The 57,671-nt window shown below is 51.2% G+C and carries 47 protein-coding genes, 1 tRNA gene and 3 pseudogenes (1 of these 51 cut by a window edge); 35 read left to right on the top strand and 16 right to left on the bottom strand.

Features of this window, described 5'->3' with window-relative positions; genetic code table 11:
- Positions 1-129 precede the first annotated feature (129 nt).
- Together H142_RS0110795 and H142_RS0110790 are read left to right on the top strand one after the other, a co-directional pair.
- The gene (locus H142_RS0110795; RefSeq protein ID WP_017932148.1) at positions 130-1,212 is read left to right on the top strand and encodes a MarR family winged helix-turn-helix transcriptional regulator; all 1,083 of its coding nucleotides are present in this window, start codon (positions 130-132) and stop codon (positions 1,210-1,212) included.
- Between the two features lie 522 nt (positions 1,213-1,734).
- The gene (locus H142_RS0110790) at positions 1,735-2,229 is read left to right on the top strand and encodes a hypothetical protein (RefSeq protein ID WP_017932147.1); all 495 of its coding nucleotides are present in this window, start codon (positions 1,735-1,737) and stop codon (positions 2,227-2,229) included.
- Positions 2,230-2,238: 9 nt separating this feature from the next.
- On the opposite strand, the gene H142_RS0110785 is transcribed toward H142_RS0110790, so the two are convergent.
- A complete protein-coding gene (locus H142_RS0110785; RefSeq protein ID WP_017932146.1) occupies positions 2,239-2,733 on the bottom strand; it encodes an Lrp/AsnC family transcriptional regulator in 495 nt (164 codons plus the stop codon).
- Positions 2,734-2,901: 168 nt separating this feature from the next.
- Here H142_RS0110785 and H142_RS0110780 point away from each other — a divergent pair, with 168 nt between their 5' ends.
- Genes H142_RS0110780 through H142_RS0110770 form a run of 3 tightly spaced genes read left to right on the top strand, consistent with a single transcriptional unit; the run spans position 2,902 to position 6,583 of the window.
- Complete coding sequence (locus H142_RS0110780) at positions 2,902-4,185, top strand: thiamine pyrophosphate-dependent enzyme (protein ID WP_017932145.1); 1,284 nt, start codon at positions 2,902-2,904, stop codon at positions 4,183-4,185.
- Positions 4,185-5,216 carry an alpha-ketoacid dehydrogenase subunit beta gene (locus H142_RS0110775; protein ID WP_017932144.1) on the top strand — a complete coding sequence of 344 codons (1,032 nt, stop codon included), beginning with the start codon at positions 4,185-4,187 and terminating at the stop codon, positions 5,214-5,216. The genes H142_RS0110780 and H142_RS0110775 overlap by 1 nt, the downstream gene beginning before the upstream one ends.
- Positions 5,216-6,583 carry a dihydrolipoamide acetyltransferase family protein gene (locus tag H142_RS0110770; RefSeq protein WP_017932143.1) on the top strand — a complete coding sequence of 456 codons (1,368 nt, stop codon included), beginning with the start codon at positions 5,216-5,218 and terminating at the stop codon, positions 6,581-6,583. The genes H142_RS0110775 and H142_RS0110770 overlap by 1 nt, the downstream gene beginning before the upstream one ends.
- Before the next feature lie 114 nt (positions 6,584-6,697).
- Here the strand turns inward: H142_RS0110770 and H142_RS0110765 are convergent, their stop codons facing one another.
- The gene (locus H142_RS0110765) at positions 6,698-7,495 is read right to left on the bottom strand and encodes a MipA/OmpV family protein (protein ID WP_017932142.1); all 798 of its coding nucleotides are present in this window, start codon (positions 7,493-7,495) and stop codon (positions 6,698-6,700) included.
- Positions 7,496-7,704: 209 nt separating this feature from the next.
- On the opposite strand from H142_RS0110765, the gene H142_RS0110760 reads away from it, so the two are divergent.
- Positions 7,705-8,181, top strand: coding sequence for a ferritin-like domain-containing protein (locus H142_RS0110760; protein WP_017932141.1), 477 nt, complete (start codon positions 7,705-7,707; stop codon positions 8,179-8,181).
- Between the two features lie 97 nt (positions 8,182-8,278).
- On the opposite strand, the gene fabB is transcribed toward H142_RS0110760, so the two are convergent.
- Positions 8,279-9,487: a beta-ketoacyl-ACP synthase I gene (gene fabB, locus H142_RS0110755; RefSeq protein ID WP_017932140.1), complete on the bottom strand. Its 1,209-nt coding sequence runs from the start codon at positions 9,485-9,487 to the stop codon at positions 8,279-8,281.
- A 20-nt stretch (positions 9,488-9,507) separates the two neighbouring features.
- A complete protein-coding gene (gene fabA, locus H142_RS0110750) occupies positions 9,508-10,020 on the bottom strand; it encodes a 3-hydroxyacyl-[acyl-carrier-protein] dehydratase FabA (RefSeq protein ID WP_017932139.1) in 513 nt (170 codons plus the stop codon).
- Positions 10,021-10,183: 163 nt separating this feature from the next.
- Here fabA and H142_RS0110745 point away from each other — a divergent pair, with 163 nt between their 5' ends.
- From H142_RS0110745 to rpsP, 3 genes are all read left to right on the top strand, one after another.
- On the top strand, positions 10,184-10,369 hold the full coding sequence (locus H142_RS0110745) for a hypothetical protein (protein ID WP_017932138.1): 186 nt from the start codon (positions 10,184-10,186) through the stop codon (positions 10,367-10,369).
- Between the two features lie 178 nt (positions 10,370-10,547).
- Entirely contained in the window at positions 10,548-12,161 is a 1,614-nt protein-coding gene (gene ffh, locus H142_RS0110740) for a signal recognition particle protein (RefSeq protein WP_017932137.1), read from the top strand.
- A gap of 49 nt (positions 12,162-12,210) precedes the next feature.
- The gene (rpsP, locus tag H142_RS17180; RefSeq protein ID WP_017932136.1) at positions 12,211-12,720 is read left to right on the top strand and encodes a 30S ribosomal protein S16; all 510 of its coding nucleotides are present in this window, start codon (positions 12,211-12,213) and stop codon (positions 12,718-12,720) included.
- A 77-nt stretch (positions 12,721-12,797) separates the two neighbouring features.
- Here the strand turns inward: rpsP and H142_RS15465 are convergent, their stop codons facing one another.
- Complete coding sequence (locus tag H142_RS15465; protein ID WP_017932135.1) at positions 12,798-13,601, bottom strand: nucleotidyltransferase domain-containing protein; 804 nt, start codon at positions 13,599-13,601, stop codon at positions 12,798-12,800.
- Positions 13,602-13,710: 109 nt separating this feature from the next.
- Here H142_RS15465 and H142_RS17090 point away from each other — a divergent pair, with 109 nt between their 5' ends.
- Positions 13,711-14,583: a DUF2853 family protein gene (locus H142_RS17090; protein WP_017932134.1), complete on the top strand. Its 873-nt coding sequence runs from the start codon at positions 13,711-13,713 to the stop codon at positions 14,581-14,583.
- 73 nt (positions 14,584-14,656) lie between these two features.
- Here the strand turns inward: H142_RS17090 and H142_RS15460 are convergent, their stop codons facing one another.
- Positions 14,657-16,822 carry a peptidase domain-containing ABC transporter gene (locus H142_RS15460; RefSeq protein ID WP_017932133.1) on the bottom strand — a complete coding sequence of 722 codons (2,166 nt, stop codon included), beginning with the start codon at positions 16,820-16,822 and terminating at the stop codon, positions 14,657-14,659.
- Positions 16,823-17,433: 611 nt separating this feature from the next.
- On the opposite strand from H142_RS15460, the gene H142_RS0110710 reads away from it, so the two are divergent.
- From H142_RS0110710 to truA, 5 genes are all read left to right on the top strand, one after another.
- Positions 17,434-18,669 carry an HlyD family secretion protein gene (locus tag H142_RS0110710; protein ID WP_026147980.1) on the top strand — a complete coding sequence of 412 codons (1,236 nt, stop codon included), beginning with the start codon at positions 17,434-17,436 and terminating at the stop codon, positions 18,667-18,669.
- A gap of 69 nt (positions 18,670-18,738) precedes the next feature.
- The gene (def, locus tag H142_RS0110705) at positions 18,739-19,257 is read left to right on the top strand and encodes a peptide deformylase (protein WP_026147979.1); all 519 of its coding nucleotides are present in this window, start codon (positions 18,739-18,741) and stop codon (positions 19,255-19,257) included.
- A 9-nt stretch (positions 19,258-19,266) separates the two neighbouring features.
- A complete protein-coding gene (gene fmt, locus H142_RS0110700; RefSeq protein ID WP_017932130.1) occupies positions 19,267-20,184 on the top strand; it encodes a methionyl-tRNA formyltransferase in 918 nt (305 codons plus the stop codon).
- Positions 20,185-20,192: 8 nt separating this feature from the next.
- Positions 20,193-20,708 (top strand): hypothetical protein, encoded by a 516-nt coding sequence (locus H142_RS15455; protein WP_017932129.1) that lies wholly within the window; start codon positions 20,193-20,195, stop codon positions 20,706-20,708.
- 8 nt (positions 20,709-20,716) lie between these two features.
- Complete coding sequence (truA, locus tag H142_RS0110685) at positions 20,717-21,460, top strand: tRNA pseudouridine(38-40) synthase TruA (protein WP_017932128.1); 744 nt, start codon at positions 20,717-20,719, stop codon at positions 21,458-21,460.
- Here truA and H142_RS0110680 read toward each other — a convergent pair.
- The 3 genes from H142_RS0110680 to H142_RS15450 are packed head-to-tail and all read right to left on the bottom strand — an operon-like array spanning position 21,457 to position 23,801.
- A complete protein-coding gene (locus H142_RS0110680) occupies positions 21,457-22,014 on the bottom strand; it encodes a hypothetical protein (protein ID WP_017932127.1) in 558 nt (185 codons plus the stop codon). The two genes, truA and H142_RS0110680, sit on opposite strands and share 4 nt — an antisense overlap.
- Before the next feature lie 9 nt (positions 22,015-22,023).
- Positions 22,024-23,178, bottom strand: a complete 1,155-nt coding sequence (dapE, locus tag H142_RS0110675; protein WP_017932126.1) for a succinyl-diaminopimelate desuccinylase — start codon at positions 23,176-23,178, stop codon at positions 22,024-22,026.
- Between the two features lie 38 nt (positions 23,179-23,216).
- A complete protein-coding gene (locus H142_RS15450; RefSeq protein ID WP_017932125.1) occupies positions 23,217-23,801 on the bottom strand; it encodes an SH3 domain-containing protein in 585 nt (194 codons plus the stop codon).
- 124 nt (positions 23,802-23,925) lie between these two features.
- Between H142_RS15450 and H142_RS0110665 the strand changes: the two genes are divergently transcribed.
- The 4 genes from H142_RS0110665 to H142_RS0110645 all read left to right on the top strand — a co-directional run bounded on the left by H142_RS0110665 (position 23,926) and on the right by H142_RS0110645 (position 27,675).
- On the top strand, positions 23,926-24,933 hold the full coding sequence (locus H142_RS0110665; RefSeq protein ID WP_051048614.1) for a 2-hydroxyacid dehydrogenase: 1,008 nt from the start codon (positions 23,926-23,928) through the stop codon (positions 24,931-24,933).
- 19 nt (positions 24,934-24,952) lie between these two features.
- Positions 24,953-25,873 carry an MBL fold metallo-hydrolase gene (locus H142_RS15445; protein WP_017932123.1) on the top strand — a complete coding sequence of 307 codons (921 nt, stop codon included), beginning with the start codon at positions 24,953-24,955 and terminating at the stop codon, positions 25,871-25,873.
- A 98-nt stretch (positions 25,874-25,971) separates the two neighbouring features.
- Positions 25,972-26,490, top strand: a complete 519-nt coding sequence (locus tag H142_RS0110655) for a hypothetical protein (protein WP_026147977.1) — start codon at positions 25,972-25,974, stop codon at positions 26,488-26,490.
- A gap of 213 nt (positions 26,491-26,703) precedes the next feature.
- Complete coding sequence (locus H142_RS0110645) at positions 26,704-27,675, top strand: P1 family peptidase (protein WP_233341670.1); 972 nt, start codon at positions 26,704-26,706, stop codon at positions 27,673-27,675.
- A gap of 6 nt (positions 27,676-27,681) precedes the next feature.
- Here the strand turns inward: H142_RS0110645 and H142_RS0110640 are convergent, their stop codons facing one another.
- Positions 27,682-29,511: an AbgT family transporter gene (locus H142_RS0110640; RefSeq protein WP_017932119.1), complete on the bottom strand. Its 1,830-nt coding sequence runs from the start codon at positions 29,509-29,511 to the stop codon at positions 27,682-27,684.
- 173 nt (positions 29,512-29,684) lie between these two features.
- On the opposite strand from H142_RS0110640, the gene H142_RS0110635 reads away from it, so the two are divergent.
- The 4 genes and pseudogenes from H142_RS0110635 to H142_RS16380 all read left to right on the top strand — a co-directional run bounded on the left by H142_RS0110635 (position 29,685) and on the right by H142_RS16380 (position 31,261).
- Positions 29,685-29,761, top strand: a tRNA-Arg gene (locus H142_RS0110635).
- Positions 29,762-29,888: 127 nt separating this feature from the next.
- A pseudogene (locus H142_RS17275) lies at positions 29,889-30,032 on the top strand (DUF6538 domain-containing protein); the annotation flags it as partial.
- An 18-nt stretch (positions 30,033-30,050) separates the two neighbouring features.
- Positions 30,051-30,572 (top strand): hypothetical protein, encoded by a 522-nt coding sequence (locus H142_RS16385; protein ID WP_156812000.1) that lies wholly within the window; start codon positions 30,051-30,053, stop codon positions 30,570-30,572.
- A gap of 128 nt (positions 30,573-30,700) precedes the next feature.
- The gene (locus H142_RS16380) at positions 30,701-31,261 is read left to right on the top strand and encodes a site-specific integrase (protein ID WP_051048606.1); all 561 of its coding nucleotides are present in this window, start codon (positions 30,701-30,703) and stop codon (positions 31,259-31,261) included.
- Here the strand turns inward: H142_RS16380 and H142_RS16870 are convergent.
- Positions 31,230-31,466, bottom strand: coding sequence for a hypothetical protein (locus H142_RS16870; protein ID WP_026147975.1), 237 nt, complete (start codon positions 31,464-31,466; stop codon positions 31,230-31,232). The two genes, H142_RS16380 and H142_RS16870, sit on opposite strands and share 32 nt — an antisense overlap.
- 460 nt (positions 31,467-31,926) lie before the next feature.
- On the opposite strand from H142_RS16870, the gene H142_RS0110620 reads away from it, so the two are divergent.
- The 6 genes and pseudogenes from H142_RS0110620 to H142_RS0110595 all read left to right on the top strand — a co-directional run bounded on the left by H142_RS0110620 (position 31,927) and on the right by H142_RS0110595 (position 40,263).
- Complete coding sequence (locus tag H142_RS0110620; RefSeq protein WP_233341669.1) at positions 31,927-32,958, top strand: Fic family protein; 1,032 nt, start codon at positions 31,927-31,929, stop codon at positions 32,956-32,958.
- Positions 32,959-35,490, top strand: coding sequence for a DEAD/DEAH box helicase family protein (locus tag H142_RS0110615; RefSeq protein ID WP_017932117.1), 2,532 nt, complete (start codon positions 32,959-32,961; stop codon positions 35,488-35,490).
- Between the two features lie 12 nt (positions 35,491-35,502).
- Positions 35,503-36,789: pseudogene (locus H142_RS15435) on the top strand (N-6 DNA methylase); the annotation flags it as partial.
- The gene (locus tag H142_RS15430; protein WP_017932115.1) at positions 36,789-37,631 is read left to right on the top strand and encodes a cytosine permease; all 843 of its coding nucleotides are present in this window, start codon (positions 36,789-36,791) and stop codon (positions 37,629-37,631) included. The pseudogene H142_RS15435 and the gene H142_RS15430, both read left to right, overlap by 1 nt.
- Positions 37,628-39,178 carry a hydantoinase/oxoprolinase family protein gene (locus tag H142_RS0110600; RefSeq protein WP_017932114.1) on the top strand — a complete coding sequence of 517 codons (1,551 nt, stop codon included), beginning with the start codon at positions 37,628-37,630 and terminating at the stop codon, positions 39,176-39,178. The genes H142_RS15430 and H142_RS0110600 overlap by 4 nt, the downstream gene beginning before the upstream one ends.
- Positions 39,175-40,263, top strand: a complete 1,089-nt coding sequence (locus H142_RS0110595; protein WP_017932113.1) for a DUF917 domain-containing protein — start codon at positions 39,175-39,177, stop codon at positions 40,261-40,263. The genes H142_RS0110600 and H142_RS0110595 overlap by 4 nt, the downstream gene beginning before the upstream one ends.
- Here the strand turns inward: H142_RS0110595 and H142_RS0110590 are convergent.
- Positions 40,260-41,822 carry a tetratricopeptide repeat-containing sulfotransferase family protein gene (locus H142_RS0110590; RefSeq protein ID WP_017932112.1) on the bottom strand — a complete coding sequence of 521 codons (1,563 nt, stop codon included), beginning with the start codon at positions 41,820-41,822 and terminating at the stop codon, positions 40,260-40,262. The two genes, H142_RS0110595 and H142_RS0110590, sit on opposite strands and share 4 nt — an antisense overlap.
- A gap of 203 nt (positions 41,823-42,025) precedes the next feature.
- Here H142_RS0110590 and H142_RS0110585 point away from each other — a divergent pair, with 203 nt between their 5' ends.
- Both H142_RS0110585 and H142_RS15960 read left to right on the top strand, forming a co-directional pair.
- A complete protein-coding gene (locus H142_RS0110585; RefSeq protein WP_017932111.1) occupies positions 42,026-44,551 on the top strand; it encodes a TonB-dependent receptor in 2,526 nt (841 codons plus the stop codon).
- A 148-nt stretch (positions 44,552-44,699) separates the two neighbouring features.
- Positions 44,700-46,100: pseudogene (locus H142_RS15960) on the top strand (IS1182 family transposase).
- A 231-nt stretch (positions 46,101-46,331) separates the two neighbouring features.
- Here H142_RS15960 and H142_RS0110560 read toward each other — a convergent pair.
- Positions 46,332-48,245 (bottom strand): M1 family metallopeptidase, encoded by a 1,914-nt coding sequence (locus H142_RS0110560; RefSeq protein ID WP_017932109.1) that lies wholly within the window; start codon positions 48,243-48,245, stop codon positions 46,332-46,334.
- A gap of 478 nt (positions 48,246-48,723) precedes the next feature.
- On the opposite strand from H142_RS0110560, the gene H142_RS16375 reads away from it, so the two are divergent.
- Both H142_RS16375 and H142_RS17175 read left to right on the top strand, forming a co-directional pair.
- Entirely contained in the window at positions 48,724-49,533 is an 810-nt protein-coding gene (locus H142_RS16375) for a serine hydrolase domain-containing protein (RefSeq protein ID WP_026147970.1), read from the top strand.
- Positions 49,509-49,862, top strand: a complete 354-nt coding sequence (locus H142_RS17175; RefSeq protein WP_017932108.1) for a hypothetical protein — start codon at positions 49,509-49,511, stop codon at positions 49,860-49,862. Before H142_RS16375 ends, H142_RS17175 begins: the two co-directional genes overlap by 25 nt.
- Here the strand turns inward: H142_RS17175 and H142_RS0110545 are convergent.
- Both H142_RS0110545 and H142_RS0110540 read right to left on the bottom strand, forming a co-directional pair.
- Positions 49,859-51,421 (bottom strand): tetratricopeptide repeat-containing sulfotransferase family protein, encoded by a 1,563-nt coding sequence (locus H142_RS0110545; RefSeq protein ID WP_017932107.1) that lies wholly within the window; start codon positions 51,419-51,421, stop codon positions 49,859-49,861. The two genes, H142_RS17175 and H142_RS0110545, sit on opposite strands and share 4 nt — an antisense overlap.
- A 51-nt stretch (positions 51,422-51,472) precedes the next feature.
- Positions 51,473-52,849 (bottom strand): Na+/H+ antiporter NhaC family protein, encoded by a 1,377-nt coding sequence (locus tag H142_RS0110540; RefSeq protein WP_017932106.1) that lies wholly within the window; start codon positions 52,847-52,849, stop codon positions 51,473-51,475.
- A gap of 142 nt (positions 52,850-52,991) precedes the next feature.
- On the opposite strand from H142_RS0110540, the gene H142_RS0110535 reads away from it, so the two are divergent.
- Entirely contained in the window at positions 52,992-54,557 is a 1,566-nt protein-coding gene (locus H142_RS0110535; protein ID WP_017932105.1) for a sodium:solute symporter, read from the top strand.
- The gene (locus tag H142_RS0110530) at positions 54,554-56,173 is read left to right on the top strand and encodes a serine hydrolase (protein ID WP_017932104.1); all 1,620 of its coding nucleotides are present in this window, start codon (positions 54,554-54,556) and stop codon (positions 56,171-56,173) included. Before H142_RS0110535 ends, H142_RS0110530 begins: the two co-directional genes overlap by 4 nt.
- Here the strand turns inward: H142_RS0110530 and H142_RS15415 are convergent.
- Positions 56,170-57,671 carry the 3' portion of an N-acyl-D-amino-acid deacylase family protein gene (locus H142_RS15415; protein ID WP_017932103.1) on the bottom strand. Its footprint extends 52 nt past the window's final position, so the window shows 1,502 of its 1,554 coding nt (coding positions 53-1,554); its start codon lies off the right edge, out of view; its stop codon occupies positions 56,170-56,172. The genes H142_RS0110530 and H142_RS15415 overlap by 4 nt on opposite strands.

Below are 57,671 nucleotides of genomic sequence, written 5' to 3'. Positions count from 1 at the left end.
AACCATGAGTAGTATATAGCTGTGCCCCCCTTAACGCTTAGGGTCTTGACCGTGAACTCTTGATGCACCTTAGACCCCGAACATAAAAAGCTCAGGCCTATGCGGGAATGGCCTGATGTAATCGAGTATATGTACACATTAGAAGATATTGATGTCCCTGATGAACTGATGGCGCGATCGGATATCGGCGCGCAAATCCTGTGTAGCCAAATCGATAGTGATCATCAGAATTTTATTCGTCGGAGCGTGATTTCACAACTGGATAAGCCCGGCAAATTGAACTGGCGTGATATTCGTGTCATGGGGCACATCAATTGGTTGAGCGATCCGGCAACGCCGGCGCGCCTCTCCGAGCTTACACGGTTTAATTCAGCGACCATTCTGCGCGTCAATCAGAAGCTTAAAGCCGCCGGAATGATACATCTTGAAGAGCACCAACACGATGCGCGCTCTAATGTGGTTGTGATTGAGCCTGCGGGCCGTAACTTTATGACGGCGTTCTTCACCGCCTATGAACGCGAAAGCCGTGAAATTATTCCTGCCCATATGCCGGAGCTTACAGAAGTTGACATCCAGACTTTGACTAAAGCCTTGTTAGTCCTGCACGAGCGGGCTGAACGGCTGGCAGGACTGAACCTGTCAGGACGGCATAAGGGATATAATACGACGCCCTTTGCGCAGGAAGCCGCGAAACTTAAATACGGAATGGAAACTTATTTACCGGGACTGGTCTTTCAATTGCTATGTCGCCGGATATCTCGGGATTATTTAGTTTTTTTTAAACGCCACGCCGTCAGCAAACTCACAGCTGACCCTAAAATTAAACTTCGTGAACTCAGGATCTTGATGTGCATTGAATATCTTAACAGGCCCTCAGCCCCCCACGAAATTGTATCGGTTATGCGTTATGATCCGGCTACGGTCACGCGCGCCATAACTATATTATGCCGCGACGGGTATACTGATCATGTGGTCAGTGATCGGGACGAGCGCGAAAAGCCTGTCTGGTTGACGGATAATGGCCGCCTCATTGCTGATGAATATAAGGCTGCGTCATCGGGCTCACTATGGGAGGCGGATATTATTACGGGACAGGCGCTGTCAAAAGAGCAAATGCGTAATTGTCTGGCCGCCCTCATGATTTTGCGTAAACGCTCGCGCGTATTTTCGACCTATCGCAAGGGCGTGCATCCCCGCTCGAAGCGGCTATAGACTTTTGGAAAAATATTTATTTGAAATTTAAATTAAAATCGGAATTTATTTATCTCTTATTAATTATAGTCTGGATTAAAGCACATTTTTCAGCATTAAATTTTGCCATGCTCAAGTTAAGTTATAGATGAAAAATCAATTAACTCCTTGAATGTGATATAAACATAATTGAACTTTCAATAAAACTCGTTTAATTTTCAATAATAGTGTTTGAATTTTCAACTATTTTATTGAAAACGCAATAAACACAGTAATTTAGCTGAAATTTCAACGTTAACCTCTCGGTATCATTTGCTGTTTTATCACAGATTTGCAGGCGAAACTCTTTCCCATTGTTCCGGCTGTGCAGACGTCGGCAAACTAAAAATTTGCCAAAATTATTAGAGACGCGCCCACTCCCAAACTATTGGCGCGTCTCATAATTCCCTTTTCGAGCCCAATATCAAAGGCTCATTAAATAGCTAATTTCAGCATGCGTACCCGCATGCCCAACATAAAACCAAGGACGAAACAATAACTCTCATGCCTAAAACCGCCGCCATATATGTTACAACAGCTTTACTGAGCATAGTTGGTATTTTGGCTGGCGCACCGGTTCATGCCGGGGTTATCGATACGGTTCGTTTAGAAATTCCCCAACGCGTAGTGGCCACGGAAGTCTCCGCTATTGCCGGTCAAACTGTTTTAGTACTGGCAACTAACACACCTTATGTCATCAAGACCGAAGGCGTTGTCGGCGAAATGAGTATCGATTTTAAGACATCGGGCGTTATTCAAGGTTATGAATTTGGCTCAAAATCACGCGCCCCGTCCGTATACAAAAAATGCGTATATTTAGATCATCCGGGCCAAACATCATTATTCATATCTGAAACCCGCACGGCGAACGCTCCGGGACGCCCGATTGATCAGGCCATTGTTATGACTGTAACGCATGACGCCATGGTCAAGCCTAAATTAAGCGTGCACGCCGCAGACGCCAATTCGGATCCGATAACGTCGTTGCCTTGCGCATAAGCGTTTGATTTAAATTCTGGGTACTGACGAGCTGATCAATCCGAGCGGTAGCGCATTTGTATCTTTGGCCTGCCGCAAGACGATCCGGGACTGCACGTCACTGACCAGTCCGGTCGACAATAAAACCTCACGCAAAAAATCATCAAAAGCATGCATATCGCGGGTCACGACCCGCAGCATGTAGTCAACAGCGCCGGTGACGATGGCGCATTGGACAACTTCCGGCATGCGCCCGACAGCGCGTTCGAACTTATCCATATTATCACGGTTAGGCATAGCAAGCTTAACCGCGACAAACACTTCAAAGTCCAAGCCCACGAGTTTGCGGTCTAGAAGTGTTACGCGGGATTTGATAATTCCGGATTCTTCCATACGTTTAATCCGCCGCCAGCAGGGCGAACTGGACAATCCAACTTTATCAGCGATATCGGCCACAGATAGGGCCGCATTGGCCTGTATCAGGTGGAGAATTTTTGCGTCTATGGCATCAAGGGGTTCAGCCATGTGCGGCCTCCGGCTATTTAAAAGCAATTTGTACCAGACAAGTAGCAATATTTGCAATAAATTGCTAGAATTATTCTGTATTGGGCGAGACTCCTATGGTCAGATTGGATAAATAAGATCAAAATAGATGCGAAGACACATTCCAAATAAGCCTGTCGGGGATAAATTATGGCAAAAGCGCCACATAGCACAGACACACCGAAGCGGGGACAGAGCGGCTCAAACCGTTCGCGTTTGCACGTGCCCGAACCGCCGTTTCGCCCCGGAGATACGCCGGATTACAGTCATGTCAGTGTTCCGGTCAAGCATACGCCTGTCCGTCCTGATCCTTTATGTGAACCGCATGAAACTGCTGATCATGCGCTTAAACTGATCCGGGTCCTGCGCTTTAACGGTGAGGCAGTCGGTGATTGGAATCCGAATCTTTCAAACGATATGTTGATGAAGGCTTTGACCGACATGATGATGACCCGCGCGATGGATGAGCGCATGTTCAACATGCAGCGCCAGGGTAAAATGAGCTTTTACATGAAAAGCACGGGCGAAGAGGCCGTTTCGGTCGGTCACGCTATGGCGCTTAAAAACACCGATATGACCTTTCCGACATATCGACAGCAGGGCATATTGATCAGCCGCGGCGCATCGATCAAAGAAATGATGTGCCAGTGTCTGTCCAATAGCGGTGACCCGCTGGACGGCAAATCCATTCCGGTGCTTTATTCTTTCAAAAAACACGGTTTTTTCTCGATATCCGGCAATCTGGGGACGCAGCTTATCCAAGGCGTCGGTTGGGCCATGGCCTGCGCTTATAAAAACGAAGACGGCATTGCTTCTGTCTTTACCGGCGAAGGTGCGACTGCTGAGGGCGATTTTCATTACGCGCTAAATTTTGCGTCCACTTACCGTGCGCCCTGCATTATTAATGTGGTCAATAACCAATGGGCGATTTCCAGCTATCAAGGCATAGCCATGGGCGAGGGCGAAAGCTTTGCCGCGCGCGGCACGGGATACGGGCTTGCCACATTGCGCGTTGACGGCAACGATATACTCGCCGTCTACGCGGCAACAAAATGGGCGGCTGAACGCGCCCGCAAAGGCGGCGGCGCCACTCTGATCGAGCATTTCACCTACCGTCAGGAAGGTCATTCCACATCAGATGACCCGTCTAAATACCGCCCCAAAGACGACTCAGAGGCTTGGCCGTTCGGAGATCCGATTGCGCGGCTTAAAAAACATCTCATCTCTTTAGGCGTGTGGGATGATGATAAGCATGACGCGCTGGCCAAGTCCTGCAAAGAAGAAATTCGCGATATTTATAAATCGGCCGAAGCCATGGGCAATCTGTCCGGGGCGACCCATGTCAATGACTACACCATGTTTGAACAGGTCTATGAGCATCCTCCGGAGCATTTAGAACGGCAGCGCCGCATGTTTAGCGAGGAGCTGGACTAATGGCTGAACCTGAAACAAAAAATATGACCATGATTGAAGCCATTCGCGACGCGATGGATGTAACCATGAGCCAAAACTCCGACGTGCTCGTTTTCGGCGAAGATGTCGGTTATTTCGGCGGTGTGTTTCGCTGCACGGCCGGGTTGCAGGAAAAGCACGGGCTTCACCGCTGCTTCGACACACCGATCTCAGAAGGCGGCATTGTCGGTATCGCCATTGGCATGGCGGCCAACGGCCTGCGTCCTGTCGCAGAAATCCAATTCGCCGATTATATTTACCCCGCTTATGACCAGATTGCGTCCGAGGCGGCGCGTCTGCGCTACCGCTCTAATGGCGACTTTACATGCCCGCTGACCATCCGGACGCCTGTCGGCGGCGGCATTTATGGCGGCACGACGCATAGTCAGAGCCCTGAAGCGCTATTCACACATATTGCCGGTCTGAAGACTGTCATTCCGTCTAATCCGTATGATGCTAAAGGCATGTTGATCGAAGCCATTGAGGATAATGATCCGGTTTTATTCTTAGAGCCAAAGCGGCTTTATAACGGCCCGTTTAACGGCGACCCCCATGCCCCGGCGAAATCCTGGAAAGGGCATCCGCTGGGCGAGGTGCCCACGGGGCATTACGGCATAGAGCTGGGCAAAGCGCGCAAAATCACCGAAGGCGACGACGTCACCATATTGACTTATGGCACGATGGTCTGGGTCGCTGAGGCGACGGCGGCTAAAGTGGGCATATCTGCTGATATTTTGGATCTGCGTTCCCTCCTGCCGCTTGATCTCGACGCTATTGTGGAAAGCGTTAAAAAGACGGGCCGCTGCTTGATTATGCACGAGGCCACACGCACCTCCGGATTTGGCGCAGAATTATCGGCGCTGGTGACCGAGCATTGCTTTTACCACCTCGAAGCGCCGATAGAGCGCGTGACGGGGTGGGATACGCCCTATCCCCACGCGCAGGAATGGGCTTATTTCCCCGGACAAAAACGGGTGGCCAACGCTCTTAAACGTATTATGAAAGACGTCTGATGGGACAATATCTCTATAAACTTCCCGATATTGGTGAGGGCGTCGTCGAAGCCGAGATCACGGCGTGGCACGTTGCTGTCGGCGACACAGTGGAAGAAGAGGCGCCTATTGCCGACGCGATGACGGATAAGGCCACGATTGAGCTGACCTCACCTGTAGACGGCGTGATCGAGTCCATTGCCTGTGAAGAAGGTGATTTGCTGCCTGTTGGCTCTGTATTGGTCACAATCCGCACTGAAGGCGACGTCGCTGAAGAGGTTGAGACTGCGGATATTGAGCCCGAAGCGCCGCCCCCGCCGGAGCCGCAAGAGAGTGCGGATGATAATGAGCCGGATTCAGTTGCTGAAGACGTCACGCCGCTATCCACCATAGTGAGCGCAATAGGATCCGCTTCTGCCGTTCCTAAACCCGATACGCCGCCGGTTCCCCGCCGCAGCTCTGACGGGCCCGCTCTGGCCTCTCCCGCCGTGCGCAAACGCGCAAGAGCGCTCTCTATCGATTTGGCCGCACTTGGCGGCTCCGGCCCTAACGGACGGATTACCCACGCCGATCTGGACGCCATGTTGCAATCCGGGCACACGCGCCCCGCTGCCCCTGCCGCAATCTCGACGCCTGCGAAACCGGCGCCGTCCGCGCCGCCGACAAGCCAAACCGAAGACGCACAGCCCGGCGAAACACGCATCAAGATTATCGGGCTACGCCGCGTTATCGCCCAGCGTATGCAAGAGGCGAAACGCAATATTCCGCATTTCACCTATGTCGAAGAAATCGATGTGACTGAGTTGGAAGCGTTTCGCGCCCGTGCCAATTTAAAATCCGGCGATGATGCGCCCAAGCTGACGGTCTTGCCGCTACTGATCAAAGCCTTGTCACAAACCCTGCTCGACTGGCCGCAATTTAACGCGCGCTATTATGACGATGCCGGTTATGTCAGCCGCTATGATGCGCTTAATCTGGGCATTGCGACGCAAACCGATCTGGGCCTGATTGTGCCCGTCGTCAAAGACGCCGGAAATCTGTCCATGTGGGATATCGCGCATGACATTGCGCGTCTCGCCGAAGCCGCGCGGACAAATACATTGTCTAAATCAGACCTCGAAGGCGCAACGACGACGCTCACCTCGCTCGGCCCGCTGGGCGGCATCGTGACGACGCCCGTAATAAACCGTCCCGAAGTCGCAATTTTCGGCCCCAACAAAATCCGTCAGGTCTTTGTTCCGGATGAAACCGGCGCGCCTGTGCTGCGCAAAAAGATGAACTTTTCCGTCTCTTGTGATCACCGCGTGATTGACGGTTATGACGCGGCTAAGATGGTCGCAGAATTGCGCGCGCGTCTTGAAGACCCCGTTACGATATTTTTGGAATAGCGTCCGGAACTTTTAACCGGACGCACGCGTATATTAAGCAACACCGCGAAGCACTCAAACAGGGTTACCACAGGATCCCGCTGACCTTGAACAGAGCTTCGCGGTTTTTCTCTCTTATTTATATTTATACGCCAGAGCGATAGCGGCCGTGACGCCGTCATCTTTGACCGCAAACGGGCTATCCTTCAGATCACCGGCCAGCTTGGCATAGCTGAGCACGCCGACAAGCTCGACCTTTTCCGTTAGGGTGAAAAACCCGGCGACATTAGCGCCATAGCTGGATATGCCACTATCAAAGGTAATGCCTGTAAGTCCGGATTGCGCGCTTTGCTGCTGTGAAATACCATAAAAATTATTATTTCTGTCTTGGCTTGACCAATACATATTTACGGATGGAAAAATGCGTAGGCGGTCATTACCGGTGGGGATCATGGTCGCGAGAATAGCGTTGACTGCCGGCCCTTCGACATCGCCGCCCAGCGGCTGAGTCACCGAAAGGTCCGCGCGGGCATATTTAAATGTTGCGCTGGCGCTGACCCGCGCTCCCACAGAGCCATCCAGATCAAAGGCGCCTTGCTGCATTGGTGTCAGAGTGAAGGGCGTATCCTCGCCGTCGCGTCCGAACAGATAGGTCAGTCCGCCCGAGAGCTCAAACTTATCCTGATTGATAAAGTTGATCCCGACGCCTTGATAAGGGTTAAGGTAATAACGCCCTTCATATTCCGCGTTAAAATAAGGAACAACCAGAACGCCATTCTCGTCACTACCCAAATATTCGGGGCGGCTGATCGCGGCAATGCCCAGATCAAGAAATGTGTCAGCGTTATCCTCGCTAATTTCGAACAACCCGCCTGCGTGTGTCGGGGCAGAGAAAACGAGCGCGGCGCAGGAGAGGGCAAGTAATTTTTTCATGGGACGTCCTGATAAATTTTTTGGTTCCTACCATATACGCATAGACGGGGTAAGAGTTTGCACCGCCGATGATAATAACGCCAGCTTTTACAGCGAGAACAGCAATTCGTTCAGCTCATACAATCTTCTTTGGAACATCTTATCGCTTAAAACATTATTGATGTGAATGCATGAGCATTAGACGATCACTAAGATAAAAGGATAATAAGATGGATATCACAAACACCCCAACCCCCGGCGTTCAAACTAAAGAAGACGTCATTGAAGAAGTAAATGACGTAACGCGTCTGATGATTGACAGCTATAAAGGTTATCAAGCAGCCTGCGAAGAATGTGATGACAGCTTCCGTCTGGCCAATGAATTTAAACAGCGTGCTGAACGCCGCAAAGGCTATATCAGTGAGCTGCAAGGCTATGTGCGCACATTGGGCGGCGAGCCCTCCACACATGGTACAATGCGCGGCGCAGTTCATCGCGGATGGTTGAACTTTGCCAATATTTTCCAGGATGATGAAAAAGGCGCAATTAACGCTGTTGAAAATGGCGAAAGCTTTTTAGCTAACCGCATCGAAGATTGCCTGCATGACGGACAGCTTGACGCCAACGCAACAGCTCTCATGAAGAAAGCTCACGCCGATGTTAAAAAAGGCGCACGCTTCTTTGATATGCTGGACGACGCAACTTAGTCGTTCTTGCGTAAGCTCTAAGGGCTTACATTAAAACAGAAAGCCTGCCTCATCATGTGAGGCAGGCTTTTTGTTTGGACTGTGGAAATTTGGCAGCCTAAATTTTCTTCATAATCACTGAGCCATTTGTCCCGCCAAAGCCGAAGGAATTGGACATAAAGGCTTTGATGTCCACCTCGCGGGTCTCCTGCGCGATATTCAAATCAGGCAGTTCAGGGTCGAGCGTTTCAATATTTATCGACGGCGCAACAAACCCCTCTTGCATCATGAGCAGGCTATAAATAGCTTCCTGCGCGCCGGCCGCGCCGAGGCTGTGACCCGTCATGGATTTGGTCGCGCTGATATGCGGACGCTCATCGCCAAAGACGCGGGCAATGGCCTGACTCTCGGTGACGTCGCCAACAGGCGTGCTGGTCATATGCGGGTTAATATAAGTGACGCTGTGTCCGGCATCTTTAAGCGCCATATTCATGGCGCGCTCTGCGCCTTCGCCGGACGGCGCCACCATGTCGTATCCGTCTGATGTAGCCGAATATCCGGTGATCTCGGCATAGATTTTCGCGCCGCGTTTTTTGGCGTGCTCATAGTCTTCGAGCACCAACATGCCTGCGCCGCCGGCAATGACGAAGCCGTCACGATTGGCGTCAAAGCCGCGGCTGGCTTTGGTCGGCGTGTCATTATATTTGCTGCTCATTGCGCCCATAGCGTCAAAGAGTGACGTTAGCGGCCATTCAATCTCTTCACCGCCGCCGGCAAACATGACGTCCTGCTTGCCCCATTGAATTTGCTCGGCGGCTGCGCCGATACAATGTAGCGAGGTGGTGCAAGCCGACGTGATCGAATAATTGACGCCTTTAATTTTGAAATGTGTGGCCAATGTCGCGGAGACTGTAGAGCTCATGGCTTTGGGCACAGAGAACGGCCCAATGCGGCGCACGCCTTTTTCGCGGGCGACATCTGCGGCGCGGACGAGCTCCATCGCGCTGGGTCCGCCTGATCCGGCAATAATACCGGTGCGCGGGTCAGAAATTTGTGCTTCCTCAAGTCCGGCGTCGGCAATGGCCTCGGTCAGCGCTACGGCAGCCCATCCGGCGGTGTCGCCCATAAAGCGCATAGAGCGCTTATCAATATGATCCTTAGCGACGACGCTTGGCACGCCGGCAATTTGACTCTTAAAACCCATATCATACTGGATTTGCGAGAAGGTGATTCCGCTTCGGCCTTTTTTCAGGCTTTCAGCGACCTCTTTGGCATTGTCTCCAATACAGGATACGATTCCCAGTCCGGTAACGACAACTCGGCGCATGGCGCTCTCCTTAAATTAAATTATGTCTCTTCGGACATGAACAGCCCGACCCGTAGATCTTTGGCGCGGTAAATGACTTCACCGTCTGCTTCCATGACGCCGTCGCCAATGCCCATGACGAGGCGGCGGCGTATGACCCGTTTTAAATCGATGCGGTAGGTCACTTTTTTAATGTCCGGTGTGACCTGTCCGGTAAATTTGACCTCGCCGACGCCCAAGGCGCGCCCCCGGCCGGGTGATCCGCCCCAACCGAGAAAAAAGCCGACAAGCTGCCACATAGCATCAAGGCCGAGACAGCCCGGCATGACGGGATCGCCGCGAAAATGGCACGCGAAAAACCACAGATCAGGATTAACGTCCAGCTCGGCTATTACGGAGCCTTTGCCATGCTCGCCATCGGTCTCGCTAATATGGGTGATGCGGTCAAACATCAGCATGGGCGGCAAGGGAAGCTTGGCGTTACCCGAGCCAAACAAGCTGCCTTCACCCGACTGAATGAGCTGGTCGTAATTATAACTTGAGGCTTGTTCCATCAGATATTCCTTAGCAATTTCGCCGCACAAGCGATGTTGCCCCTAACGTAAAGGCATTAGCTCTAAGTTCAACCCGATAATGGGTCATAATCAAAGTGAAATACAAATGGGAACGAACGGTCCGTCCGGTAGTTTCTATACTATAAACATATAGGGGACTACCATGTCATCATTTGCAATTTATCTCTTTGGCACTATCATCGTTGTTGGCGCACTGGCCTATGGCGCAGTTCTTTTAGGTGTGCCACCCATTTTTGTCGCCGTTGGCGCACTTGTGCTACTGGGTCTGGGCCTTATGGGTGCCGTGCGCAAAACCCGTGAAAAAGATGAGACGCCTACCTCTGAATAGCCCTTAGCGGCTCATCACTATGGCGGTATCAGCGTCCCTATTGACGTAGGGGCGTTGCACCCCTATACGCCGCTCACTTTCCGCGCAAACTCAGCTTTGCGCTCTGACCTGTGCGACAGCCGCCTGAAATATCGGGATATACGGAACGATGCAGGCGGGGTCCCCCGGTTGACATTATATGTCCACCGGGGCTGCTGTGCTTTGTAAATTTGATGATTGGATCTGCTACGTGTTTGACGCGCTTGGTGATAAATTAGGCCTTGTATTTGACGGGTTGACCGGCAAAGGTGCGCTGTCTGAAAAGGACGTGGCTGCGGCCATGCGCGAAATTCGCGTGGCCTTGCTCGAAGCGGACGTCGCCCTTCCTGTCGTCAAACAATTCGTAAACCGCGTCAGAGCCGAAGCTGTCGGCGAAAAAGTCATCAAATCCATCAAGCCCGGGCAACAGGTTGTTAAAATCGTCCATGACGCGCTGGTCGATATGCTGGGCGGTGATCTGTCCAAAGACGAAGATGATGACGGCCCGTCTAAAACCGAAATTCTAAGCTCGCAGCTTAATTTGGCGACCCGCCCGCCCGCTGTCATCGTTATGGCCGGCCTTCAAGGTTCGGGTAAGACGACGACAACCGGCAAGCTGGCCAAGTTTCTTAAAGACAAGCAAAAGAAAAAAGTCCTTCTGGCCTCGCTTGATACCCGCCGCCCCGCCGCGATGGAGCAGCTGGGCATGCTGGCCGAGCAGGCCGGTGTGTCTTTTCTTCCTATCGTTAAGGGTCAGGACGCCGTTGCTATTGCAAAACGCGCGGTCGAGGCCGCCAAGCTGCAAGGCATGGACGTTGTCTTCCTCGATACGGCGGGCCGCACCACGCTTGATGATGAGCTAATGGATGAGGCGGCCGCGATTGTGGCCGCGACAAATCCTGTTGAAACGCTACTCGTTGCCGATGCGCTCACCGGGCAAGACGCGGTTGAAACCGCCGAGCGTTTCCACGCGCGCCTTCCGCTAACAGGCCTGGTCTTGACGCGGGTTGATGGCGACGGGCGCGGCGGCGCGGCCCTTTCTATGCGCGCAGTGACCGGTCTGCCGATCAAATTTCTGGGCACGGGCGAAAAACTAAGCGGGCTGGAGGCGTTTGACGCCCAGCGCCTTGCGGGCCGCATTTTAGGTCAGGGCGACGTCGTCAGTCTTGTTGAGCGCGCGGCTGAGGTCATCGATCAGGCTGAGTCTGAACGCATGGCCAAAAAAATGCGCAAGGGTCAGTTCGACCTTGGCGATATGGAAAAGCAGCTCGGCCAGATGCAAAAAATGGGCGGCATGGGCGGCCTGATGAAGATGATGCCCGGCATAGGCAAAATGAAAAAGCAAATGGACGCGGCCGGGGGTCTGGATGACAAATTGCTGTCACGGCAACGCGCTATCATCCGCTCTATGACGCCAAAAGAGCGTGAAACTCCGGCCCTGCTCAAGGCTAGCCGCAAGAAACGTATCGCCGCCGGTTCCGGTATGAGTGTTCAAGAGGTCAATAAGCTTTTGAAGATGCACCGCCAGATGTCGGACATGATGAAAAAGATGGGCAAAGGCGGCATGAAGGGCATGATGAATGCGCTGGGCGGCGGCATGGGCAATATGGGCGGCGGTATGCCGGATCCGTCCAAAATTGATCCGAAAATGCTTGCCGATATGGAAAAACAGATGGGCGGCGCGAAGCTTCCGGGTTTGGGCTCGCCTAAACTTCCGGGATTAGGCGGCGGCGGGTTACCGGGCCTCGGCTCACCATTTGGCAAAAAGAAATAACCTCGAAACTGAACACTAAATTTAAACACCATTTAAAAGGAAAACTCCAATGGCACTTAAAATGAGACTGGCCCGTCACGGCGCTAAAAAACGTCCTTACTACCGCATCGTTATTGCTGATGCGCGCGCGCCGCGGGATGGCCGCTATATTGACCGTGTTGGCTCGTACAACCCGCTTCTGGGTAAAGACGACGAAAACCGCGTCATCATTGACGCTGAAAAAGCCAAAGAGTGGATCGCCAAAGGCGCCCGCCCGACAGAGCGTGTTGCACGTTTCCTCGGCGCAGCAGGCCTGTGGGAATGGAAAGCCGGCAATAATCCTGAAAAAGGTAAGCCGGGCGCCAAAGCGCTTGAGCTGATCAAAGAGCGCGAAGACAAAGAAGCGGCGCGCAAAGACGCCGAAGCTGAAGCTAAAGAAGCGGCCAAAGAAGCCAAAGCCGCAGCAGATGCTGCCGCCAAAGAAGCGGCTGCCGCCCCTGCCAAAGAAGACGTGCCTGCTGAAGAGGCTCCCGTTGAGGACGCCTCTGCTGCTGAAGACGAAAAGCCTGCTGACGCATAAGCTTCACGACACATCGAAATCGTTGATTTCGGCTATATGACTTAAATAAAACCCGCTCTCTTCACGGAGGGCGGGCTTTATGTGTGGATCATGTTCAAGAAAAGTAAATTGGCGTCTTGTTCACGGTCAACATGGATGGGGTCGTAGTCTTTCAAAAAGGATTGCGCCCATTTAAATTGCGCCGCGCAATAATTATCGATTGAGGCAATTGGCCACCCCATTCCGGTTTCTTTTGCGGCGCGCTTTAAAGCGAGCAGGTGATCCAAATCTGACTTCATATCAGAAGGCACCGTAATTTTATCCATGATGTCAAAAATATTCATGGGCGGCGCCTTGTCTGGGAAATCTCGCAGCCAATGTATAGCGAGCGCGGGGCGTATTGCATAAAAATATTTCTTGAGCTTAACTTTATCCCGCCCAGAAATATTATCCTTAAAGCAGCTTTGCCCGAGTCTTACATAGTGATGAAGGCAAGCTTTTCGGTGGGCTAAGGTTTTGGCGAAGGTGACGAGTTTGGCGCAATCTTCCGATTGCCAGATATAGCGTATCGGACTTGAAAGCCATTCCAGCATGACGGGGTTGGATTTCAACAATAGACCAAGGGCTTTCTTTAAATCCCAACCATTAATGTCATAATCAGCATCAATCGGAAGTTCGATGACGTCCCTCCCGGGATTGAGCGATAAATACCAATCCTTGCGGTGCACATATATAAACCGCGTATCATAATCGCTGTTGGGCGAAGGAAAGCCCCACGCGCGGCTTCCGCTTTCAATTGCACATATGATTTTGACATCATGACCCTGCTCAATACAAACTAAGCGCTTCAAGATTTCAGCATGGATCGCCGGATCTATGTCGGGGTGTATCAGATTGTTCATTCGCTCACTTAAACTGTACGCGCTATAAAAATCTAGGGCGCGCTTTCTAAATACGGCCCCTATGTTGAGACCATAAAGACTCACCCCAAATCCCACGGAGGATTACATTATGGCTACGACTACACTGAAATCCCGCACAGCGGACACATTTTCAACCACGCGCGGCGTTGCCCGCAAAACCGCGCTGGCCTATGTCGGCCTGAATGTTGCCGCTTATCAAGGCGTTAAATCAGGCATTTCCAGGGTCCGCGCCTCCCGCAAAGCTTTTTTCGAAAGCCTTGTCACAAAAGGCGAAGACGTCGAAACGGCTGGACTTGAGCTGTTCGGCAAAGCCAAAGCGGAAGTTTCTGAAACGGCTGCCGATGCTGGCAAAGCGATTAAAGATGCTGGCAAGACCGTGAAAAACGCATTGCCGAAAACCTATACGCCGAAGAGCAAGCTTGAGACCCTCGAAACTGAGAAGGCCGCGCTTGAGAAAAAGCTGAAAACCATGCCGAAAAAAGCTAAGGTTAAAGCGAAAACAACGGTCAAGAAAGCGAAAGCGGCTGTTAAAGCGGCTCCGGCTAAAGCTAAGAAAACGACCAAAGCGGCGGCCCCGAAGACGGCGGCTCCTAAAGCGGCCTCGCCTGCTGTAGATGCCGAGACCAAAACCAAAGCGCCTGCCGCGCACATCGCCTATTGGGAAGATGCTCAGCGTTATGACGCAAATGTCACCGAAGCGAACATCAAAGCCATCGTTGCGCATTTGGGTATTGCTCTGCAAAGCCAAGACGGCACTTATGTGGCCTGTTCTGACGATAAAGAACGTGACACGGTTCGCGATAGCTGGCTCATCAAAAAGCTTGGCGTAACAGGCACACCCGAGGCGCTGGACGCCAAAGTCGTTTCAATCTGCGAGATGATGAAAGACGACCACATGAAGAAACGTCCAACATTTTACTACCTGCTGGCCAAGCAGGAAGGCAAGCTAAGCGTATTGTAATCCTCCCCCGGTTACATACGGCTTGAACCCCCGCGCAGGCATCAGCCCGCGCGGGGTTTTTTACGTCTGAATCCTATTGCGGAGTATCAAGGGATGTATCGGGGGTGATTTCAGTGATCGCCCCGTCGCTCACATGAAAGATTCGGGTGCAGGCTTTTATGGCGGCGTCGCGATGGGCAACGATAACTTGCGTGATAGGCAAAGTTATAAGGTAGTCCGTCAATAGCGTTTCAGTTTCGCCATCAAGATTTGCCGTGCCTTCATCCAAGAACAATATTTTGGGTTGACTGTAAAAGGCCCGTGCAATCAAGACGCGCTGTTTCTGTCCGCCGGATAAAATCGATCCCATATCGCCTATCAGGCTTTGATATCCCATCGGCATATTCATAATGTCGGTGTGCACTTGAGCGAGCTTGGCGCAGTCCTCAACGCGCTCCATATCTATATCAGGATCAAAAAAACTAATATTGTCATAAAGTGACCCCGATAGCAGGCGGTCATCCTGCATAACGACGCCAATTTGATTTCTAATGGCACGAACGCCTGTCGATGACAGCGAACGCCCGTCATAAAGGATTTCGCCATTGACCGGATTATGCAGCCCGATCATGAGTTTGAGCATGGTTGTTTTGCCGCCGCCGGACGGCCCGATCAGGGCAATGCGGTCACCGGGATTGATTTTGAAAGATACATTTTCAAAGACCCAGGGTTCACTGTCACCATATCTAAAACTCACATCATCAATAGAAATTTCTCCGGTGAGGTCGCGGCCTGCCAGCAGAGGAGCATTAATGCCCTTTTCCGGCTCCGAATAAATAATATCAGCGAGACGCTCTAAATGCAGGCCAACGGTTTTAAAAGAAAAGAACAGACCGATGAGCGAGTTTACCCGCCCCGTAAATTGACCGCGATAAGCTTGGAACGCAAAAAACATACCCAGGGTCAACTCTTGGTTAATCACCAACATCGCGCCTAAATAATAAATTGCAAGTTCTAACAAACCGAATAGAATACCGCTGCTTGACCCGGCCCAAATACCAAATCTCTGTAGGCGAAGTCCGACATTAATGCTGTCGGCATAGCTATTTTGCCAAAAGGCATGGCGTTCCTGCTCCCGCCCAAAGATTTTAATGGCCCGCGCGCCGCGTATGGTTTCGAGTAAGATGGTTTGGAGATCGGCGTCTTTTTGGATCTTTTCCTCGGTGAGCCGGATGACATAAGGGAAACTGGCTAACCGTGTCAGAAATGATAATACAATCACGCCGCAGACCACGCCCGCCAGCATAGGGGAATATAAAAACATTACGAAAAATGTGACGACCGACATTATCCCGTCGAGTAAGATTTTAATAAATGCCCCTGTAAACAGATCCTGTACGGGTTTAAGCGAGCCCATACGCGAGAGAATATCCCCGATATGGCGTTTTTCAAAAAACTCGGCCTCCAGCCGCATAACATGACGCAGCATGTTAGAGCGCATTTGAAAATTGAGAAGCGTGCCGAAATACATTGTAATATAGGATCGCAAAACCCCGATGGCGGTTTGGATAAGCAGCAATAGCGCGAAGCCTAAAATAATAACTTTCAGAAAATTGGCGTCTCCTTTGGCTATGGCTTCGTCGACAACCAATTGGTTGATGAGAGGGGAGAGTATGGCGAAGATTTGTAGAACCACCGTAATCACAATGATCTGAATAATGACGGGGATGAACCCCTTCATCTTTGACCATAAGTCCCAAATCCGGACGCGCTCTTTGTCTTCTTTTTTAGCAAAGTCCGGCGTTGGGGTAAGCTCGAGAGCGACGCCGGTGAAATGCTTGGAGACTTCGGGAAGGCTGACTTTGCGTTTTCCGCGCGCCGGATCATGAATGAGGATTGACCGCCGGCCCACTTTTTTCAAAACGACGAAGTGGTTTAATCCCCAATGCAAAATACAGGGGAGTTTGAGCTGGTTTAAGTCTTCGAGCTCAAGACGCAGTCCGCGGCTGGACAAACCCAGCCGATCGGCCGCGGCGGCAATGCTGCGCAGGTCTGTTCCTTTTTGTGAGACGGTGAATTTGCGGCGCAGCTCATGCAGGCTAGTTTGATAGCCGTGATAATTGGCGATCATCGCCAGACAGGCCAAACCGCATTCCGCCGCTTCGGCTTGGAGAATAACGGGAAGCTTATTCCAGCGGAACAAGTTGATTTTATTAACACCTGCGGGCAGATTTGCCGAGGTGCGAGGTGAGGTGTTCACTAAGCCCCCTAGATATAATCTCGGAGGCTATCCATAGCCCCCTGATATAATGAATGAGATAATCATTCATAGGTTGCAATAGTATAATTACACTTTTATTCTGGACTCTGAATTTAATTTATGTCTTTTATGGGCTGTAGGGCATGTTGATGTCTTCATCTTACCTTTAAGATAAGGTCAGATCGACACGGCAAACCCTCCAATCCGGTGGAGCGGGTTTGGCCGTGTTTTGACACGCCACGCGTTTTCCATCACAATATGAAAAGGAGAGAATGTGTTAAGACAACTCAACAATATGGAAATGGAAATGGTGAGTGGAGGGCATTGCCCTGCTGAAGATCATGAGCCATGTGATCATAGTCCGTTTGCTACCCACGGAGATCCGCCCCCCTCTGCTACTACCGATTATGTTCCCCCGACAGAGGGTACATATGAAGAAGCGCCTGAGGATCCGGATAGTCGATAAGATAAGGCAAGAACCGTAATTAAATAAAAATGATAAAATGGACAGCGGAGCACTCCGCTGTCCTAAAAACAAAACGTCATGAAAGCGTATTCCAATTGGATATCGTTGTAATTGATAATAATTGTATGGTCTCAAAAGTCATTACATGACCCTTTTCCGCCAAGAATCCCTCGATTATAAACGCCGCAAGCTTCACGGCGAGGTGATCCTCGTGCAGCCGGTCTCATTTTATATTATGACGGCTGTTCTGCTCGTGCTGGCTCTCATCATGGTCGGGTTTTTAAGTTCCGCGGAATATAAGCGCAAAGAAACTGTTGCGGGTTATATTGCGCCGGAGGGCGGGATCGTCTCTATCCGCGCGCCGCAAGGCGGGCGTATTGAAGCGGTATATGTCGCGGCCGGTGAACGCGTGATTGCAGGACAGACCTTATTTTTGAGTCAGACAGATTTAGAAGGCGCGGGGGGCATGGTGACCCAGCGCAGATTGGACAGTGCGGATCGGCGTATTTCCGATTTACAGGCGCAGAAAATGAGCGTGAACAGACGCTATGATGATGAGCGGTTTCGGCTGCGCTCACAAATCCAAACAGCACGCCAAGAGCTACTCGACTTTGAAGATAGAAAAACTTTGCAAAATGATGCCTTGGATCAGGCCGAAGCCGAAGTTGAAAAGCTCCGCCCTGCGGCGGAAAAAGGCGTTATATCCTCCATTCAGTTTGAACGTACAAAACGCGCTGCGACGGATCAAAAAATTCAGGTCAAAACGATTGAGCAGCAAATTAATTTACGCGCCGGTGCGAAGAGAGACCTCGAAAATGCTGTGCAAGGCTTAGATGAACGTCAAAATCAAGAACGGTCACAAATCGATTTACAAATTGCGCAAACAGAAGAGGGCCGCACCGCACTTGAGGCCAGTCAAAGCTATGTTGTCAGCAGTCCGATAAATGGAACCATATCGTCCGTCCAAGGTACGGCGGGCCAAAATTTGAATCCGTCAATTCCGGTTATGGTTATTATTCCCGATGATACGCTGCTCGTGGCGACCCTATTGGCCCCGTCGCGCGCGGCTGGATTTCTGGAGCCGGGGCAAAATGTCAATCTTTTGATTGATGCCTTCCCTTATCAAAAGTTTGGTGTGCAGCGCGGATATGTTATCGCGATTTCAGCCTCGCCCTTTCGCCCGGGAGAACTTGATGCGCCTATTGCATTTGAGCAAGCCGTATACCGCGTAACCGTAGGTTTGGATAAAGATACTGTCACAGCATACGGGGAAGAAATCGCTTTAAAAACGGGTATGACATTGCAGGGCGACCTCATTATTGACGAGCGAAGCCTGCTTGAATGGATGCTTGATCCTTTATTTGCCTTACGGCGAAGTTGATGCAGGCATAGCGCCCTCAAAACAGCCGTTAATCTTGACCCGTGGCCCTATCGCGCTTACATGCCATTTATGGCTATTTTACCTATATTAATCGCGCCCGACCCGCGTTTGAAGCAGATCTCCGATCCCGTCAAAACCGTTACGGACGAGACGCGCAAACTCATGGATAATATGCTTGAGACGATGTATGACGCGCCCGGCATTGGACTTGCCGCTATACAGGTCGGCGTGCCGCAGCAGTTGATCGTGATGGATATTGCCGAGGCCGGCGCGCCGCGCAATCCGCAATATTTTATAAACCCTGAAATTCTGGAAACCGTTAAAGATTTAAAGCCCTATGAAGAGGGCTGCCTGTCCGTGCCGGAATATTTTAATACCATTGACCGTCCTGAGCGGGTCAAGCTGACTTATCTGGATTACAAAGGTGACCGCGTCACGGAATGGGCCGAAGGGCTTTATGCCGTCTGTATCCAGCATGAAATGGATCACCTAAACGGGGTCTTGTTCATTGATTATCTGTCGCGCTTGAAACGCGAGCAGGCCCTGCGCAAAGTGCGCAAAGTCGCGAAATTGAAAGAGGCGGGTTAGACCCATCCTATGAGCCTTAAGGTCGTATTTATGGGCACGCCGGCTTTTGCTGTGCCGTCACTTTCAGAGATTCTATCTGCCGGTCATGAGGTCGTCTGTGTCTATACCCAGCCGCCGAGAAAATCAGGCCGCGGACAGAGCCTGACTAAATCCCCTGTACACCAATTTGCAGAGCTAATGGGCTTGCCCGTCCGCACGCCGGAGAGCTTCCGCAAATCATCTGTCATTGACGGACTTGAAACGCTGGGCGCGGATGTGGCCTGCGTGGTGGCTTACGGCCAAATCCTGCCCAAGCGGGCCTTGGCCGCGCCGCGCGAAGGCTGTTTAAACCTGCATGGTAGCGCCTTGCCGCGCTGGCGCGGCGCCGCGCCGGTGCAGCGCGCGATTATGGCGGGGGACTGCGTAACGGCCGCGCAAATCATGCAAATGTCGGCGGGTCTGGATACGGGCGATATCGTGATGAGCGCGAGCGAGACAATCCGCAGCGATGATACGGCAGCCAGTCTAAGCCAGCGCCTGTCCCAGACCGGCGCGCAGCTTTGGCCACCTGTATTAGCCGCGCTGGAACGCGGCGGACTTACCGCAACTGCGCAAACCGGCGAGCCCATTTACGCGCATAAAATTGATAAAGCCGAGGCGCGAATTGACTGGACACAGGACGCGCAATATCTGGACTGTCATATTCGCGGCTTGTCGCCATTTCCCGGCGCGTGGTGCGAAATGGCAGGCAAGCGCGTTAAGATCCACCGCGCCGCAGCGATCACCGGAAATGGAAAAGCCGGAGAAATCATAGATGATGATTTGACAATTGCCTGCGGGTCTGGCGCATTGAGATTGATATCCGTGCAACCTGCCGGAAAAAGCGCTATGAGCGCAGAGGATTTCCTGCGAGGCCACGACCTGCCCGTTGGAACACAACTGAATTAGGAGGCATAATGGCCAAAGACCGTGAAGACATCGAATATCGTGGACATCGCATCATCGCCAATAATACGGGGTTTATGATCTATCCTGACAAATATCGCGGCGAGGTGGAATCGATAGAAGAGGGACTGACGGCGGCCAAAGCCTGGGTGGATGATAAAAACAAAGCCCGCAATGAAGCGCGCCGCGCGCCGCATATCGGCACGGTTGATGATTACGCCGAAGCGCTGGAGGCGCTGTCACTGGGCGCGCATGAGCGCTTAATGCTGGTGGCTCACCGCGCAGCGCCCGATCGCAAATTATCGGCAACCGAGCTGTCTGAAGCCGCCGGCTGGGAAGAGGCCGGACCGGCCAATATGCATTACGGCAATCTGGGCCGCAAAATCGCTCAGCAGCTCTACCTGCCGATTGAAAATGATGATGATTTGTCGTGGACACAAGCGCTGGCCGAGTATCATGATGAAGAGAGCAAATGGGAAATGCACGCGGAGCTTGGCGAGGCGCTAGACCGTCTTAATATCACCTGAACGCCCTAATGCCGCGCTATGCCCTCACGATTGAATATGATGGCGGGCCTTATTTTGGCTGGCAACGCCAAGAGGGTCTGGCCACTGTTCAGGGCGCAATCGAAACGGCCGCTACGAAAATTGCTGGCAAAGCGGTGGATCTTTATGGCTCCGGCCGCACGGATGCCGGCGTTCACGCATTGGCGCAAATTGCCCATATTGATTGGCCCAAAGAGATGCGCGCGGATAAGCTGCGTGATGCGCTGAATTATCACCTAGGTGATCACCCCATCGCAGTACTGAATGCCCGCGCGGTAGATGATGACTTTCATGCGCGCTTTGACGCCACAGCGCGTGAGTATCTCTACCGCATTTGCCCGCGTCGCCCGCATCTGGCACTTGAGGCGGGGCGGGTCTGGCGGGTGCCGTATAAGGTCGACGCTGACATTATGCACGAAGCAGCGCAAGCGCTGGTCGGGCCGCATGACTTTACGACATTTCGCGACGGGCAATGTCAGGCCAAAAGCCCTGAAAAGACTTTGGATAAGATCACCGTTTTGCGGGTTGTGGACGAGGTTCACATCACCGTCAAAGCGCGCAGTTTTTTGCATAAGCAGGTGCGCTCTATCGTCGGGACATTGAACGAGGTGGGGCGCGGAAAATGGCCTGCGCGCCAAGTGGGCAAAGCGCTCGCGGCCAAAGACCGTACGGCCTGCGGCCCTGTTGCGCCGCCGGACGGCTTGTATTTAGTCAAAGTCGCTTATGGCGATTAATAGGCCACGCTGGCCAGCGCGCCGAGCAGCAGGATGAGGGCGGTTACATGCACGCCAATACCGATGAAGATGGACGGTATCCAATCCTGATCCAACACGGTTTGTGCCAGACGGATATCGACCAAGAGCTGCGCAATAAATAGGCATAGCGCAGCCCAATAGCTGATTTGGAACGGCAAAATACCAATCAAGAACAGTCCGAATACGATAGCCATTATGGCGGTTAATGATGCTGCGATAAAACTACGCACAATGAGCCATGGCCGGAAATCATCTATACGGTTGAGGAAAAACACGGCCCCATAGGCGTAAAGCGCGAAAGAAAAGACGTAGACGCTAAGAAATATCGCCGCCAGTGCAGGACCAGTTTGCGAGGCCGCGCCGCTATTGACCTGAAACGCATAGGCCATGACGCCATAAAAAACTGCGCCGGCTATCATGGCGGCATAAGCGGCCCAAATGCCGTTGCGGCGAAGATTAAAATGCGTGCGCCAATCGGTGTTTCCGGATAAAGCATAGACCATACCGCGCCACAGGGTTTGTATGAGGTTCATCTGCCCGCCTTATTGCGCGAAATAGCGGGTTAGGACATCGCTATAAATGCATTGCAAAGTCATAATATCGGAGACGGCGACATGCTCATCCACTTTATGCATGGTTGCGCCGATCAGGCCAAATTCGGCCACAGGGGCGTAGTTAGTGATATAACGCGCATCGGACGTGCCGCCTGCAGTGGATAGCTCCGGCCGAACGCCCAAAATATGCTCGGCACTGTCCAGCAAAATTTCGGTAAAGCCGCACGGCTTGGTAAGAAAAGCTTCGCCAGTCACGCGTAGATTAGGGTCGATTTTGCAATCATAATCATCTTCAACGTGAGCGACTTCATCGATAATCCAGGCTTTGAGATCATCGCCGTGATGCTCTGTGTTAAAGCGGATATTAAACTGCGCCCGCGCAATTTTCGGAATGACATTATGGGCCGGGTTGCCAATGTCGATTGTGGTGACTTCCAGATTTGATGGCTGAAAAAACTTGTTGCCGCGATCCAGTTTGCGCTTGGTCAGGCGGGTCAAAAGTTCCATTAGCGCCGGAACAGGATTATTGGCCAGATTCGGATAGGCGACATGGCCCTCTGTTCCTGTGACGGTAATTTTAGCGTTTAGGGATCCGCGCCGTCCATTTTTAATGTGTTGGCCCAATTGGGTCGGATTAGTGGGCTCACCGACAAGACAATGATCAATCACTTCGCCCGCGTCGGTAATGGCTTTGAGCAGCTTTTCCGTGCCGTTAATGGCCGGGCCTTCTTCGTCGCCGGTGATCAAAAAACTAATGGAGCCTTCGGGGATCCAGCCTCCTGCGCGCAGATCGGCAATCGCGCCGACCATGGCCGCTATACCGCCTTTCATATCCGCCGCACCGCGTCCCCATAGCGCGCCGTCTTTGACCTGTCCGGCAAAGGCGGGCGCACTCCAATCGGAAGCCTCGCCTTGCGGCACAACATCGGTATGGCCTGCAAAACAGAAATTGGGCGCAGTGGTGCCAAGGCGGGCATACAGATTATCGACGCGGTCCTTGCCTGCGCCGAAGGGATAGCGCGTGCAGACAAAGCCCAGCGTTTCAAGCTCGGTTTGAAGTATATCGAGCGCGCCGGCGTCCAAAGGCGTCACGGAAGCGCAGCGGATCAGTCGGGCGGCAAAGTCTATGGTCTCAAATGTCATGAGGTGCTTTTGACGGCTTGGCCTGCCGCGCGCAAGGGCTATCGTAGCGGCGCTACACCCCATAGTGAGCGGGATTTCACATAGCCCTTATGGCCTGTTTTCGACTCTACTTTACACCACCCGATTTGGTCACAGTTTTCGATAAACAGGATCGTATTTTTAGCCGTGATAACGCGGATTTTGGCGGTTTCGCGGGGGCGCACATAAAACGTTGTATCCTGGAGAGCCACGGCGGACCGACGGCCGACAAGTTGACTTTTATGCATCCATGTCTCATCGCCGTCCAAATCGCGTACTTTACGGAAAACTTCGGTTTCGGCCACCACTATCATAGGTAGGCCTTTGCGCTCATAAACCCAGGCAATAGCGTGTTCGCGGCTTGGCCCGCTGCGCCCATAGCTGCGATTGTGACGAAGCGAGACATAGCGCGGAAGAGGATAGCCGGAAAAGTTTGGCATATTGAGTTTTGCAGGAGTCTTCACATTCATAACGCGCTGGGTGGGCGCTGAGATGGCTTGTTGCGGCGTAGCGGCAGGCGTTGTCTGCGCGGCGCCCGTCTCGCCGCCGAAAACTCCGAACGCCAAAAAGGTGATAAATATGAATGTATTGCGAGAAAAAATCATAAATCTGTCATGCCCAGATTAGGCTTAACCTTCCCTTAATATACACTGACATCCGGTAAAAATTTCCGCGACAATGTGCGGCTTTACACTTGTTCTTGCTCTGCCACTTGGCCACAATACGGATATGACCGCCCCGCTCGTAATTGTGACCCGAAAGCTCCCGCCCGACGTGCAAGCGCGCCTGTCCGCACTGTTTGCCTGCGAGTTTAACGATGATGATGTGCCCATGAGCGCGGCGCAGCTGAGCAGCGCCATATCGCGCGCCGATGTGCTTGTGCCGACGGTCACGGACAAGATTGACGGCAGTATTATTTCCAAGGCCTCGGCGCGCTTAAAACTTATTGCCAATTTCGGTGCGGGGACTGACCATATTGACGTGTTGGCCGCGCACCGCAAAGGGATTTTAGTGACGAATACGCCCGGCGTTCTAACCGAAGATACAGCTGACCTGACGATGGCGATAATTCTCGCTTTGCCCCGCCGTCTTGTCGAGGCGGACCGCCGCCTGCGTGATGGCGGATTTAGCGGATGGTCTCCGACATGGATGACCGGACGCCGCGTGCGCGGGATGAAGCTCGGTATTGTCGGTATGGGCCGTATTGGTCAGGCTGTGGCCCGCCGCGCCGGCGCGTTCGGACTGTCCGTACATTATCATAATCGCACCGAAGTGCCGCGCTCAATATCTGAGGGCTTGCAGGCGCGTTATTGGGACGATCTGGACGCTATGCTCAGCGCTGTAGACATCGTTTCGATCAACTGCCCGTCAACGCCGCAAACCCGTCACATGATTAATGCGCAGCGTCTGCGGCGCCTTGGCCCGCAAAGCTATATTGTCAACACATCACGCGGCGATGTAATTGACGAGGCCGCGCTGGCCGCTGCTTTGCGCTCAGGCGAAATTGCGGGCGCCGGGCTTGATGTATATGAGCGCGAGCCGGATATAACTCCGGACCTTATAGATCTGCCAAATGTTATATTAGCGCCCCATATCGGAAGCGCTACGGAAGAATCCCGTCAAGAAATGGGCGAAAAAGTTATGATAAATATTCGCGCGGTCATGGACGCCCATATGCCGCCGGACCGCGTCCTGCCGCCGCGCGCATCGTATAATCCGGCCAGCGGCGCCGCTTAATTTTAGTCTAGGAGGCATCATGTCATATATAAAAACCACTGCCAGCGCTTTGGCGCTTCTCTCGCTCGCCGGTTTTCCGGCTATGGCGCACGGCCCTGAATCGGACTCGGAAAAAACGGTTGAAGAGGCCGCGCCGGAATACAGCATTGAGACAACAGATCTGGGCGGCGGTATTTATATGCTGGTTGGCCGCGGCGGTAATATCGGCGTGTCATTCGGCGAAGATGGCCTGATCATGATTGATGACCAATATGATTATATGTCCCCCGCGATTAAAACGGCCCTGTCCGCCATTTCAGATGAGCCTGTTCGCTTACTGATTAATACCCATTTTCACGGCGATCACACGGGCGGTAATGCTGTCTTTATGGAAACCGGCGCGACCATCGTCGCCCATCACAATGTTCATAAACGTCTGACCGAGACGACAAAAAGCGATTTGTTTGATCGTGAATCCGGGGCCCGCCCTGACGCGGCCCCGCATTTGACCTATGGCAGCGATATGACCTTCCATTTAAACGGTCAAAGCGCCCGTCTGATCTATGCGCCCGGTCATACAGACGGTGATACGATCGTCTATTTTCAAGATGCCAATGTCATGCATCTGGGGGATAATTATTTCAACGGTATGTTTCCTTATGTCGATACCGGCGCGGGCGGAAATATTGACGGTATGATTGAAGCGCAGCACAAGGCGCTGGATATGGCGGACGATGAGACTCAAATTATCCCGGGTCACGGTCCTCTTGCGACGAAAGCTGATTTGCAAGCCTCTTACGCCATGCTCGTTGATATTCGCAGCAAAGTCATTATCGCAATGGACGGGGGCAAGACTGTCGATGAGGTCGTCGCAATGGATCCGCTGGTCGGTATGGAAGCCTATAACAGCTTCATTGACAAAGATAATATGGTTCGCGCGACATATTTTTCTCTGGATTAAAGACAGGCGAGCATTATTAGCGCGCCTCGCCTGAGGCGCGCTAATACTTGATAAGGGCCCCGCCGCCGCGCAATTTGGTAAAATATTGTGAGGTGATTATGCGGGGTCTTTTTTTGGTTATACTGTCTTGCGCGACGCTTATGGGCAGTGCGGGCGCGTCAGCGGATTGCAAGTGCGATTCTCATAATTCGGGAGCGCTACCGCAGACCAATGGCGGGCAGAGCACGATCATATCATCACAGCGCGGCGTAAAAATTATTCGTCCGCAAAGCCGCCAAACCCGCATCATCTATGTCGCCAGTGCGCCTTCGGCGCAGGATGTAGCCAGTCGAAATGCAGGCTATGAAGACGCGGAGCAAAGCCTCCGTCTGGACGCGCTTGAAGACAGACAGAGCGTGCTGGAAGATGATGTCGATGATCTGTACCACCGCCCGCAATATGCCTATCCGACTATGAATGGCCGCCGCGTCTATATTGCCGGTGATCCGCGCTTTGCAGGGCCTTATGGATACACAACTGCGCCTCAGCAACGTTCTATCCGTCTTGACGGGGTTGGTGTGGTTCCGCCGCCGCGCAGCCGCGCATCCCGCCGCCTCATACGCGGCCGCAGCCGCTAGCTATTGCGCCGGCTCATCTGCTGGCAGCACGGGCACGTTATCTTCCCGCGGGGATTTTAAAAACGGTACCATAAAGCCAGGATATGACAAAGCTGGCGTAATATACATCTTATTGCCCCGTTATTGACCCGACCAATATGATACCACATCCCATAAAAGAGTAGCGCTTGCATAAAAGCGGCACCAAGCCATAAATACTGCATGGTAAAAAACATGATGATTAAAACAGGGCCGACCAATTCTATCCTCGATGCAGGCGGACTGACGGTGGGCCAAGCTCATGACAGTCTGGTGAAAAGCGGCGTCACGGTCATTTTACCTGAGGCGGCGGCCATATGCAGCGTGGATGTGCGCGGCGGCGGGCCGGGCACGCGCGAGATAATGGCGCTTTGCGATGGCGGATTGATAGAACATGTGCACGCAATCGTTCTCGCGGGAGGCAGCGTTTACGGTCTTGCCGCAGCTGATGGCGTAACGGCATGGCTGGGCGCGCAGGGCCTTGGATATGTCGCGGGCAAAGCGCCTGTCCCTGTCAGTCCTGTCGTGCCGTCCGCAGTTCTATTTGATAATGCCAATGGCGGAGACAAGGCGTGGGGCATGACCCCGCCTTTTCGCCGTCTTGGGATCGAGGCCTGTGACGGCGCGGCTGTGCGGCTGTTAGAGGGGCGCATCGGCGCGGGATATGGCGCGATGGCGGGGCTGTATCCGGGCGGACTGGGCAGTGCTTCGGAAAAGCTCGGCAATATTACCGTGGGCGCAATTATTGCAGCCAATCCAGTCGGTTCGCCTTTTATGCCCGGCACTGACTGTCCTTATGCGTGGACCTATGAGGTGGACGGCGAATTTGGCGGCAAGCGCCCGCCGGAGAATTACGCGCTGAGCGTGGCACAGGATACGAAACTGTCCTCTCTGAAATTAGCGGGGCAAAGCACGGTCATCGGCGCGGTCGCGGTGAATGCCGCGCTGACCCAGAAACAGCTGAAACGCCTCGCGATAATGGCTCAGGACGGCGTCGCCATGGCGGTGCGACCCGCCCATACGCCGCTGGACGGGGACACTATATTTGCCTTGTCTACCGGCAACGCGCCGTGCGCCGGCCCCGTCCATCTGGCGGAACTGGGCGCCGCGGCCGCGCGCTGCGTGGCGCGCGCGCTGACCCGCGGCGTGATTAAAGCGGTAGTTTAGCCTAACCTAATTTGCGCCGGGAAGCGTGAAGGACACAGGCGCGCCCGGACCAAGGTCAAAGCCCATTCCAATCCAGACCATCATCAGGACAACACCTGTGATCAACATCCACACCGAATAGGGAATCATCATGGCCGTTAGCGAGCCCAGACCATAATCTTTCTGCCAGCGGCGGGCAAAAACAAGGATAAGCGGGAAATAGACCATAAGCGGCGTGATAATATTAGTCGCGCCGTCACCAACGCGGTAAGCTGCAGTCGCTGATTCCGGTGACATACCCAGCAACATCAGCATCGGGACAAGCACAGGCGCAAGCAGGGCCCATTTCGCGCTGGCTGAGCCGACAAACAGGTTCAGCAAAGCTGCGAAAAGAACGATTAGGCCAATGACGATCGGCAAGGGCAGACCGCTGCCTTGGATAACATCCGCGCCGTGAATGGCGGAGATAATACCTAAATTGGACCAGTTAAACATGGCAACAAAATGCGCTGCAGCAAAAGCAAGAACTAAATAATAGCCCATGTCTTTCATCGCTTCCGCCATCATACCGACCAAATCACGGTGATCTTTGATCGTTCCGGCTGCGCGGCCATAGGCCCAGCCCGCGGCGAGGAACAAGATCATAAAGGCCGCCACAAGAGAGCGGAAAAACGGCGTCGCGGTTTGATACCACTGCTGATCTTCAATGCCTTCAACCGGAATGCCCGGGCTTTGGCTCCAGATCAGGCTCGTGGCAAAAACTGCGAGACAGAGAGCCAGGATCCAGATTGCTAATTTAATAATGATATCAAGCCAGAATGAGTCTACTTTAAACTTTGTGACAGCCTTGGCGATTACAAATGCGACGGCAAAGGCCGCGCAGGATAAAAGGAAAAGTCCGATCGGAAGCCACTGCGCGCCGAGGCCCGCCCCTGCGATGACATTCCCATCATCAAGCAGCGGCGTATTGGGCGCAAATGTCATGATGCCCCACAATATAATCACGGCTAATATAGCGAGGCCCGCATGACGCAGACCTTTGCGCTGGGCCTCTGTGAGCGGTTTGTCTTCGCCAGTATAGCTCTGCGCATAATCGCCCAACGGGATCCATTTGCCCAGACGCGGCTCGATAACTTTATCCGTCACAAACCAGATGACAGGCAGGTAGATGAAGAGAAGCGCCATAATAAAATACGCATTACCTGCAATATTCATCGTCCAGTCTACGTTCAAGCCTGAGCCGTCGACAGCGGCTTCGGTAATACCGAATAGCAGAGCGTCAAGCTGCCCCGGCGCAATATTGGCGGAAAACCCGCCGGATACGCCGGCAAAAGCTGCGGCAATACCGGCCAGAGGATGGCGGCCGACACTGGCAAATAATATTGCGGCCAACGGGATCATGACAACATATCCGGCGTCTGCGGCGTGATTGGACAGCATGGCGACAAGCGCGACGACCGGCGTCAAAAGTGCAAGCGGCGCGCCTTTAACCGCTTGGCGAATGCCGGAGGCAAACAATCCACAGCGCTCAGCCACGCCTGCGCCAAGCATGACGACCAGCACGTAACCCAAGGGATGGAAGTGCGTGAAGGTCTTGGGCATTTCGACCCACAGGCGCTGTATATTTTGCGCTGAGAACAAGCTTTCCGACACAATGATAGCGGGCGTACCATCCGCTTGTAGGGCCGTAGGATGCGTCGCGGATACGGCCAGCAACGCGCAGACAACAGAGATAATGATCAGCAAGATTATGAGGTAGAAGAAAATAAAGACCGGGTCAGGCAGCCTGTTTCCCGTCCGTTCAACCCACGCCAAAAAGCCTTTGCGCTTTGGTTCCGTCATGTCTGTCTGTGTCATATGTCCTCCACATCTAATGTTTCTAAATTCATAGGGAAGGATACAGACTTTCACAAGCAGAGTTGGGGCATAGGCTTTACCGCGCTTTACTGCATTGCTTTTGAAAAGCCTCTTGCAAAACGTGGCCCGTTGGGCTTTAACGCCGCTTCTATTTGCGGGCTCGCCCGCACCGCGCACTGGTAGCTCAGTTGGATAGAGCACTAGACTACGAATCTAGGGGTCGGGGGTTCGAATCCTCCCCAGTGCGCCATTTCTCTCATTCTTAAAGTCGTTAAGTCGTTGGAAAGACTACTGTTTTTCCCGCGTTTTCTCGCAACCCCCCAGTTTCCCCCCAATTTGGGGGACAAATTGGGGTCCAGAATGGGGTACAATGGATTATGACCATTCGCCGAAATCACTATCTCGAACAACGCGGCCACACTTGGTATTATGTAAGGCGCGTTCCATCCCGCTTCCGCACTATTGATAAGCGCCGCAGAGTGAAGAAAGCCTTGCACACAGACTCCCTGACAATCGCCCGCGAAATGCGGGACAGGTATATGGATTCAGATGAGCATTTTTGGGAAACGGCTTTAGCCAAAAAGAACGGAGAAGCCGTTCAGGAGTCGCCTGAAATGTGCCGCTACAGGACGGCTAGACGCCGCGCTGTGGCAGTTGGCTTTGACTTTAAACCGTTCCCGTCTCTCTTAAACGATGAGCCGATTGAGAGCATGCTAGAGCGTATGCAAACGCTTAAGAACGACGAGATAACCGAGATAGATACGCAAGCTGTGCTTGGTACAATAGAGCCGCCAAAAGACACAATTCGCAATGCCTTTAATCTCTATTGCGACAAGCTAAGCATTGGCGAGACAAGCCGTAAATCACCCGAACAAATCGTTAGATGGAAAGCCACCAAGACCCGAGCTGTGGAACATTTTGTGGCACTTTGCGGTAACTTAACGATGGATGAGATAGCTCGAAAGCATGGGCGGCAGTTCTATGATTGGTGGGGGAACGCCTACGGAGTGATAGTTCCAGCACCAGATCATACCGCCCTAATAGCGCCAATAGAGAGCTAGGAAACCTACGCCAACTCTTCCGAGAGTATTGGACTTATCAGGGCGAGGAAGACCGTGAAAACCCATTCAGAAAGCTACGGTTTAAGGACACGCCGACCGAAGCAACGCCCTCGTTCTCTAACGACTGGGTGCAGTCAAAAATACTAAAGCCGAAAGTCTTAGACGGCATAAATGCCGAAGCGCAGATCATCGCTTACGCCCTTATCGAGACAGGATGCAGACCCAGCGAGATAGCTAATCTGCTACCGGAAAACATCTGTTTGGACGCTGAAGTGCCGTATATTCGTATCCGCCCGACGGCAAAAAGAGAGCTCAAATCCATGGCGTCTGCTCGTGACATTCCGCTTATCGGCGTGTCATTAGAAGCTATGAAATGCGCCCCTGATGGCTTTCCGCGCTATCGAGATAAAGGCAACTCATTATCCGCAGCGCTACTTAAAACCTTTCACACACGCGGCCTGATGCCGAGCAAAAAGCACCGTATCTATAGTTTTCGACACGCCTTTGAGAAACGCATGCAGGAGGCTGGATTGGACTATGGATTGCGTTGCACATTGATGGGCCATAAGAACACACGGCCTCAATATGGTGACGGTGGTTCGCTTGAATATCGGCGAAAAGAGATGCTTAAAATAGCGCATCCCGTAAGCGATGGGTTCACCCAAGGTCTGGCAAATCTGGCCCCTTAGAAGCACTTTCTGGCGCTTCGCCTAGCAGGTCTACAAGAAGCGCTTCGCGGTCTTCGATAGCTTTCAATTCGCGTTGGAAACGCTCCATCAACGGCCAAGGGGTATCCCCAAATTTGCGAATGACCCTCGCCAGAATGACCATGGCTTCGCGAATGTCGGCAGCAAGTTTTTGATTATCTGTAAGGGCTTGAGAATTGTTCGGCATAGCCAATCATAGCATATTCAATCAAAATTTCTCGAATGAATAATTACAGGTATCTGGGGCGACTGGGTAGTATTCTGGGAAAAGAGTCAAAATGAAATTTTGGAGGGCCAGATAAAGGCGGGGGTGTTACCCCTCGGCTAAAGCCTTGTCTGCACATCCTTTTTAGTGACACCAAGCCTAAAGGCGTGGTGTTACTGTTTTGCCGTTATTCCCAGTCCTGCTTAGGAATATCGGGGGTGTTACCTTGTGTTGAACACCCGCAAAGTCTCGGAAAATTTCATTGGTTTTAGTCTATTTTCCAACCAACTTCCGCGCCTAGCCTTTAATAGGAAAACTCACTGTTAATGGATAAGGCCGTTTCCTTTCTTAAGTCGCATAAAATGAAGGAATGACAATTGGGTATTATTGGGTATAATTGGATATGGACTACGCTCGATTGGATATCCGATTAGACCAAAACATGGTCAAACTTGTCGCTGAAATCGACGAGTTCAAAGGCCGTTGGGAAGCCCTCAAAACGCTCGCGCCTGAACGCCTCAATAAACTCCGCAAAGTCGCGACGATTGAGAGCATTGGATCATCGACCCGGATTGAAGGCGCTAAACTCACAGACGCCCAAGTCGAGACGCTCCTATCAGGCCTCAAAACAAAGAGCTTTCAAGGTCGCGATGAGCAAGAAGTTGCTGGCTATGCCGAGGCCATGGATTTGGTTTTTCAGGCGTGGGAAGACATGCCGATAACTGAGAACCATATTCGGCAATTGCACCAAACACTTTTACGTCACAGCACGAAGGATGAGCGGCATAGAGGCGGCTACAAAACACTAGACAACCACGTTGTTGCATTCGGGCCAAATGGCGAAGAGCTTGGTATTGTCTTTGCGACCACATCACCCTTCGACACGCCGCGTGAAATGGAAGCCCTTGTCGGCTGGGTTCAGAAAGCTGTTCGTGAGGAAGCGTTTCACCCGCTTTTGATCGTCGCAATCTTTATCGTAAAATTTCTTGCAATCCATCCGTTCCAAGACGGCAATGGACGGCTATCACGAGTACTCACAACACTCATGCTTTTAAGAGCTGGTTACGCCTACGTTCCTTACGCTTCACTGGAGAGCGTCGTGGAAGAGAACAAGGGCCAGTATTACAACGCCCTGCGTCGCACGCAAAAGTCGCTGGACCCCACACCAGACTGGGAGCCGTGGATTGGGTTTTTCTTGCGCGCTTTGAAGAAACAAAAGAGTATTTTGGAAGAACGTGTAGAGGGTGAAAAAGTTGACCAGATTACTAGCGAAGAATTGCATCCGCTTTCAGAGGAAATTTTAGAGTTGTTTCAAAGCGCGAAACGACTGACACTATCGGAAGTTGTCGATCAAACTGGTGCAAATAGGAACACTGTAAAAGTACGTATACGTGAGTTAGTAGCAGGTCGACAAATTAAGCAGCACGGTAAGGCCCGTTCTACTTGGTATTCATTGCTCATTGAAAGAACATAAATGAGAGCTAAAGAAGCTACAGCACGTATAAAAATTAACCACTTGCTCGATGACGCGGGGTGGCGTTTCTTTGATGATAATGACGGCCCTGCAAACATAGTGCTTGAGCCTAACGTCAAGATTACAGAGCAATCTATCGAAGTCCTTGGTGAGGATTACGAAAATACCAAGAATGGGTTTATCGACTTCCTGTTATTAGACAGAGATGGCAAACCGCTAATCGTTCTGGAAGCAAAGTCTGAAGATAAAAATCCACTTTCAGCAAAAGAGCAGGCCCGACGATACGCCCGCTCACAGAACGCGCGCTTCATAATACTGAGTAATGGCAATATTCATTACTTATGGGACTTGAAGCAAGGCAACCCTGCGGTGATCACTAAGTTTCCCGGGCCGGACGATATTGTAAATCACTATGCCTTTAAGCCTGATGCCAAGCGCCTCGCTAACGAACCCGTAGGGGATGACTATATCGCGCTTACTCAATTGTTGGGCTATGCGAGTGAGGCTGCTTGGAAGAATGAGGCGGAGAAGCCAGCCTTCATTGAAAAGCATGGCCTTCGGTTTTTGCGAGATTATCAAAAACGAGCCGTCGAGCGCGTTCAAGAAGAGGCCGAAAAAGGAGCAACGCGCTTCTTATTTGAAATGGCTACCGGAACAGGTAAAACACTAACATCCGCTGCCGTTATTAAACTGTTCCTCAAAACTCAAAATGCAAAGCGTGTTCTTTTCTTAGTTGATAGACTAGAATTAGAAGATCAGGCCAATAAAGCCTTCAAGGCACTACTGAAGAACGATTTCACATCGGTCATATACAAAGAACGTCGAGACGATTGGCGCAAGGCGGATATAGTTGTCACGACTGTCCAGTCGCTTCTTTTTAACGACAAATATAAGCGACTATTCTCTCCAACTGATTTCGATTTGGTTATTTCTGACGAAGCACATCGATCGATCGGTGGGAACTCTCGCGCAGTTTTCGAGTATTTCGTTGGGTACAAGCTTGGGCTTACGGCAACGCCTAAGGATTACTTGAAGAAATCCAAGTCACTAACCACTCAACGTGACCCGCGCGAAACAGAGCGGCGCATGATGCTCGACACATATCGCACCTTTGGATGTGAAACCGGAGACCCAACTTTTCGGTATTCGTTACTCGATGGCGTAAAACAGGGATACCTGATCAATCCTTACGTGATTGACGCCAGAACTGGCGTAACCACTCAATTGCTTTCAGATGAAGGGTACATTGTTGAGACGATAGACGAGAACGGCAATGAAGTTGAAGAGACTTACGGCGGGCGAGACTTTGAGAAAAAATTCTTTGCGGAAGGTACGAATGAGGTTTTTTGCAAAGCTTTACTAAAGCATGGACTGCGCGACCCTATCACAAATGAATTTGGAAAAACGCTCGTATTCACAGTAAGCCAGAATCACGCCGCCAAAATCGCGCAAATATTAAATGTTATGGCAGACCAACTATGGCCGGGGCGGTATAATTCCGACTTCGCTATGCAAGTTACCAGTCATGTTGACACAGCGCAGAAAATGACAATCAATTTCGCGAATAATAATCTTCGTGGTCACAGCCCATTCATGCCTGACTATCGAACAAGCAAAGCGAGAATATGTATTACAGTTGGCATGATGACGACGGGGTATGATTGTCCTGATCTTTTAAACTTGGCAATGATGCGACCAATATTTTCTCCTTCTGATTTTGTGCAAATGAAGGGGCGCGGAACACGGAAGCATAACTTTATATCTGAGATGTTCGACCCGGAGCAGAAAGCTTCAATTGGGGAAAAACAAAAGACTGTTTTTCGCCTATTTGACTTCTTCGCAAATTGTGAATTTTTTGAGGAGAAGTTCAAATATGATGAAGAATTACCTGTTCCAAAACCTAAGCCTGTTCCGCTGGCGAATCCCGGCGGGTTTTCTACACCCACAGCCAAAGCGTATGAGTCATTCGAACCTGACCAGATCGTTTACCAATCTGAAAAACAAATTGGCGAAGAAGGCATGCGCATTGATCGCGAGTTGTTCCAGAAGTTTGAAAGTCTTGCACGTGATGACAAACAACTTGCTGCCTATGTGGAGGCGCAAAATTGGGAAGCTGCAACACGCCGCGTGATTGAAGGCCTGTTCGACAAACCGGATGACTATTTCAACCTTGAAAAACTTCGCCGTGCATCAGGCGTAGATCGCCGGATTTCAATTCGAGAACTTATTGAGAAGGCTTTTGGGTTTATTCCTAAATTCCGAAGCAAAGCTGAGTTGATTGATGACGAGTTTCAAAAATTTCTGCTCGACCAAAAACCTGAAGAAGGAGACCGTATCTCCCAAATTCGATATTTCTTCGAAGCTTATTTGAGTGACGCCCGAGTTAGAACAATAATCGATGCTGGCCACTTAGGTGACCTCAATGTAAACCCAACCTTTACGACTCGTGATCTGCGAGATGTGCCCGAAAAATGGCGAACACTGATCCCAGAATACATTAAGGACTACGTGCCCTTAAATTCCTTCCTATAACGAAAGTCCTTCATGCTTGATTCAGAGACAAAACGCCGAATAGATACATGCCGTGATATCCTCGTAGGGAAAGTTCCCGACCCAAAAAGTCAGGTCGAACAAATTACTGTCGCGCTAATTTACAAATTTATGCACGATATGGATTTAGAGTCCGAAGAACTTGGCGGGGAGCGTAAATTCTTCACGGATGAATATGAGCGTTTTCGCTGGTCTAATCTGGTGACTTCCGGAATCTCAGGTCAGGAGATGCTCAACACCTATTCAGAAGCTTTAACCAAAATGGTGGAGAACGAAAAGTTACCGCCTTTATTTCGGACAATTTTTCGCAATGCTTATCTGCCTTATCGTGACCCTGAAACGCTTCGCAGTTTCCTGCGGGAGATTGATAGTTTTGAATATGACCATAGTGAACGTTTGGGTGATGCATTCGAATACTTGCTTTCTGTATTGGGCAGTCAAGGCGATGCAGGGCAATTTCGGACACCGCGACATATTATTGATTTCATGGTTGAGATTATCGACCCTAAAAAGAATGAAACCATATTAGACCCAGCCTGCGGTACGGCTGGTTTTCTGATTTCTGCTTACAAGCATATCCTAAAAGCGAATTCGTCCAATGTCACGGGCTCTGTACCAGAGAGTGAGACGAAAGATGTGGCAGAACAAGCGCTGGAAAGTCCGTTACGCTATGCTGGCGATAAACTGACCACCAAAGATCGTGCATTGCTGGCAGAAAATATTATCGGGTATGATATCTCTCCCGATATGGTGCGTTTAAGTCTGGTGAACCTTTATTTGCACGGCTTCGCCGACCCTAAAGTCGAAGAATATGACACTCTCACAAGTGAAGCTAAGTGGGGTGAAATGGCTGATGTCATCCTTGCCAACCCGCCATTTATGTCTCCCAAAGGCGGGATCAAGCCGCATACGCGGTTTCAGGTGCAATCCAAACGCAGTGAAGTTCTGTTTGTCGATTACATAGCTGAGCACCTCACCAAGGCAGGTAGGTCTGCTATTGTAGTGCCGGAAGGAATAATTTTTCAAAGCCAGAATGCTTATAAAGACTTACGTAAAATGCTGGTAGACAATCACCTCGCAGCGGTGATCTCTCTTCCCGGTGGAGTGTTTAACCCATACTCAGGCGTAAAAACTTCGATCCTTATATTGGATAGAGCGCTTGCTAAGGTAAGTGATTACATTGCTTTTTTCAAGATTGAGAATGATGGCTTCGAGCTTGGGGCACAACGGCGTTCACAAAAGGGAAGCGAACTATCAAAAGTGAAATCAGAATTAGCGGCATGACCGTCACCACAATTGTTGGGTTTAAGGCGATTAATATATTGGCTACTTTGTTGGTGCCTATCCTTGCCGTAGTGACTTTTCTCTTCGCCAAATCAGCGCTTAGCACACAGGGTTTCACAGAAATATTGGCCATAGAACGCGAGGCGACAATCACGACGGGCCAAGGCATATCGGCCATTGTAGGCGCTATCATTATTGGGGCGATTATCTTGCCGGACATTACGCGGTTTGTGCGTCATTGGACCGGGGCTATTTATACGTCGATCATCGCTTACATCATTGTTCAACTGGCGGTCATGGGCTCGGCGGCTCTAGCGGGGGCAGTCTCAGGCAGCACAGATATTCTGGGTATTATGCTCGACTTAAATCTCGGTATTGGTGCGTTCTTGATCGTAATTGGGAGTAGCTGGGTCTTGAACTCGCTTAATCTTTACAGCGCTATTTTGGGAACAAAAGCCACATTCCCAAAACTCAATAGCACATGGCTCGCGATTGGATTAGGTGCGGCCGGCGTTATTGCCGCCTTGATGAATCTGCTAGACAACTTCATTCCGTTTCTTATTTTTCTCTCCGATATTTTTATCCCGGTCGCGGGCGTAATTATTATCGACGCCTTGCTGATGCGGCGGTCAGATTATCACATTGAAACACTTACGGGCAACCGGAGCTTTAACTGGCCGGGACTTATGGCTTGGGCCATAGGAGCTGGATTTGCTCTGATGATTTCAAACGGAGTCATCCCAAGCCCAACGGGCATTACCTCCATAGACGCAATCATTTTAGCCGGTCTTGTATATATGGCTTTGTCATGGGGCGTCCAAAAAAGGCAATCGATATGAGAATTGGCATTGATGTGGGCGGAACCCATACGGACGCCGTTATTTTGGATGGCGATGAGGTTATTTCCGCTACTAAGGCGCTGACTTCGGCCAACGTTGTCAGCGGCATCACAGACGCGCTTGATACGCTTTTGAAAGACGGCGCCATTAGCCAAAATAAGATCAAAACTGTCATGATAGGCACGACACAATTCACCAATGCAATTGTGCAGCGCCGGGAACTTTCGCCCGTAGCAGCTGTGCGGATAGGTCTGCCATCGGGGCGCGGTATACCGCCTATGGTCGACTGGCCGGACGATATTCGCGGCGCAATGGGGGAACATATTTATCTGCTACATGGCGGATACCTTTACGACGGTTTTCCCGTGGCAGATATTAGGGACGATGAAGTCGACGCGTTGATCAAAGACCTAGTCAAAAAGCGCATTAAGAACGTCGCGATTGCCTCAGCCTTTTCTCCCATGAATGCGCAGCCAGAAAAAATTGTCGGCGAGAAAATCAAGGCCGCTATTCCAAACGCCCGTGTCACTTTGTCTTATAATTTCGGACGGCTTGGCCTGATGGAGCGCGAGAACGCGGCTATTATGAATGCGACGCTTTTACCCTTTGCAGACAAAGTCGTCAGTTCGTTTTTGGACGCGCTTAAGAACCGAGGCCTAAATTGCCCGGCCTTTATTAGCCAGAATGACGGCACATTGATGAGCGCTGATTTTGTCCGCGCCTATCCCGCGCTTACATTCGCGTCTGGGCCGACCAATTCTCTGCGAGGCGCTTATAAACTCACTGGTCTCAAAGATGCGATTGTTGTCGACATTGGCGGCACTACGTCTGACATTGGTGTCCTACAAGGCGGTTTCCCGCGCGAGTCCAATGTCGTCATCGAAATTGGCGGCGTGCGCACAAATTTCCGTATGCCAGACATTACGGCGGTTGGCCTCGGCGGAGGCAGCCTAGTTTTGGACGGCGGCAAAACTATTGGTCCGCTTTCTGTCGGACATAAACTCGTCTCAGAAGGGTTGGTCTTTGGCGGTAAGACGCTAACGACGACGGATATATTAGTTGCGAGCGGTGGCGCGAAAATTGGCGATGTTTCAAAGATAAACGATGTCCCAAAAGCGACTGTCGATGCTGCGACCGCAACGATGCACGCTATGCTCGACCAGAATATTGAGATGATGAAGCCAGGCGGAAAAGACATGCCGGTCATTCTTGTTGGAGGGGGAGCTGTCTTGGTGACCCAGGGGCTCAAGGCCGCTTCCCAACTCCAACGCCCTGAAAATGCGGGCGTTGCCAATGCGATTGGCGCGGCGATTGCGCAGATCGGGGCCGAGGCTGAACGCATAATATCCTACCGCGAGACACCGCGGGAGGAGGCTTTGAAACTCATCACGCAAGTGGCGACGGAGCGAGCCTTCAGAGCGGGCGCGGATATTGCGACGATTAAAGCTGTTGATATCGAAGAAACCTCCATTCCTTATATGGACGAGGGCGCGACCCGCGTGCGCGTGAAAGTCATAGGCGACCTTTCAGTGGGAGATATGTCATGAAGACCATTGGTTTAGAGCATCTTGACGACATCGCGCTGGGCTCCGTTTTCCTTGCGACCGGCGGCGGCGGCGATCCGCATGTCCCCAAACTTATCGCGCGCGAAGCTATAAAAAAATACGGCCCCGTTGCCCTTATCCAGCCTGAAGATTTAGCCGATGATGCCTATGTGGTGCCAATTGGCAGCGTCGGCGCGCCGACCGTAAGCCTCGAGCTTCTGCCGTCAATTGACGACGCTGCGTTGACGATTGACGCCTTCGAAAAATATGTGGGTCGTAAAATCGACGCCGTGGCATCTTTCGAAATCGGCGGTGGAAATTCGCTTATTCCATTGGTCGCTGCAGCGGGAAAAGGCATCCCCGTTGTTGATGGCGACGGCATGGGCCGCGCGCTACCCGAAGCGCAAATGATGTCATACGCCATTGCGGGCGTGAAACCAACGCCAGCTGTTGCCTATGATTACGCGGGAAACACGGCGACCTTTGAAGTCTCGACGACGGATATTTATGAACGCCACATTCGCAGCTATTCTATGGCGGCGGGCGGTATGATTACGGCGGCAGAACATCCGATGACGGGCGCAGAACTTAAGCGCTCAGTTATTCCTGGAACTTTGAGCTTCTCTGTCGAACTCGGCCGTACTTTGCGCGAAAATCGCGGTCAGGCCGACTCGCTCTTGAAGCCGCTTCAAGACGTTTTCGCGAAGTCGATATATGGCGAATGCCGCATAATCTGCACAGGCAAGGTCATTGATAAAGCCACCCGCATTATCGGTGGGTACGATATAGGCGAGGCGACAATCGAAGCATTTGACGGGATAGGTGAAAACCTTAGTGTCAATATTAAGAACGAATATTTACTGGCCAGAATTGGCGATAAAGTTGTCGCCAGCGTGCCTGACCTCATCACCATAGTCGATTTTGAGACAGGCGCTCCGATTAATGCCGAGCGCTTGCGTTACGGTCAAAGAGTCTGCGTATTTGCAACGGGATGCCCAGAATTTTACAGATCAAAAGCCGCCTTAAAAGTTGTCGCACCGCGCTGCTTTGGGTTCAATATTGATTACGTGCCGTTGGAAGACCTTTAATCCGCAAGGTTTCCCAGAGCGGCTTTGAGCCCATCAAGTTTATCGCCGTATTTCTTCCAACGTCCGATAGACCCCGAATAAAGCGGCTGACGGACTTGCACGGAGCTGGCCGTAGAGACCGGGGCTGTGTTTTCATGGAAACGCATGCAGGCATCGTCCCAATCCAATCCGCAAAAATCGAGTAAACGGCGCGTTTGGTTTTCTTGACCAAAGATGATGTCTTCGTATCGGACTTCAATGAAGCGGTCTTGGGGAATAGTTGCTCGCCAATGTGACATCAAATCATCAAATTGTCGGTAAAACCAAGCTGTGTCCTCAAGATCAAACGTATAATTGTAATACGAATATTGCGTCGAAAAGAGTTGCCGGAAGTTTGATAGGCAGCTATCCATCGCGCCTCGCCGAAGGGCGATAATACGCGCATTAGGGAGAGCGCGATGAATAAGTCCCGCATAAAAGAAATTAAGTGGCATCTTATCAATCATGTATTTTGAATCGCCAGCGCGATCTTTGGTGTTATCGATATAGGATTTGCCGACACGGGCTAAATCCAGATGCGCCGCTTCCTGAAATGTCTTAGTGTCCATGACTAGATTTGAATCTGTTCCGGTTTCTTCTTTGATAAGTTCTGCAAACATGTTGAGCTCGCCCGCAGACACGACATCAGGGTGCGAAGACAAAATGCGGTCAACCAATGTCGTTCCTGTTCGCGGTAAACCCACGATGAGAATGGGGGTATCCTGAGCATAATTTGTTTCAGGTTTTGACGGCGTTGCGGACGTTTGCTTTGCCGCTTCGAGCAATGCCTGCCCAACAATCCTATCATACCGCAGCTGACTACGTTTGGCCTTTTTGCCTGCTAAAAGCCAGTCCAGGCTCTCTTCATGACGCGATAAATCTTCGAGTGTTTTTGCGATCGCGTGACCAAGCTGAAGTTGCCCTTCAGCATCGCCGACAGCGGCTTCGAACAAAGACTTCAAAGTTTCATAGTGATTCGTATCAGGCGTTTGTTTGCTTAGCGAGATTAGCGATGACCAGGCGCGATAAAAACTTTTATCGAGATTTAGTGCTTTTTCGTAAGCTGTTTTCGCGGTCTTAAAATCTCCGATGAACTGCGCTGATGCCCCAAGATTATAATAGAAATTCGCTTGGCGGGGATTGAAACCAACCGCTTTTTCAAACAGGGGGATAGCGTCTTTATGATATCCTGCTCGGCTGTAAACGACGCCGATGGTATCCGCGATATAAGCGTCGTCGACCTGTAATTTTGCGGCTTTATCCGCCACAGTCTTTGCCGCGTTTTGACGTCCCATAGCCGAGAGTTGTTTGGCATGATGAGCGATGTAACAGATGTTGCGCGGCTCATAGGTAGCGGCTTGCTCAAATAGCTCTAACGCCTTTCCATGATTACGATGTTCGGATGCGATAACGCCAAGAAGAAAGTATGGCAACGGGTCGTCTAAGCGTTTTTTGATTAGATCAATCGCACCTGCATGGACCTTTTCAAAGGCTTTATCGCCCAAAAGCTTCAGACCTGTTTTTAGGGTCAATTCGGTCATGTATTAGTAATATTCGCCTTAATGTGTAGCCCAAATGTACCACTGAAAATCTAATTTTGCATCAGAGCGGGTTTAAACAATGATCTTGGCTGCATAGCCATGCTTTCGAAAGCAAATTTTGTCGATAGTTCTCTAAACTATTTACTTACCAGAGACGCACATCATTGCAATGAGTCGCCAACACGTACTACAAAGGGGAAACCATGAAACGCCAAATCACGTATAAAACCCAACTGAAATTGACAGTCAGCTTTCTGGCATTACCGCTAGGAGCTACGGCTATTTCGGTTCCTGCCCATGCGCAAATCGATGATGAGATTATCGTAACAGCCACGCGGCGTTCAGAATCCATCCAAGATATCCCGATAAACATCGCCGCAATTGGCGGGGCACAAATTGAGCAACAGGGCTTTGGAGACATTTCCGAATTAGCCGCCTTTGTCCCGGGTCTCAACATCGCTGACCAAGGCGGTCGTGATGGGAACCGAATCGTGGTGAGGGGGCTTAATGTCGAGGACATTCAAAATGGGTTTGGCCAAGAAGATGGCGGCGGTACGGTTGCGACCTATGTCGGGGAAATCCCGCTTTTTGTTGATCTACGACTGAATGATCTGCAGCGGGTTGAAGTCCTGCTCGGGCCGCAAGGCACTTTGTACGGGGCGGGCACAATGGGCGGCGCGATCCGATATATTCCCAATAAACCTGACTTTACGGACGATTTATTTGAAGTCCGGGCTGGCGCGTACACGTACAGCTCTGGCAGCGGTATCAGTTCTGACATCGGCTTCACATTTAACGCCCCTATTTCAGACAGTTTCGCGCTTCGCGGTTCGTTGGATTACCAAAATGACAAAGGGTTTATTGATTATCCTTATGTGGTGCGCGCGCCTGGGATTTCAGAACCGGATGGTTTTGGAGACGCAAGTAATTTCCGGCCTGTTAAAGATGCGAATACTGAAGAAATTTTCTCGGGCCGCGTGGCTGCTCGCTGGCAACCAACAGATGCGTTAGACGCGACGCTGACTTATTATTTCCAGGAAGGCGAATATGGCGGACGGAACACCTCGTCATTCCGCACGGCCAATATCCCCGCTACATTCGGTAGCCCGCTTAATCTTGCCTCAGATGAATATGAATTTGCAGGACGTGTTGAGGAGCCCAATGAGCGCAATAGTGACCTCATCGCGCTTGAAGTCATTGCTGACCTTGGATTTGCGGAACTAACGTCTGCAACGGGCTATGCGACGGTGGAAGAAAACGGGCAGCGGGATCAGACGGATTTGCTGATTTCATTGGATTATTATTATGAAACGTTTCCAACATTTACGGGCTTTACCGCTGAGGATGAAGAGACCGAAATTTTCAATCAGGAAGTCCGGCTCGTATCTAAAGGTGAGAGCCGTTTCAACTGGATTCTGGGCGCATTCTATAACCAGAATGCATATAATGCACTGTCTTCAGAATTCACTCCGGGTATCGGGGCTTTCAATGCCGGTTTTGGCTTTCGTCAAGATTTGAACGATCTGGAATATTTTGAGGCAGACCGAACAAAACTCAAAGAAAAAGCAGTGTTCGGCGAGGTTGGACTTGATGTCACCGAGGCGTGGGATGTGACCTTTGGCATGCGTTATTATGATTATGCTTACGAAACGGCTGGTGACACGCAGTTCCCATATTTCACGACGGCGGCCGACTTTAATCCTTACCCACTTTCAGATATCAAGAACCAGATCGCCCTTGCGCCGAACCAGTCGGATGATGGCACATTATTCAAATTCAACACATCCTATCAATTTGGCGGCGGTAATACGGTGTATGCAACCTTCAGCCAAGGCTTCCGAGTTGGGGCGGCAAACGGCACAAATTTCTGTGAAGGTGACTATCTTAATGATCAAAACCAAGGGCTATGTCTCCACTCTCCCGGGCAAGAACTTAGGGACGGCGGAACGGCTATCTTGGATGAGCGAAATTATTCATCTGATACGGTTGATAATTATGAACTTGGTGCCAAGACAACGTGGCTTGATGGAGCGGTGCGATTAAACGGTGCGGTGTATTTCATTAATTGGAATAACCCGCAGGTAAACACAGTGTCAATCAACGCGGGTACAAGCATTACTGTGAACGCAGAATCTGCCGAAACTAAAGGCTTCGAACTGGATGGCAGCTGGCGAGTTTCAGATCATTTTTTAATGCGAGGGAATTTCAGCTATACAGACGCGAAGTTGACAACCGACGTCCCTGGTTTGGTGCGAGCCATTAACGGCCAAGGAACTTTCACTCCAGATTTCGGTTACGGTTTTGGTACGGATGCCATCAACGCTCAGGATGGGGATCGCTTACCGGGCTCACCGAACACACAATTTTCTGTCTTCGGAGACTATAAGCACCCGCTGTCGAACGGCGCTAGTGTGCTGGTGAATGTGGGTTATGCTTGGCAAAGCGAGGTCTTATCGGTCGTTGGTGCCCGCGGCGGGAGCTATACCCTGCCGAGCTACGGCCGGGCCAACGCGGCGATTGGGTATGAGGCCGGGAATTGGTCACTCATTAGTTTTGTAGACAATCTGTTTAACGACTTTTCAGAATCCAGTGCAGCCAACACGCCGCTCAATAATCAGTTAGTGCCAGCTTTTGCCGGAGATCCCAATCCAGCCAATGTAAGACGGTTCAGAACCAATGTCCTGCCGCCGCGGTCCATTGGCGCGAGGTTCAAGTACCGATTCCAGTAGAATACTTTAAGGTGTTTACCATAAAGCGGGGTTCGGCCCCGCTTTTTTTAAACAATTTTCTGCTGTTAGCTTACGTCCGAAATGGGGAGTGGCTGTGTGAAAACGGCGTTTTATGGTATGGTTCTGGTGACTGAATCGGAGATGTATCGTGAAGCGCTTTATCCAAGGGCAAGACCGCAGCCAGTCCACTTTATTTCCTGAAAGTCTGGAAGAGTATATTGACGAGGATAATACCGTTCGCGTCGTCGATGCCTATGTTGATGAGCTGGATTTATTTACAATGGGCTTCGAGCGTGTTCGGCCCAAGGCTACGTGACGTCCAGGTTATTATCCTTCTATTTTGCTCAAACTCTATATTTACGGTTATCTGAATTGCATTTAATCGAGCCGCCGGCTTGAACGCGAAGCGGGCCGTAATATTGAGCTTATGTGGCTAATGGGCACGTTGGCTCCAGACTTCAAAACGATTTCTGACTTTAGAAAAGACAATGGCGTTGCGATACAGATGGCCTGTTCTCAGTTTGTTACCCTGTGCCGAGAACTTGGCATGTTCGCACGTACGATGGTTGCCATTGATGGGGCTAAGTTCAAGGCTGTGAATGCGAGAGAGAAGAACTTCACCAGAGGCAAGCTCACGCGCCGCATCGGTCAGATTGAGCATTCCATTGAGAAGTATCTTCATGCCCTGGACGCTACAGATTTACAGGAGGGAGATGCGGCAGACGCCAAGACGGAACGCCTTAAGGAAAAGATCACATCCATGCGTGAAAAAAATGGCTGAACTGAAAGATATGAAAGCCCACCTGATTACGTCTTCCAAGAAGCAAATATCTTTGACGGACCCGGACTCAGTTGCCATGGCGACGAGCACAAAGGCCGGTATGGTGGGCTACAACGTACAAACCGTCGTCGATACAGAACATCATCTGTTTGTTGTGCATGAAGTCACCAACATCGTCTCGGATAAAGTCCAATTGACCAAGATGACAGGACAAGGCCAAGCCGCCATAGGCCGAAAGGATATCAAAGTCTTTGCAGATCGCGGTTACTTTAGCGGTGCAGAAATAATGGCGACTGAAAAACTGGGCGCGACAACTAATGTACCTAAGCCCTACACATCCGGTTCTAAAGCTGCGGGCCGCTTTGGCAAACACGACTTCCTCTATCAGCCTTAGGACAACAGCTATCAATGTCCAGGCGGACAGAAGATGACTTATCGCTTCATGTCCGTTGAGCAAGGCAAGGACATGCAGGTCTACTGGCCCGATGGCTGTGATGTCTGTCCCGTCAAAGCCAAATGCACAACGGGGAAACAGAGGCGGATTAAACGCTGGGTCAATGAAGATATTATCGACGCAATGTTAAACCGAATGAACTTCCTGAAGCTATGGCCATCCGAAGGGCGACAGTTGAACATCCGTTAGGGACGCTCAAATCTTGGATGGGCGTAACGCACTTTCTGACAAAACGCCTGCCGAACGTTAAAATAGAGATGAGTTTATCAGTTCTAGCCTATAATATCCGCCGGATGATCAGCATGATGGCGTGAAGAAACTTATCGGAGTGATCCAAGCCTAAGGGAAAACTCGTCCGAAATTAAATCGGATAAAATCGAGACATCCCCCAGAGCGTTTTCACACAGCCACGGGATATATCCATGCTCCAAATCTCGTGCAGATTTAAGTCCTAGGAGATGGGAGCGCAAACGAGACGGGCGGCCTCGATGACGAGTGGATATAGTCTCATCATTGAAGCCCTATACCCGAAGCGGCCTGGATAACTACTTCGCCAGGATATCGCTGATGCGGCGCTGCGCGATGGGGTGGTAACCCGCTTGAGCTTTGGCAAAGACGCGATTGGCTATATCGGCCTGGCCGTTATCATTGAGCGCGCCGTAGAGGCGGTAGATGAACTTACCCCGTCCGACGGTCATCAAAAATTCTTCCAGCGCGGGCATGGCGGGGGCGTAGCCGCCTTTGATGGCTTGCATGTACCAGGCGAAGGCGGTCTCGGCATTTTGCGTGCCTGTTAAGCTAAATGTATCGTCGAGGGCCTTATATTGGGCCTGCGTTAAATCCGGCAGACCGTTGAGGAAATGTAGCCATTCATGCGTTGACCAATCCGCTGTCGGCAGCTGCGCTGCCGTAATGTCCCCGCTCGACCAGCGTGCAGACGCCGCTGCGACTTTATTAAACGCATCTGATTGCGGATTGCGGATAGTGGCGGGAAGGCCTTGGCCATAAACCCAGTCTTGGATTTCGGCATCTGTGACGGCATCAGGGTTTTGATTGCGCAGATTGGCATTCATAAATCCGAGAAAATCCTCTGTTGTGATACTGTCAAACGCATAGGCATTGAAATAGGATTTCAGGAACGGATCAAATGCGGCCCGTCCAAAACGGTCTTCGAGGAAGTTTAGAAAGAATTGTCCTTTAACATAGGTAACTTGTGAAAACGCCTCGTCAGGGTGGGTTAAATCATCCGTGAATTTGAGCTGCGTCAAGCTTGGCCGCTCGGCCCCCGCAATATCGCGCTTTAGATCCTCAAGCCCGAGAGCTTGTTCCATGATGGCGCGGTTTTCGCCGTATAAGTCTTCCATGACGCGGTTTTCCACATAACTGGTAAATCCCTCATTTAGCCATGCATCGCGCCAACTGGCGTTCGTCACAAGATTGCCGGACCAGCTATGGGCCAGCTCATGCGCGACAACATTGGTGAGGGATTTGTCACCTGCGATTAATGTTGGTGTCATAAAGGACAGGCGCGGGTTTTCCATCCCGCCAAAAGGGAAACTTGGCGGCAGGACGATCAAATCATAGCGGCCCCAACGATAGGGCCCGTAAAGCTCTGTGTTGGCAACTTCCATCATGGGCGTTTCCGCAAACTCTTCGGCAGCGGCATCAAGGATATAATCCTCGGCATAGACACCGATTGTGTCATTAATGGCTTTGAATTTAATATCGCCAACCGCAATCGCGATAAGATAACTCGGGATGGGCTGCGGCATAGAGAATGTCCAATTGCCATCGCCGTCTTTCCCGTCTTGTGAAGCACTCATCAGCGGGAGCAGGCCATCAGGCACGCGCAGAGAAGCTTCATATGTCATGCGCACAGCGGGCGTATCTTGGATAGGCAGCATCGTACGGGCATTGATCGCTTGGGCTTGGGAGAAGAGATAGGGCTTTTCCTTGCCCGCAGTCTGCGCAGGGGTCAGCCACTGCAGACCTTCTGCATTAGGGCTGGTCTCGTAAGTAATGCGAAGCTGCGTCGCGTCAGGGCCAATGTCGATGCTCATGGCTGACCCTAAGACGGGGTCTGCATCCGCCAATGTGTAATCTGCGAGCGTCCAGCCCTCTCCCGTCTCAAGCGCTACGTCTTTAATCACAAGATCTTTGGTATCGAGTGTTAACGTCCGGGCTCCCGCTTCGATACGCTCAAAACGCAATGTGACAGCGCCGTCGAGAACCTTACGGTCAAAATCAACGTCCAAATCCAGCGCGGCGTGCTTGACGATTACCTCTTGGTAATTGGCATAGGTAAACTGGTCAGCCGTAAAGAACCGCTCGGAGGGGACCACAGTCTGAACGGCGCTCACATCTGCTGGCGCCGTCGTTGACGTATTTGGTGAGCACGCAGAAAGCGTAACGCCGACTGCCGCAAAAAAGGTGAGGGGGATTAAGCGCGTATACGTCATGCTGTGACTCCGTTATTTTGGAGTAGCCTAAAGCTTTTAATTATACCCTGCTAGTCTTATGGCCGTTTTAGCTAACACTTTCATGCTTGGTATCGCTTAGTGTGTTTTCCGGTATGATTAAAATTAGTCATGCCTGCCATGGAGCTTGCATCGCCTTTACCGTTCCGATTGATTGCTCGTGTGGAATGGTTGAACGTCATAGCGACCCGCTAATACGGTCAATTTGTCAAGAACTGAATTGCTTCTCTCGACCTGTCTAAATCACGTTCTGCAACGTATTCTCTAATGTCCGTTGTTCATATAATACGGTTTTTGTTTCATTTTATATCAGCTGTAAAAAAGGCGTATTTTATGCCTTGTATATGAAGATGGGTAGAGATTAAATAATGGCATGCGGATCACACGACGAGAGACCCTTTCTTTGACCCTAGCTGCATGTGGGGCAACGGGTTTGTCGGCCTGCATACATGACAGACAAATGACGCCCGCAGTAGGTGAAACTATAAAGGGGTTTGAGCCGCTTGCAGGAGCCGGGATTCTTGTTCATCAGAACGGGGGCAAAGTTGTGGAACGCTGGGAAGGAGTCGCGGCCGGACTGGACCGTGATGAAAACATCGCCAAACGCGCATTCACAGCGCGTTCTCCCTTTCGGGTGGCGTCCATGTCCAAGGTTGTCACATTGCTGACCGCAAAATCCATGGCGGGTGCGGGCGTGCTACAACTGGACGCCGGCATTAGTGATGTCATGGGCGTCGCGCTTCGGCATCCCAATTTTCCAAATCAGCCCATCACCTTGCAAAATCTGCTGTCACATCGTTCGGGCATTTCCGATCCGGCTGTTTATTGGACCCAGCCCTCAGGCGACATTCGGGATCTGTTATCGCCGGATATGTTTAAAGGCGGCCGCCCCGGGGAATGGTTTGAATACGCCAATATTAATTACGGCATTGCCGCCACGGTCATGGAAGCTAGATCAGGCGAGCGATTTGATCAGTTGACGCAGCGCTATGTCCTTACACCCCTTGGGCTCGACGCCGGATTTAACTGGGCCGATGTCAGCGACGCCAAACGCCAGAGAGGCGCTACGCTATATCGCAAAGTGGACGGAGAGATGCGCGTACAAACAGACGGCCCTGATATATTAGCAAAGAGCGGGCCTGTCTTATACGGAGATGATCCGGATTTTGTTTTTGAAAATTACGAGCCGGCCGCAATGGTACCCTGCTGTCTCCTCAGGGCGGACTGCGCGCCAGTCTTTATGATTTGCTCAAGATTGCGAAGGATTTAGGCGATTACCCCGACCTTCACCGCGTTGACTGGATATATGACGGCCATAATGGAGCCGCAGATCATGGCCATTTCGTCAGTTTTGGCCCCGGACTCTATGTCTACCCGCCGGATCTCTCGCCAATTCCTGGACAGATGATGGTAGGACATCACGGCGAAGCTTACGGCATGTATGGCGGGCTGTGGCATCTACCGCAAATAAATGCGCAAATCGTCTACGCTGTGACCGGAACGCCGCAGCCCCCCAAAGCGGCTCATCCCGGACCGCCCGCCATTGCGGCGGAAATCCGGCTGTTTCTGAATGAAGCTATGCAGGCGCTCGGGCTTTAAGGTTTGGCCAATTCCCCCAGCGCCGCTTTCAGGCCGTCCAGATGATCCCCGTATTTTTTCCACCGATTAATTGAGCCGGAATAGAGCGGCCGTCTGACCTGCACGGAACTGGCCGTATCAACAGGCGCGGCGTTCTCATGAAACCTCAGGCAGGCGGCGTCCCAGTCAAGGCCGCAAAATGAAAGCAAGCGCCGGGTTTCGGACTCTTGCTCATGAACCATGTCCTCATAGCGCATTTCTAAAAAGCGCGACGCTGGAAGGGCACCGCGCCAATGAGTCGTCAAGGCGTCAAATTCCCGGTAAAATTCGGCTGTATCGTCAAGGCTCAAAGTATAGGTGTACCGGTTATCGTCCAATGCGAAGAGCTGGCGGTAATTTGACAGGCATGTATCCATCGCGCCGCGGCGAAGCCCAATAATCTTGGCATCAGGAAGCGCTTGATGGATCAAACCCGCATAAAGAAAGTTTAACGGCGTACTGTCAATGACCATCTGCGCGCCGTTAGACATTTCGGCGATCCGATGCGAATAGTCTTGGCCGATTTCTTTCAAATTCAATTTTGAGGCACTCAAAAATGTTTGGGCGTCGAGCTGCTTAGACAGCCCTCCATCTATTTTTTCTTTCACCAAATGACTGAATACATCCAGTTCGCCTGCAGATGTGACTTCGGGGTGGGAGGACAATATCCGGTCGAGCAATGTTGTGCCAGTGCGCGGCATTCCGATGATAAAGATAGGCTTTACGCCGTTTTTATGGGGCATATGCTGTAGATTAGATGAGGATGTAGATCTGGCAGATTTAAATATATTTTTCACGTCAGAGGGATCATGCCGAATGCGGGCCCTGCTCATCTCTTTGGCTTTGTGCAGCCACTCCAGGCTTTCCGGGTACCGCCCTAAGTCTTCGAGCGTCTTCGCAATTGCGTGCCCCACCATCAACCGCCCCCCCGCATCTTGACCCGCCGCTTCAAATAATGGCTTTAAAGTTTCAAGCTGGGTATCGGCAGTTTGTGTTTCCAAAGATATTAAGGCAAACCACGCGCGGTAGAATTGAGGATTAAGGGCAACAGCTTTTTGATACGCCGTTTTCGCCGTCTTGATATGGCCTGAAAACTGTGCGGATGCGGCAAGATTAAATTGGAATATGGGCCAGTTAGGATTGAGCCTTGCCGCTGTCTTGAACATTGGCAAGGCAAGGTCATGATACCCTGACCGGCTGTAAACCGTGCCAATCATATCCGCGAGAAATGCATCCTTTTGGGTCAAGGCTGCGGCGTGGTCAGCACGGCGTTTGGCCTCGATATGACGTCCCAAATTTATCAGCGTTTTGGCGCAATATGCCTGATACCGGGCGTTTTTGGGGTCGTGCTCGCTTGCTTTTGCAAAAAACTCCAACGCCTTGCTTAGATGCCCATTATCAGAGGCGACGAGTCCCAAGACAAAGAAGGCTAAGGCGTTTTTCTCATTCTGCCGCAACGCCGCGATGGCAAGGTCATAGACGGCTTGATACTTCTTCTGCGCCAGAAGTTTCATCGCTGTGTCAAAGGTCAATAAAGCCATTGAAGAACAAACCTTTAAGGGAATTAAATTTTATTTTAAATGCCGCCACGTTTAAATCATTATCAAGCTCGCAATAATATAAAATACAATTGTGAGGCCTCCGGCTGTTAAAGCGTATGGCAATTGCGTACGCACATGCTCAAGAAGATCGCTTCCACTCGCGATTGCCGAAACCGCTGTTGTGTCTGAAATCGGGGAGCAGTGATCGCCGAAGACGCCGCCGCCCAAAATAGCCGAAAGCACAAGAGCCGGGGGCAGACCGAGCGTCTGGATTAGCGGGATGCCAATGGGGATAAGAATAGCAAATGTTCCCCATGATGTTCCTGTCGTAAACGACATAAAGCCGCCGGCGACGAATAATAAGGGAACAACCAAAAACAGCGGCAAGAACTCCCCGACCATGCCCGCAATAAATACGCCCGTACCCAGCCCCTTCAAACTCGCCCCCAAAGCAAGCGAAAACAGCACAATCGTGACAAGCGGTAAGAGCTCGCCCATGCCGTCAAACCCAATTTTAACAAGTTTAACGTGGCTGAATTTGCGGCTGGCGAGCATCATCAGATAAGCGGCAAGACAGGCCAGCGCAGTTGCGTATAGGACAGATTTAGATCCACTGCCCGCTGCGATATCACCGCCGCCCGTCCAAAACATAAATGCGACCATCCCAAAGACCATAATGAGAAGCGGAATAAGCATATATCGTGATTTGGTAGGCGGATATTCATGCTCATAATCTTCAAAAGCATCTTCGGCCCCGAGTTCAGACTTTTTCATCGGCCCATATACTTTGGTGCTCATCACGGTGTAAAAGACGATTGCAAGCGTAATGATCGCATAGAAATTAAACGGCACGGTCTGCCAGAGGAGCTGCGCCGCAGATTGCTCTAAGTCATAACCCGACAGTAAGGCCAATATATACGCCCCCCATCCGTTAAGAAGGATCAGAATGCACACCGGCGCACTTGTGCTGTCGATTATATAGGCCAAACGCGCCCGGCTCATCCCGAACTTATCAAATAAGCCCCGCGATAGAATCCCTGCGGTCAAAACGCTGAGATTTGATTCTATAAAGACAACAAGCCCTGTCAGCATTGTCAGCAAACCAACAGAGCGTTTGCCACGGGCAAGGCCGCTGTGGACGAGTTTATCCACCATGGCCGTCACGCCGCCGGACACGCGCATAAATGCAAGCAACGCCCCGATCATCAAACTAAACATCAGGATGCGCGTATTGCCCGCATCGGAGAAGACGTCTGCAATCCGTTCAAGGGAATTTAAAAATCCCGTCAAAGGCAGGTCAATTCCCGGATTTGCGATCATCAATATTTCGGATGTCAAAATGGCAAGAAACAACGCCAAAATGACTTCTTTGCGCCACAACACAAATGCGATCGCAACAAGCGGCGGCAAAATCTTTACCCAGTCCATATGATTTCCCCTTCAGAGTCAAATATGGGTATCATAGGCTCATCGCGAACTATAGACCCATTTATCCAATCTAATAAATTTGTTCGAAAATGATTCACTTCCGTTTTTAAGTGCAGTAGTTAGAATGCTTATAGGAGGCCAAATGGCACAAAGTTTTGTATTTTTGGATTGGTTTGTGACTGCAGCCTATATTGCGCTTTTATTCATAATGGCGTGGGTGTTTTCGAAACGTAAATCTGAAAACTCACGGGAGTATTTTCTCGGTGGCAATACTATGCCCTATTGGGTGGTTGCGATCTCAGTGTTGGCGACTTCGCAATCGGCGGCAACATTTTTGGGCGGCCCTGATCAAGGCTATCGCAGCGATTTTACCTATTTATCGACAAATATAGGCACAATTATAGCGGCTATATTTGTCGCCCGGGTCCTCATCCCAAAATTCTACCAGCACAAAGTCACGACGGTTTATGAGCTGCTCGCGATCCGCTTTAGCGCCAATACAATGAGAGCCGCAGGCGGGATGTATTTAATTGGCCGGGTGTTCGCGAGTGGCTCGCGGCTGTTCCTGGCTGCCATTGCTGTATCCATGATTTTATTTTCCAATATTGATGCTAGCAGCATTGTAATTGCGGCCTTTTTGATGATGGCGCTTGGCTTTCTAATCACATTTCTCGGCGGGATAAATTCAGTTATATGGAGTGACCTGATTCAATTTTTAATTTACACAATCGCCGCGTTAAGCGTTTTATTTATTCTGTGGAATTCTATTCCGGCTGACACTGATGAAATTATGACCGGCCTTAGAAACACACCCGAGGGGATAAACAAACTTCAATTCTTTAATTGGGATATGGATTTCTCAGCGCCGTTCGCAATGATTTCAGTGGTCACAGGACTAACGCTTTTAGGTATTGGCAGTTTTGGCCTTGATCAGGATATGACCCAGCGGGTTTTAACCTGCAAAAATGCAAATGAGGGCGGACGCGCTCTCTTAATTTCCGCCATCGTTGCAATCCCGGTAATTTGGATATTTGTGTCTATCGGAGAGCTTCTATATGTTTTCTACGAGCGGCCTGATCTTATGGGCGCAGATGTCGCCAGTGCCGCCAATAGCGAATTTAACGGTGAGAAAATTACGGTCTTTATGCATTATATATTGCGCGAACTGCCCGCGGGCATACGCGGATTGGTAACAGTGGGGGTTGTCGCGGCGGCGGTCTCAACAATAAATTCCGGCCTGAATTCCATGTCGTCTGTCATTGTCGAGGATTTCTACCGGCCGTGGCGTGAATCACAAGGCCAGCCGACTGACAAACATTTTGTTCGCGCGGGCCAGATCTTCATGGGCGTTGTCGGTATCGCGCTCTTTCTTATGTCGGTCTTGTGTTTTTATTGGCAGCAATATTCTGACACGCCGCTTTTGGATTTTGCCCTGTCCGTTATGGTATTTTCCTATTCGGGACTGCTCGGTGTTTATTTTACCGTCATCTTTACCCGGCGCGGATCTCCGCGCTCTGTCATGCTGGCGCTGGCTGTCGGTTTTCTCGTCACCCTCGTCCAGCAGCCCTATATTGTGGACACGCTTGGACTGCCGGAGAGCTGGAAAGGTCTGGCCTTTTCATGGAAGCTTTGCATCGGCACGGCCATCGCCTTTTTGGTCTGCCTTGCCGGGAATAACAATCAATTGACGAAAAGGAGTGCGGCATGAGACTAAAGATAGCTGTGTTGGCCAGCGGATTATTGATTACGGCGTTTAGCCCGCCAAATTCAGCGCATGCCCAATCGCATTCGAACCCCGCTCCGGCCTTAACTGCCGCTTCGCCTGCCCTCAGTCCCGCGCTCATTGAGAGCACGGCGCAAAATGCCATTGCGGCCTTTGACACCCCCGGCATGGTGGCCGGAATTGTTCACAACGGCCAAGTCATTTATTCCGGCGGTGTTGGGCAACGCGACATTGTCAGCGGCGCGCCGGTCAATGCGCAGACATTGTTTCGAATCGCTTCGACGACGAAAGCCTTCACCTCCGCAGCGCTCGCAATTCTCGTAGATGACGGCGTTCTGGACTGGGACGATAAAGTAATAGATTACCTTCCCGGTTTTCAAATGTCGGACCCGTGGGTCACACAGGAATTTACCATTCGAGATCTTCTCACCCATCGTAGCGGGTTAGGGCTCGGGGCGGGAGATTTGATGCTTTGGCCTGAGCCGTCCGGTTTTTCGAGGGCGGAATTAATCCATAATCTTCGCTACCTTAAGCCCGTCAGCAGTTTTCGCAGCGCATATGCTTATGACAATCTTCTGTATATTGTGGCCGGAGAAGTCGCCGCCGCTGCGGCGGATACGTCTTGGGAAAACCTTGTCCAAACCCGGATCCTCGACCCCCTTGAAATGCAGTGTTATGCGGGAGATGTCCCCCGATCCAAGCGCAACCAAACCGCCATACCTTACGGCTTAATTGATAAAAAAATGACCGAGGTCACACGCAACAGGATCGAGAACGCGTCCAATATTTCGGCGGCGGCAGGCGGACTTGTTTGTAATGTTGACGGGATGAATCGGTGGATGCTGACTCAGCTTGCCGGCGGCGTTGGCCCGAATGGATACCGCATTTTCAGCGAAAAGCAGCGCGATGAAATGTGGACCTCACAAACAATTTTAAGCGTTAGTGATTTAGAGCACAAATTGGACCGAACACATTTTAAAACCTATGCCTTGGGATGGCGCAAAGAAGACATGCACGGATATGAGGTCATTTCCCACACCGGCACTTTGTCAGGGTTCCAAGCCTATGTGACACTTGTGCCCGAGCTTGATCTTGGCGTGATTATTTTAAATAATGGATCGAATTCGGGCGCCCGAAACGCTTTGATGCAAACCGTTGTAAAAATATACATGAATCAGCCCTCAGTGGACTGGGTAAAGTTTAATGTGGATGAGCAGGCGAAGCGGAAAGCGGAGCAAAAAACTCAACACGAAGCCTCTAATGATAATCATCAGGGAACGGGCACGGTTAGCCAGCCGATTGAAAATTATGTGGGCGTCTATGAAGATCCTTGGTTTGGAAAAGTTGACATTATCCAATCGGGCGCGGCGCTGCGCTTTAGCTCACGCGAAATGATAAAAATGGTCGGTACAATGACGCCCTTTGATCTCAACACGTTCAAGGTAATGTGGGATGACCGCGAATTTCGGGCCGATGCTTATATGCAATTTGAAACAGATGGTGACGGCAGGGTCAGCGGCGCCACGATCCGCCATATTGATCCGGATGGCGACTGGAGTTTCGATTTTCAGGATTTAAATTTTACCCGGGTTTCGAATTAATCTCCGCGGGTTTTGCGTAAAACCTTCCCATAGACAGGGCCGCCTGATTTTTGCGCAATATCCGTGACATGGCCGTTGACGATGACCGCGTCAAACCCTGTCGGCTGCGCGCTAATATCTGACCATCCCGTATTGGCTTTTATCGCCACCGGGTCAAAGATCAGAATGTCTGCGGCCAGACCTGCTTTCAATGTTCCCCGCGATTGAATACCGAATGTCTGCGCTGTGAGTCCGGACATTTTATATATGGCCTGTTCAATCGTTATTTGTTTATCGCGGACGACATAGTCTTCAATAATTTTTGGAAAAGATCCAAAGGAGCGCGGATGTCGCATGGTGGGACTCCCATCGGAGGAAATGGACACATCCGGCGCGGTCACAAACACATCCTGCGTCGCCTTGGTCATTATAAAATGCGCCGTTGAGGGGCCACTATGGCCGAACGCAATAATTTGCTGCTCGGGGGAGACACCATTGATCGCGGCAATTTCGCCCAAGGTTTTCCCAGCATAATCTCCGGCGGATATCAGGATGGCGTCCGCTCCGTTGCGGCGTTTGATTTTAGCGCGTAGATACGCCTCAAGCTCCCCGCGTCGATTAAGAACAGCATCATCAAATTCACTCTTGCGTTTGGCCCATTCCGGATAAAGATAAATCAGGCTGCCATAGCTCGCCAGATAAGGATAAACGTCAGCCGTGACAGTCATATCGCGGTTTCGGGCCTCACGGATTTGCTGCATCACCGCCTCGCCTTGTTCTTTGGTTTTTCCATATACCACTTTGATATGCGTGATGTTCACGCGGGCAAAGCGGGCTTGCTGAATAACTTCGGCGACCGATTGCGCAACTTTGTCATCATCTTCATTGCGTATATGGCTGGAGATCAACCCGTCATAACGGCCCACGACTTTAGCCAAACCGTTTAATTCCGCTGCATCCGCATACCGGCCCGGGAGATATTCAAGCCCGGTCGAAAGACCGTAAGCACCCGACATCATAGCCTCCGCCAGCATCTGTTCCATCCGCGCTTGGTCTGCCGGCGTAACCGAATCTTTCTCGCCGCCGCCCCACTGATTACGCAAACTGCCATGTCCCACTAAAGCGGCTACATTCGGACCTGCGCCGTGAGACTCGACTGCGGCGAGCCAATCGGAAAGCGCAATATCGCGCCCGGGACTTGACCCGTCCTGGCCCAAAATAACCGTAGTCACGCCCTGCCTCAGAAAGCTTTTCATGAAGTCGTTATTATTTTGTAATGGCGCGCCGTGAGCATGGGCGTCGATAAAGCCCGGCGTTACGGTTTTACCGGTTGCGTCTATCGTCGACGCGGCGTTTACCACCTGCGCGCTGACGGGCCCGACATACATAATTGTGTCGCCGCGCACCAAAATATCACCCTTGAAAGGCTGCCTACCTGTGCCGTCGACCACTGTACCGCCGTGAATATAGATGTCATAATTTTTGGCGTAATCAGGCCCCTCAGAGGGTGACGCGCAGG

This window comes from Robiginitomaculum antarcticum DSM 21748 (genome assembly GCF_000365025.1).
Classification (GTDB): Bacteria; Pseudomonadota; Alphaproteobacteria; order Caulobacterales; family Maricaulaceae; genus Robiginitomaculum; species Robiginitomaculum antarcticum.
Note: the sequence above shows the minus strand (reverse complement) of the source record. Positions and strands in the feature narration are given on the sequence as shown.

What these genes read in the sequence shown, in the direction of transcription:
- H142_RS0110535 (WP_017932105.1), top strand. Translation starts at nt 52,992, where the DNA reads ATGGCACAAAGTTTTGTATTTTTGGATTGGTTTGTGACTGCAGCCTAT.
- fabB (WP_017932140.1), bottom strand. Translation starts at nt 9,487, where the DNA reads ATGCGCCGAGTTGTCGTTACCGGACTGGGAATCGTATCCTGTATTGGA.
- H142_RS15430 (WP_017932115.1), top strand. Translation starts at nt 36,789, where the DNA reads ATGACCGTCACCACAATTGTTGGGTTTAAGGCGATTAATATATTGGCT.
- H142_RS0110680 (WP_017932127.1), bottom strand. Translation starts at nt 22,014, where the DNA reads ATGAACCTCATACAAACCCTGTGGCGCGGTATGGTCTATGCTTTATCC.
- H142_RS0110590 (WP_017932112.1), bottom strand. Translation starts at nt 41,822, where the DNA reads ATGACCGAATTGACCCTAAAAACAGGTCTGAAGCTTTTGGGCGATAAA.
- H142_RS0110600 (WP_017932114.1), top strand. Translation starts at nt 37,628, where the DNA reads ATGAGAATTGGCATTGATGTGGGCGGAACCCATACGGACGCCGTTATT.
- H142_RS0110770 (WP_017932143.1), top strand. Translation starts at nt 5,216, where the DNA reads ATGGGACAATATCTCTATAAACTTCCCGATATTGGTGAGGGCGTCGTC.
- H142_RS0110760 (WP_017932141.1), top strand. Translation starts at nt 7,705, where the DNA reads ATGGATATCACAAACACCCCAACCCCCGGCGTTCAAACTAAAGAAGAC.
- H142_RS0110595 (WP_017932113.1), top strand. Translation starts at nt 39,175, where the DNA reads ATGAAGACCATTGGTTTAGAGCATCTTGACGACATCGCGCTGGGCTCC.
- ffh (WP_017932137.1), top strand. Translation starts at nt 10,548, where the DNA reads ATGTCCACCGGGGCTGCTGTGCTTTGTAAATTTGATGATTGGATCTGC.
- H142_RS0110710 (WP_026147980.1), top strand. Translation starts at nt 17,434, where the DNA reads ATGACCCTTTTCCGCCAAGAATCCCTCGATTATAAACGCCGCAAGCTT.
- H142_RS0110765 (WP_017932142.1), bottom strand. Translation starts at nt 7,495, where the DNA reads ATGAAAAAATTACTTGCCCTCTCCTGCGCCGCGCTCGTTTTCTCTGCC.
- H142_RS0110795 (WP_017932148.1), top strand. Translation starts at nt 130, where the DNA reads ATGTACACATTAGAAGATATTGATGTCCCTGATGAACTGATGGCGCGA.
- H142_RS0110545 (WP_017932107.1), bottom strand. Translation starts at nt 51,421, where the DNA reads ATGGCTTTATTGACCTTTGACACAGCGATGAAACTTCTGGCGCAGAAG.
- H142_RS0110645 (WP_233341670.1), top strand. Translation starts at nt 26,704, where the DNA reads ATGATGATTAAAACAGGGCCGACCAATTCTATCCTCGATGCAGGCGGA.
- H142_RS0110530 (WP_017932104.1), top strand. Translation starts at nt 54,554, where the DNA reads ATGAGACTAAAGATAGCTGTGTTGGCCAGCGGATTATTGATTACGGCG.
- H142_RS0110620 (WP_233341669.1), top strand. Translation starts at nt 31,927, where the DNA reads ATGGTCAAACTTGTCGCTGAAATCGACGAGTTCAAAGGCCGTTGGGAA.
- H142_RS0110745 (WP_017932138.1), top strand. Translation starts at nt 10,184, where the DNA reads ATGTCATCATTTGCAATTTATCTCTTTGGCACTATCATCGTTGTTGGC.
- H142_RS0110665 (WP_051048614.1), top strand. Translation starts at nt 23,926, where the DNA reads ATGACCGCCCCGCTCGTAATTGTGACCCGAAAGCTCCCGCCCGACGTG.
- truA (WP_017932128.1), top strand. Translation starts at nt 20,717, where the DNA reads ATGCCGCGCTATGCCCTCACGATTGAATATGATGGCGGGCCTTATTTT.
- rpsP (WP_017932136.1), top strand. Translation starts at nt 12,211, where the DNA reads ATGGCACTTAAAATGAGACTGGCCCGTCACGGCGCTAAAAAACGTCCT.
- fmt (WP_017932130.1), top strand. Translation starts at nt 19,267, where the DNA reads ATGAGCCTTAAGGTCGTATTTATGGGCACGCCGGCTTTTGCTGTGCCG.
- H142_RS0110640 (WP_017932119.1), bottom strand. Translation starts at nt 29,511, where the DNA reads ATGACACAGACAGACATGACGGAACCAAAGCGCAAAGGCTTTTTGGCG.
- H142_RS16385 (WP_156812000.1), top strand. Translation starts at nt 30,051, where the DNA reads ATGGATTCAGATGAGCATTTTTGGGAAACGGCTTTAGCCAAAAAGAAC.
- H142_RS15445 (WP_017932123.1), top strand. Translation starts at nt 24,953, where the DNA reads ATGTCATATATAAAAACCACTGCCAGCGCTTTGGCGCTTCTCTCGCTC.
- H142_RS15465 (WP_017932135.1), bottom strand. Translation starts at nt 13,601, where the DNA reads ATGAACAATCTGATACACCCCGACATAGATCCGGCGATCCATGCTGAA.
- H142_RS0110785 (WP_017932146.1), bottom strand. Translation starts at nt 2,733, where the DNA reads ATGGCTGAACCCCTTGATGCCATAGACGCAAAAATTCTCCACCTGATA.
- H142_RS16870 (WP_026147975.1), bottom strand. Translation starts at nt 31,466, where the DNA reads ATGCCGAACAATTCTCAAGCCCTTACAGATAATCAAAAACTTGCTGCC.
- H142_RS17090 (WP_017932134.1), top strand. Translation starts at nt 13,711, where the DNA reads ATGGCTACGACTACACTGAAATCCCGCACAGCGGACACATTTTCAACC.
- fabA (WP_017932139.1), bottom strand. Translation starts at nt 10,020, where the DNA reads ATGGAACAAGCCTCAAGTTATAATTACGACCAGCTCATTCAGTCGGGT.
- H142_RS0110780 (WP_017932145.1), top strand. Translation starts at nt 2,902, where the DNA reads ATGGCAAAAGCGCCACATAGCACAGACACACCGAAGCGGGGACAGAGC.
- H142_RS0110585 (WP_017932111.1), top strand. Translation starts at nt 42,026, where the DNA reads ATGAAACGCCAAATCACGTATAAAACCCAACTGAAATTGACAGTCAGC.
- H142_RS0110615 (WP_017932117.1), top strand. Translation starts at nt 32,959, where the DNA reads ATGAGAGCTAAAGAAGCTACAGCACGTATAAAAATTAACCACTTGCTC.
- H142_RS16375 (WP_026147970.1), top strand. Translation starts at nt 48,724, where the DNA reads ATGACGCCCGCAGTAGGTGAAACTATAAAGGGGTTTGAGCCGCTTGCA.
- H142_RS0110560 (WP_017932109.1), bottom strand. Translation starts at nt 48,245, where the DNA reads ATGACGTATACGCGCTTAATCCCCCTCACCTTTTTTGCGGCAGTCGGC.
- H142_RS15455 (WP_017932129.1), top strand. Translation starts at nt 20,193, where the DNA reads ATGGCCAAAGACCGTGAAGACATCGAATATCGTGGACATCGCATCATC.
- H142_RS15450 (WP_017932125.1), bottom strand. Translation starts at nt 23,801, where the DNA reads ATGATTTTTTCTCGCAATACATTCATATTTATCACCTTTTTGGCGTTC.
- H142_RS0110790 (WP_017932147.1), top strand. Translation starts at nt 1,735, where the DNA reads ATGCCTAAAACCGCCGCCATATATGTTACAACAGCTTTACTGAGCATA.
- H142_RS0110540 (WP_017932106.1), bottom strand. Translation starts at nt 52,849, where the DNA reads ATGGACTGGGTAAAGATTTTGCCGCCGCTTGTTGCGATCGCATTTGTG.
- H142_RS0110655 (WP_026147977.1), top strand. Translation starts at nt 25,972, where the DNA reads ATGCGGGGTCTTTTTTTGGTTATACTGTCTTGCGCGACGCTTATGGGC.
- dapE (WP_017932126.1), bottom strand. Translation starts at nt 23,178, where the DNA reads ATGACATTTGAGACCATAGACTTTGCCGCCCGACTGATCCGCTGCGCT.
- H142_RS0110775 (WP_017932144.1), top strand. Translation starts at nt 4,185, where the DNA reads ATGGCTGAACCTGAAACAAAAAATATGACCATGATTGAAGCCATTCGC.
- def (WP_026147979.1), top strand. Translation starts at nt 18,739, where the DNA reads ATGGCTATTTTACCTATATTAATCGCGCCCGACCCGCGTTTGAAGCAG.